42 protein-coding genes and 1 tRNA gene are annotated in these 41,376 nt (G+C 51.7%); 6 read left to right on the top strand and 37 right to left on the bottom strand.

Annotation, left to right across the window (positions count from 1 at the left end; all coding sequences use genetic code 11):
* Positions 1 to 624 precede the first annotated feature (624 nt).
* From ABSE13_RS10195 to htpX, 4 genes are all read right to left on the bottom strand, one after another.
* Positions 625 to 695, bottom strand: a tRNA-Gly gene (locus ABSE13_RS10195).
* A gap of 135 nt (positions 696 to 830) precedes the next feature.
* Positions 831 to 1,904, bottom strand: coding sequence for a hypothetical protein (locus tag ABSE13_RS10190; protein WP_424028416.1), 1,074 nt, complete (start codon positions 1,902 to 1,904; stop codon positions 831 to 833).
* 5 nt (positions 1,905 to 1,909) lie between these two features.
* The gene (locus ABSE13_RS10185) at positions 1,910 to 3,304 is read right to left on the bottom strand and encodes a tetratricopeptide repeat protein (protein WP_424028415.1); all 1,395 of its coding nucleotides are present in this window, start codon (positions 3,302 to 3,304) and stop codon (positions 1,910 to 1,912) included.
* A gap of 147 nt (positions 3,305 to 3,451) precedes the next feature.
* Complete coding sequence (htpX, locus tag ABSE13_RS10180; RefSeq protein WP_424028414.1) at positions 3,452 to 4,336, bottom strand: zinc metalloprotease HtpX; 885 nt, start codon at positions 4,334 to 4,336, stop codon at positions 3,452 to 3,454.
* Between the two features lie 179 nt (positions 4,337 to 4,515).
* Between htpX and ABSE13_RS10175 the strand changes: the two genes are divergently transcribed.
* Positions 4,516 to 5,166 carry a putative phosphothreonine lyase domain-containing protein gene (locus ABSE13_RS10175; RefSeq protein WP_424028413.1) on the top strand — a complete coding sequence of 217 codons (651 nt, stop codon included), beginning with the start codon at positions 4,516 to 4,518 and terminating at the stop codon, positions 5,164 to 5,166.
* A gap of 64 nt (positions 5,167 to 5,230) precedes the next feature.
* The gene (locus ABSE13_RS10170) at positions 5,231 to 5,440 is read left to right on the top strand and encodes a hypothetical protein (protein ID WP_424028412.1); all 210 of its coding nucleotides are present in this window, start codon (positions 5,231 to 5,233) and stop codon (positions 5,438 to 5,440) included.
* 291 nt (positions 5,441 to 5,731) lie between these two features.
* On the opposite strand, the gene ABSE13_RS10165 is transcribed toward ABSE13_RS10170, so the two are convergent.
* The 21 genes from ABSE13_RS10165 to ABSE13_RS10065 all read right to left on the bottom strand — a co-directional run bounded on the left by ABSE13_RS10165 (position 5,732) and on the right by ABSE13_RS10065 (position 24,342).
* Positions 5,732 to 5,878, bottom strand: a complete 147-nt coding sequence (locus ABSE13_RS10165) for a 50S ribosomal protein L40e (protein ID WP_292544608.1) — start codon at positions 5,876 to 5,878, stop codon at positions 5,732 to 5,734.
* A gap of 45 nt (positions 5,879 to 5,923) precedes the next feature.
* Positions 5,924 to 6,493: an RdgB/HAM1 family non-canonical purine NTP pyrophosphatase gene (gene rdgB / locus ABSE13_RS10160; protein WP_424028411.1), complete on the bottom strand. Its 570-nt coding sequence runs from the start codon at positions 6,491 to 6,493 to the stop codon at positions 5,924 to 5,926.
* The gene (locus tag ABSE13_RS10155; protein WP_424028410.1) at positions 6,490 to 8,070 is read right to left on the bottom strand and encodes a bifunctional N(6)-L-threonylcarbamoyladenine synthase/serine/threonine protein kinase; all 1,581 of its coding nucleotides are present in this window, start codon (positions 8,068 to 8,070) and stop codon (positions 6,490 to 6,492) included. Before ABSE13_RS10155 ends, rdgB begins: the two co-directional genes overlap by 4 nt.
* Before the next feature lie 6 nt (positions 8,071 to 8,076).
* Entirely contained in the window at positions 8,077 to 8,259 is a 183-nt protein-coding gene (locus tag ABSE13_RS10150) for a 30S ribosomal protein S27ae (protein WP_424028409.1), read from the bottom strand.
* Positions 8,260 to 8,261: 2 nt separating this feature from the next.
* On the bottom strand, positions 8,262 to 8,561 hold the full coding sequence (locus ABSE13_RS10145; RefSeq protein ID WP_424028408.1) for a 30S ribosomal protein S24e: 300 nt from the start codon (positions 8,559 to 8,561) through the stop codon (positions 8,262 to 8,264).
* Positions 8,562 to 8,656: 95 nt separating this feature from the next.
* Positions 8,657 to 9,148 carry a GTP-dependent dephospho-CoA kinase family protein gene (locus ABSE13_RS10140; RefSeq protein ID WP_424028407.1) on the bottom strand — a complete coding sequence of 164 codons (492 nt, stop codon included), beginning with the start codon at positions 9,146 to 9,148 and terminating at the stop codon, positions 8,657 to 8,659.
* Positions 9,148 to 9,354 (bottom strand): transcription elongation factor subunit Spt4, encoded by a 207-nt coding sequence (gene spt4 / locus ABSE13_RS10135; protein WP_424028406.1) that lies wholly within the window; start codon positions 9,352 to 9,354, stop codon positions 9,148 to 9,150. Before spt4 ends, ABSE13_RS10140 begins: the two co-directional genes overlap by 1 nt.
* Positions 9,338 to 9,979 carry a DNA-directed RNA polymerase gene (locus ABSE13_RS10130; RefSeq protein ID WP_424028405.1) on the bottom strand — a complete coding sequence of 214 codons (642 nt, stop codon included), beginning with the start codon at positions 9,977 to 9,979 and terminating at the stop codon, positions 9,338 to 9,340. The genes spt4 and ABSE13_RS10130 overlap by 17 nt, the downstream gene beginning before the upstream one ends.
* A gap of 8 nt (positions 9,980 to 9,987) precedes the next feature.
* The gene (locus ABSE13_RS10125; RefSeq protein ID WP_424028404.1) at positions 9,988 to 10,371 is read right to left on the bottom strand and encodes a type II toxin-antitoxin system VapC family toxin; all 384 of its coding nucleotides are present in this window, start codon (positions 10,369 to 10,371) and stop codon (positions 9,988 to 9,990) included.
* Positions 10,368 to 11,603: a translation initiation factor IF-2 subunit gamma gene (locus ABSE13_RS10120; RefSeq protein WP_424028403.1), complete on the bottom strand. Its 1,236-nt coding sequence runs from the start codon at positions 11,601 to 11,603 to the stop codon at positions 10,368 to 10,370. Before ABSE13_RS10120 ends, ABSE13_RS10125 begins: the two co-directional genes overlap by 4 nt.
* Positions 11,604 to 11,849: 246 nt before the next feature.
* A complete protein-coding gene (locus tag ABSE13_RS10115) occupies positions 11,850 to 12,143 on the bottom strand; it encodes a DUF2098 domain-containing protein (RefSeq protein ID WP_424028402.1) in 294 nt (97 codons plus the stop codon).
* 112 nt (positions 12,144 to 12,255) lie between these two features.
* Entirely contained in the window at positions 12,256 to 14,853 is a 2,598-nt protein-coding gene (locus ABSE13_RS10110) for an oligosaccharyl transferase, archaeosortase A system-associated (protein ID WP_424028401.1), read from the bottom strand.
* A gap of 306 nt (positions 14,854 to 15,159) precedes the next feature.
* The gene (gene glmS, locus ABSE13_RS10105) at positions 15,160 to 16,905 is read right to left on the bottom strand and encodes a glutamine--fructose-6-phosphate transaminase (isomerizing) (protein WP_424028400.1); all 1,746 of its coding nucleotides are present in this window, start codon (positions 16,903 to 16,905) and stop codon (positions 15,160 to 15,162) included.
* Between the two features lies 1 nt (position 16,906).
* Positions 16,907 to 18,061 carry a bifunctional sugar-1-phosphate nucleotidylyltransferase/acetyltransferase gene (glmU, locus tag ABSE13_RS10100; protein ID WP_424028399.1) on the bottom strand — a complete coding sequence of 385 codons (1,155 nt, stop codon included), beginning with the start codon at positions 18,059 to 18,061 and terminating at the stop codon, positions 16,907 to 16,909.
* 7 nt (positions 18,062 to 18,068) lie between these two features.
* Entirely contained in the window at positions 18,069 to 19,268 is a 1,200-nt protein-coding gene (gene glmU / locus ABSE13_RS10095; RefSeq protein WP_424028398.1) for a bifunctional sugar-1-phosphate nucleotidylyltransferase/acetyltransferase, read from the bottom strand.
* A gap of 23 nt (positions 19,269 to 19,291) precedes the next feature.
* Positions 19,292 to 20,542, bottom strand: a complete 1,251-nt coding sequence (locus ABSE13_RS10090; protein WP_424028397.1) for a phosphopentomutase/phosphoglucosamine mutase — start codon at positions 20,540 to 20,542, stop codon at positions 19,292 to 19,294.
* Positions 20,543 to 20,599: 57 nt separating this feature from the next.
* A complete protein-coding gene (locus ABSE13_RS10085; RefSeq protein WP_424028396.1) occupies positions 20,600 to 21,235 on the bottom strand; it encodes a hypothetical protein in 636 nt (211 codons plus the stop codon).
* Entirely contained in the window at positions 21,232 to 21,846 is a 615-nt protein-coding gene (locus ABSE13_RS10080; protein ID WP_424028395.1) for a cyclase family protein, read from the bottom strand. Before ABSE13_RS10080 ends, ABSE13_RS10085 begins: the two co-directional genes overlap by 4 nt.
* Positions 21,843 to 22,499, bottom strand: a complete 657-nt coding sequence (locus ABSE13_RS10075) for a protein-L-isoaspartate(D-aspartate) O-methyltransferase (protein WP_424028394.1) — start codon at positions 22,497 to 22,499, stop codon at positions 21,843 to 21,845. Before ABSE13_RS10075 ends, ABSE13_RS10080 begins: the two co-directional genes overlap by 4 nt.
* An 11-nt stretch (positions 22,500 to 22,510) precedes the next feature.
* Positions 22,511 to 23,626 (bottom strand): SufB/SufD family protein, encoded by a 1,116-nt coding sequence (locus ABSE13_RS10070; RefSeq protein WP_424028393.1) that lies wholly within the window; start codon positions 23,624 to 23,626, stop codon positions 22,511 to 22,513.
* Entirely contained in the window at positions 23,611 to 24,342 is a 732-nt protein-coding gene (locus ABSE13_RS10065; protein ID WP_424028392.1) for an ABC transporter ATP-binding protein, read from the bottom strand. The genes ABSE13_RS10070 and ABSE13_RS10065 overlap by 16 nt, the downstream gene beginning before the upstream one ends.
* A 129-nt stretch (positions 24,343 to 24,471) precedes the next feature.
* On the opposite strand from ABSE13_RS10065, the gene ABSE13_RS10060 reads away from it, so the two are divergent.
* Complete coding sequence (locus tag ABSE13_RS10060) at positions 24,472 to 25,389, top strand: DNA-methyltransferase (RefSeq protein ID WP_424028391.1); 918 nt, start codon at positions 24,472 to 24,474, stop codon at positions 25,387 to 25,389.
* A 15-nt stretch (positions 25,390 to 25,404) separates the two neighbouring features.
* Here the strand turns inward: ABSE13_RS10060 and ABSE13_RS10055 are convergent, their stop codons facing one another.
* The 3 genes from ABSE13_RS10055 to ABSE13_RS10045 are packed head-to-tail and all read right to left on the bottom strand — an operon-like array spanning position 25,405 to position 27,866.
* On the bottom strand, positions 25,405 to 26,436 hold the full coding sequence (locus ABSE13_RS10055) for a transglutaminase-like domain-containing protein (RefSeq protein WP_424028390.1): 1,032 nt from the start codon (positions 26,434 to 26,436) through the stop codon (positions 25,405 to 25,407).
* Between the two features lie 6 nt (positions 26,437 to 26,442).
* A complete protein-coding gene (locus ABSE13_RS10050; RefSeq protein WP_424028389.1) occupies positions 26,443 to 27,210 on the bottom strand; it encodes a TIGR01458 family HAD-type hydrolase in 768 nt (255 codons plus the stop codon).
* Positions 27,210 to 27,866: a type 1 glutamine amidotransferase gene (locus ABSE13_RS10045; RefSeq protein WP_424028388.1), complete on the bottom strand. Its 657-nt coding sequence runs from the start codon at positions 27,864 to 27,866 to the stop codon at positions 27,210 to 27,212. The genes ABSE13_RS10050 and ABSE13_RS10045 overlap by 1 nt, the downstream gene beginning before the upstream one ends.
* Before the next feature lie 101 nt (positions 27,867 to 27,967).
* Between ABSE13_RS10045 and ABSE13_RS10040 the strand changes: the two genes are divergently transcribed.
* From ABSE13_RS10040 to ABSE13_RS10030, 3 genes are all read left to right on the top strand, one after another.
* Positions 27,968 to 29,053 (top strand): ribonuclease H-like domain-containing protein, encoded by a 1,086-nt coding sequence (locus tag ABSE13_RS10040; RefSeq protein WP_424028387.1) that lies wholly within the window; start codon positions 27,968 to 27,970, stop codon positions 29,051 to 29,053.
* The gene (locus ABSE13_RS10035; protein WP_424028386.1) at positions 29,040 to 31,346 is read left to right on the top strand and encodes a DEAD/DEAH box helicase; all 2,307 of its coding nucleotides are present in this window, start codon (positions 29,040 to 29,042) and stop codon (positions 31,344 to 31,346) included. Before ABSE13_RS10040 ends, ABSE13_RS10035 begins: the two co-directional genes overlap by 14 nt.
* Before the next feature lie 130 nt (positions 31,347 to 31,476).
* Positions 31,477 to 32,442, top strand: a complete 966-nt coding sequence (locus ABSE13_RS10030; RefSeq protein WP_424028385.1) for a phosphoribulokinase — start codon at positions 31,477 to 31,479, stop codon at positions 32,440 to 32,442.
* A gap of 151 nt (positions 32,443 to 32,593) precedes the next feature.
* Here ABSE13_RS10030 and sepS read toward each other — a convergent pair whose 3' ends face one another.
* The 9 genes from sepS to ABSE13_RS09985 are packed head-to-tail and all read right to left on the bottom strand — an operon-like array spanning position 32,594 to position 41,179.
* A complete protein-coding gene (gene sepS / locus ABSE13_RS10025) occupies positions 32,594 to 34,240 on the bottom strand; it encodes an O-phosphoserine--tRNA ligase (RefSeq protein ID WP_424028384.1) in 1,647 nt (548 codons plus the stop codon).
* On the bottom strand, positions 34,237 to 35,136 hold the full coding sequence (twy1, locus tag ABSE13_RS10020; protein WP_424028383.1) for a 4-demethylwyosine synthase TYW1: 900 nt from the start codon (positions 35,134 to 35,136) through the stop codon (positions 34,237 to 34,239). The genes sepS and twy1 overlap by 4 nt, the downstream gene beginning before the upstream one ends.
* Entirely contained in the window at positions 35,117 to 36,781 is a 1,665-nt protein-coding gene (gene argS / locus ABSE13_RS10015; protein WP_424028382.1) for an arginine--tRNA ligase, read from the bottom strand. The genes twy1 and argS overlap by 20 nt, the downstream gene beginning before the upstream one ends.
* Positions 36,781 to 38,052 (bottom strand): peptide chain release factor aRF-1, encoded by a 1,272-nt coding sequence (gene prf1 / locus ABSE13_RS10010; protein ID WP_424028381.1) that lies wholly within the window; start codon positions 38,050 to 38,052, stop codon positions 36,781 to 36,783. Before prf1 ends, argS begins: the two co-directional genes overlap by 1 nt.
* A gap of 41 nt (positions 38,053 to 38,093) precedes the next feature.
* Entirely contained in the window at positions 38,094 to 38,978 is an 885-nt protein-coding gene (locus ABSE13_RS10005; RefSeq protein WP_424028380.1) for an alpha/beta hydrolase, read from the bottom strand.
* Between the two features lie 2 nt (positions 38,979 to 38,980).
* Positions 38,981 to 39,478 carry an NUDIX hydrolase gene (locus tag ABSE13_RS10000; RefSeq protein ID WP_424028379.1) on the bottom strand — a complete coding sequence of 166 codons (498 nt, stop codon included), beginning with the start codon at positions 39,476 to 39,478 and terminating at the stop codon, positions 38,981 to 38,983.
* Positions 39,479 to 40,144: a 7-cyano-7-deazaguanine synthase QueC gene (gene queC, locus ABSE13_RS09995; protein ID WP_424028417.1), complete on the bottom strand. Its 666-nt coding sequence runs from the start codon at positions 40,142 to 40,144 to the stop codon at positions 39,479 to 39,481.
* Positions 40,144 to 40,752: a 7-carboxy-7-deazaguanine synthase QueE gene (locus tag ABSE13_RS09990; protein ID WP_424028378.1), complete on the bottom strand. Its 609-nt coding sequence runs from the start codon at positions 40,750 to 40,752 to the stop codon at positions 40,144 to 40,146. Before ABSE13_RS09990 ends, queC begins: the two co-directional genes overlap by 1 nt.
* Positions 40,739 to 41,179, bottom strand: coding sequence for a 6-carboxytetrahydropterin synthase (locus ABSE13_RS09985; RefSeq protein WP_424028377.1), 441 nt, complete (start codon positions 41,177 to 41,179; stop codon positions 40,739 to 40,741). The genes ABSE13_RS09990 and ABSE13_RS09985 overlap by 14 nt, the downstream gene beginning before the upstream one ends.
* Positions 41,180 to 41,376: the final 197 nt, after the last annotated feature.

Genomic DNA, 41,376 nt, shown 5'->3' with positions numbered 1-41,376 from the left:
AGATGGAGTGCTTACGTCAGTCGCATTCATTCATGTTATCCTAAAGAGCCCTTGCTATCGGTATATCAAATTCTATAGAATGATGGTTTATCCAACCCCGCGTGCTGAAATAACATCACAACTGGCCTAAAAGTTCATAAAATAGCAATCTTCCCCACAACTATACTTGGGGCACCAATAGATTGACTCTTATATTTACTTGTATGTTATTATCAGTATATAAGGTACTTGTTACTTTGTTCACGTCGGTGAACTCTTGAAAAGATAGTCTTGAAAACGGTAAAGAAAGTTATATAACTTAAGTTGCACAATATTATACAATGGTTGGTGACCGACATGAAAACTGTAGGGAAATCCAAAGTAAGTAGACAAACGTCGAAGAAAAATGCGATCTATCCGTTTGTTAGATTTCCTCAAGGGTATGAGGATCTTATTGGCAACACCATGACGATATACGAGACAGAGCATGAAGGAAGGCGCGCATTCTTATTTGTCCCTTATGATGAGACAACTAGTGCTGTAAAAGTTATACAACCCAATACAAAACTCTCCATTGAAAAAAGGATTGATGGTCTTGAAACTAAAATCAATCGACGTCATAGCCAACTAGACCACGAGCCCCGATGCATCGACCGGGAATTGAACCCGGGCTATAGGCTTGGAAGGCCTAAGTCATACCACTAGACCATCGATGCACTGTGCTCTACAATTTTGGTGGGGAGCTGTATTAATAATTGTTACTGACCGGACCGTATGCTACGGTAATTATGAGAATACTGCCCGGTCCAGTGGGGATGGATAATGGAATCGCAGAATCCGGGATAGTGAATTCACGGAGCACCCCGTATCCGGTCCGGGACCAGCGCTGCGATCATTGCGCATACCGGGCCAATAATCAGTCCTGCCCAGAAGACCAATCCGAGTCCGCCGATGAAGAGCAGGGATATCCTGTCCCGACGGGAGTAGGGAACGGGCCTCCGGACGAGCCGGAGGGCGATTATACCCAGCACTGCGGGAACCGCAGCGAAGATAAGGGTTATTGCCACTGCCGGCTGGATCCCGGTGACTTGGATTACCCGGAACATCTGGACGAAGGTCAGTGCCGCCCCTCCCAGGTACAGCATTCCGGCGAGCGTGGCAAGCCAGAATACCAGCCCTGCCCGCGCCTCCTTCCGCTGCTCACGACGGGCAGTCACGATGATACCGAGGATGACGACCGCAAGGAACGGGGCAAGGATGGATAGGAGCGGCTGGTCTTCCCAGAGGTGGGTGCTGATCGTGCTGACCGGGACGAGCACCCATTCTGATGGCGAGAACTCTTCTTTGTACCCGGAAGCAAGGCTGTAGTACGTTTCGTTTTCTTTGCTGACAATGACCACGTAATATATTCCTGGCGTACGGGCTTGAGCTGAATAGGATGCAACCTCATAGATGGGTGCCGGGGTAAATGGCTCGTAATCCGCCGTGGTCGGGGCATGTCCGGTTACGAGGAGCGCGTCATATCCAGCGGGTACTTCAATGCCTGGAGAGACATTTGTATGCGTTCCCGTGGTTCCCGGGCTCAGGATCACCATAGCGGGGACCGGGCTTTGAGATCCTGCATTCATCAAAGACAGGTCGAGCCGGTCTCCCGCCTTCAGGGAACAGCGGAAATACGCGGCATCGCCGGCATTCTCAAGGATACCATAGATGACATAGGTTTTTGCCGGGTCATCAATGGAAAACGCTGTCGTCAGGTTGGTGTTTTCCCCGGCCCCAAGGGGAACACGGGCCCCCACCGGCATGACGCACAGCATGAGACAGAAAAGAAGTGCTAAAAAGAGCACTCTTGGGAACATAGTCAGAAGATCGTCTTCCGGCGATATAAACACCAAGCCCGGAGCAGGATCAAGCCTGTCCCCCATCCGGTTTAAAGGTATTCGTCGCGAGTCCGTTTGATCGGCGTATCGCGGTTCCCCATCATGATATCCCTGCTGCGATCCATGTAGAATTTTGCCTCGTCCGGTTTCCCGGTCTCCTTGAGGCATCTGCCAATATGCATCCATGCATCTGCATTATTGGGAATTTGGCCGATTACCATCCTGAATGTCTGGATTGCCGATTCAAGGTATTTGGAGCTCATGTACATCACGCCGATCTGTTCGAGGATCTCGCCCAGTGAGAAGAGGAACTCAGGATTCTCCGGTGACAGTTCCACGGCTCTGAGGCAGGATTTAAGGGCTGTCGTATAATCCCCGGTCTCCCGGCAACAGATCCCCCGCTCGTTCCAGACGTAAGCGAGGGTATCGTCGATCTCCAGTGCTCTGTCAAATGCAGCAATTGCCTCCTTGTATTTCTTTTCCCTGACAGAGAGGAAGATACCCTCCCGGTAGTGGGCACTGGCATTCCTGAGGATCTTTTTAATCAGCCGGTTCACTGGTTTTTTCATCGTTGGCATTGCCGGCGCGTCCGGCAGACCCGGTGCCAGATCTTCAGTGACGGCTTCCGGAATGATTACATCGCTGAACGTGGCTGTAACATCACGGACGGTTTCTATTGCTGCAACAAAGGTTCCGGAGCTATCGTAGACCGGCATCGCTTTTGTCCAGATCGTCCATTCACTGCCATTTTTCTTCCGTCCCCGGGTAACCGCGATCAGGGAGCCGTTTTTCAGCCTTCCGATGATCATATACTTCGCTTTTCTGATCTCCTCCTCGGATTCGAACATGAGATCCACGAGCATCTGTCTTCGTTTCCCGAAGAACGGTTCGGCATAGGCAAAGTCCCCCCTGCCGATAATCGTATCAGCGGTGACATCTGTCAGCTGTTCCATGGAATCGTTCCATGCGATTACAACGCCGCTTCTGTCGATAGCAAAGCCCGGGTCCGATGAGAAGTTTATGAGATCCCCCACAACTCGCCGGTTCGTTGCTGCTGATCTCGATGCAAAGCTCTCCCCTTGGGCCTTTTTCACCAAGGCAGTGATCTCCTGGAACTGCCTCCTTGGGTCCCGCTCTTTTTTCAGGTAAAAATCTGCCCCGTTTTTCAATGCCAGCAGTTCAGCATGCTCGGACCCGTCCTCGGAAAAAATGATGGATGGAGTGGTATTCCCCTCTCTGCGGAGCATCTGTATAAATCCATTCCCGGTGATCCCGGCCATGACGTCGTCAACGATGATTACGTCCACGAGACCCTTTTTAAGAACGTTCAGGCCTTCCTGGCCTGACTGTGCCGTCAACATCGTGATCTCGCTGGACCGGTCAGCGATCAGTTTGAGCATCTCGAGCAGGGCCGGGTCGTCATCGATGAGAAGTACTGAGAGCATATGCGGCACAACCCCTTATAGTGTGAATATCGCGTCCAAGATAAAAGAGTAAGCGGTCAACATCCCTGTTTTCCTGTCTGCCTGCCGATACAGGAAGGGGATACCGGGGGAGGTTTCATTGAAAAATGATTGAAAAGAGCGTGTGGGTTAATAACCCCTGAGCTCGGATTCAATTTTCTCAAGGTTGGCGATCCGCTTATCAAGGGGTGGATGGGTTGAAAGCAGTTCCATAATGGAGTTGCCGGACAATGCCGGGATGATAAAGAAGGCATTTGCCCCTTCGATTTTCGCCTTTGCTTCGGAAGGCACTGCTTCGATCCTCCCGCTGATCTTGTTTAATGCGGAGATCAGCGCCCTCGGGTTCCGGGTGATGAGCGCACTGCCACGGTCTGCAGCGAACTCCCGGTACCGCGAGAGTGCGAGGATCAGAAGCGTGCTCATCGCGTAGACAATGATTGAGACGATCCAGATGATGATCCCTGCCCCGCCATTCTCCCGGTTGTTGCCCCCGAAGAGCATAGAGAATAAGAAACTCTGCATAATCATGGATGCGATCATCGCAATGAAGCTCGCGAGGGTCATAGTCAGGATGTCACGGTTCTTAACGTGTGACAGCTCGTGGGCGAGCACAGCTTCAAGTTCATCCCGGTTCAGAAGACGCATTATTGAATCCGTGCAGGCAACGACCGCATGCTTCGGGCTCCTGCCGGTGGCAAAGGCATTCGGTACCGGGCTATGCATGATTGCGATCTTCGGCATGGGAAGCCCGGCTTCCTGGCAGAGTTTTTCTACCATCCTGTGCAGGTCGGGTTCTTCATCCTTCCCGATGATCCGCGCCCCGGTGGTCCAGAGTACCATCTTGTCGGAAAAGAAGTACTGGATCAAGCCCATGCCCACTGCCAGCACGACAATGACCCACATCCCTACGCCATACGCCAAGAGCACGGTCATGAACACGAGGTAGAGCAATAATAACAGCAGCCCTGTCAGCCAGACCCTGGCCGTCAGACCCCAGTCGCGTTTCCATTCCATAATTAGTACATGTTCTCGCCGTACTCTCTTAAAGTAATCGACAATTGCAAAAATCTGCGCGATTTCCGTGTCGTTCCGGTTGTCCGATCCTGGCACCCGGTAAGATCATGACCGGAAATATGCCGGCATTACAGGATCAATACAGAAACTTTTTTTTAGCCAACATCGGACGGATACTTATGGCTGAAGTCGATCCCGAAGCGCTGGCAGATGTGGCATACGGCATCTTCGAGCATCTCTTGAACCGCGGACTGCTGGAGCAGGACAAGTACCTGTATGCGCTGGTCGAGGGAGGTATCGACTTCACAGATGATCTTTCCGGCATCTTCGGCAAGTTCCAGAAGGAATATCCGCAACTTGCCGAGGTAATGCTGACTCGTTTCTCCAGCATCGATACGATTTACCGGATGTTGTGCGAAGGAGAGGGTGTGCTCCCCTCAAAAACAACCCAGATGTACTGGATTGTGCTAGACGCTCCCGGTAGCGCGCCTGAGGCGATTGAGGATGAAAATGCGGGCAAGTGGTTGATCTTCCAGGAGCCGGATGTGGTGGATGCGGCATGGAAGAAGGTACGGGATGCGACGATTGCCCACACACTTGGTATCTCGACGAAAGTGAGCACAGCCAAGCCCAACCCCGATTCCCGTGACAACCGCAAGGTGATCTATGTCTATACGAAAGACTGGGCTGATGAGGCAGATGTCATGCGGGTGCGGGAGAAACTCCGCGAGCTGGGGTTCATTGACCGGATCGGGTACAAGCGCAACATCGAGACATTTGCCGGGGAATATGCTCAGAAGGGAAAACGGGTCACATATTATTCCGCATAACCCCTCGGTGAGTAAACCGTTTTTTCCTGAATAATGGAAAGACCAATTCTTTTTCAGGAACCCTGTGTATCTCTCATCCGGCTGGCATGGTCCCGTTCGTCTGCAGACCCGCGAGATTAGCGGGTTCGCCAGCCGTTCCCGGACATCTATCCTTGCCGTAGAGAAAGCGTTCTCACTGGTGGTTTCCACAAAGTCCATGACGATGATCTCCCGGGGATCGGCGGCATTTATCATTGTGTACAATCTGCTGGATGTCATGAACCCTACCGTGTGAAACCAGACCATCCGGAAATCCTCGTACGTTTCACCCTCTTTTAATCGTCGCGAAATAATTGCAACTGTCATCCTGGTGGATACTTGCCTTTGGAAGAATGTACGTTTAAAAAATTATGAGGTTTATTCATAGGTCTGGGAATTCCTGACCGTAGTCAAAGGCGGGATCTCAATCTCGATGACGTAATAAAAATGTGGACTCAACAGTGCAGTTGCTACATCATACTATGTGAAGTGAATGATTGCGATAAGGAAATGAAAAACCGGAAAAAAGAACGCGCTATTTTAATGATTACGCTTTTCTTTCCTTGTTCTTAGGACGCAGGTTCTGGTAACCGCATTTGCGGCAGCTTGTTGCGCGGATTGCATTGCGTGCGTTGCAGTGCATGCATATTTTCACATTGAGTAGCCGGGCCTCGGCTTCGGGAAACTTTGCCATTATTGAACACTCCTGTCTGCCCTTATAACAAAGCTGTAAGACTTCTTAACCGTTTGCGTCAATCCGATCCCGGAATACCTGCAGGAACCAGTCGTGGAAGGCGGTCAGTGCCCTCGCCCGGTGGGAGATCCGGCTCTTCTCTTCCATGCTGATCTCCGCGAGAGTTTTCCCCCCGATCTCGAAGATCGGATCGTAGCCAAAACCGGCATCACCCTGCGGACTACTGCTGATCCGGCCGTCCAAGAACCCTTTGAAGATACGGATACCGTTCTCATCGGCATATGCGATCGCGGTCATGAACTGGGCTGCGCGCTCCTCTTTTCCTTCCATAAGCCTCAGGATGCCTGCGTTTCCGATTGCGTGCTGGACATACGCAGCATACGGGCCAGGGAAGCCATTTAATGCCTCAATGGAGAGACCAGTGTCGTCCACGATGAGGGGGGTTTTCAGCTGCCCGTATGCATACTCTGCCTTGCCCCGTGCAATCTCCCCTACATCCTCCGAACGGTTCTCAGGGATGTCGAGTGGGATATGGCCCACTTCGACTGTGCCCTGGAAGAAGGCTGCAACTTCCGCTGCTTTGTTCGCATTGCTCGTTACGATCGTGATCTTCACAGGTACCGTCCCCGCAGTCGGATCTCATGCTCACGAGCGATGACATCACCGGCACCGGCAAACGTCTCCACATACCCTTCGGTGAATGCGGTTTTGAGTGAGTCTGCCAGGTCAGGTGCCGTACTCTCGAGAGTCTGGAACAGGACATGTATATCCACACCCCGCTGCTCAATCTCGCTTGTGACCTGGGCGAGGCCGAAGTCAATCAGTACGCACCTGCTATCGCTCTCCCGCAAAATCAGGTTGCTTGTGGTCAGGTCCCCGTGCATGATGCCTGCGGAATGGAGCCTTCCGATCACCCGTCCGGCCTCACATACATTCTTCTCAGTCAGTGCCTGCGTAAGCAGCGTGCCCCGTATCTGATCCATAACGATCGTATCGGCAGTGATATCCCGGAGAATGGGGGTCGCTGCACCTCCTTTCCTGGCGGTATGGATTAGCCGTGCTTCAGCCCGGGTCCGCTCGGTGATTAGGCGCCGGTCGAGCAATGGAACGCGATATCTCTTCGGGACCCGGCGTTTCTCGGCAATACCGTCGTGGAATGTGACTATGGCCTCGGCACCGCGGCACGAAGACCCGGAAACCGTTTGCTGTTCCTCCGGGCATTGCTGTTCGTGGTGCCAGGTCACTTCGACCTCGTCGGAACGGAACGAGGGATTTATCCGGGATTCCTCGATGGGAACAGAAATGCCGCACTCCAACATCAGTTTCCCTGTGTAGGCGATCATCGCACCGTTGTCCCCGAGGTATTTCTGTTCGGGAACAAAGAACCGGGCACCTCGGTCCTCGCACATGATCCGGAGCATTTCCTGCAGGCGCCGGTTAGCCCCCACTCCCCCTACGAGAAGTACCTCGTCCTTTCCGGTCAAGGAGAGCGCCCGCTCTGTCACTTCTACGCACATGGCAAATGCTGTCTCCTGTAGGCTGTAGCAGACATCGGACAGCGACTCTTTGCTATCTTTTGCTGCTGATACGAGTCCTGAGAAAGCGAGATCCATTCCCTTGACGGTATAAGGCAGCTCGATATAAGTGCCGGTTTTTGCCTGTGCTTCAATGTGCGGACCGCCGGGATGGGGAAAATTCTTTGCCCGGGCAAACTTATCGAGCGCGTTTCCGATCCCTACATCTAGGGTCTCACCAAAGATGCGGTACCGCCCGTTCAGGTATCCGATCACCTGGGTGTTGGCCCCGCTTGCGTATAGTACGACAGGATCCCGGCAACCGGTAGCAAAACATCCGATCTCGATGTGAGCCACGCAGTGGTTCACGCCAACCAGTGGGACATCAAGGGCAAGAGCGAGCGAACGTGCGGCTGTAGCAACAGTCCGAAGACAGGGGCCAAGGCCCGGCCCCTGTGAGAAGGCAATGCCAGTGATCTTCTCTGGTTCCGTAAGTACAGTTCCGATGATCTCGCGCATCACCGAAGCGTGGTGTTGGGCTGCTTCCCGTGGGTGAATACCTCCCTGTGCAGGGCTGTACGGGCGTGAAGCAAGAGCAATGAGGTCGCGATCAAAAAGAGCGGCACTGAGGTTCCAAGCAGTGCCCTCTATCCCCAATATCTGCCCAAAAACAGGCATTGGATCTTATTTTCTGAATTCGGTATATCCGCACTTTCCGCAAGTGGTCCGGTCCTTGTGGTCTGCCATCATGACACCGGGTCCGCAGCGCGGGCAGTATTTCTTTGCAGTGGTGACTTTTGCACCCTCGACCTTGAAGTATGCACCCCTCTGGGGTCCCTTCTTCGCTGCCGCCTTCTTCGCTGCCATCGTTATGCCGCTCCCTCTTCCTTGGGCTTGGGCATGCCGCGCGCTGAAAGGTGCGGGCGTTCGGTCTTCTTCTTACCTTCTTCGCTGTCGTAGATGCGTGCTGATCCGGTAAGTTCGGTCTTGCCAAAGCTGCTGTGCAGGGTGTCAAGGGTAACCTGGTGCTCTTTCACATTGAGCAGGGCGCAGAGTTTGCCGATGATCTGCATACGGGATGGGGTCGCTCCATCGTATTTGAGGGTAAACTGAACCTCTCTTCTGGATAAAAGTTCATTTCTTTTATCGCTGGTGATCTCAAAGTCCATCGATATCCTGTAATTATTGGAAACCGGGTTATTTAAAACATGACCCTCGGCAGGTATCCTGAAGAACAGATAAAAATGTGCAGGAAAAATTGGGATCAGATCGCGGCATGCGTGAACCGCTCGAGGAATTGCCGGGCCACGAGTTTTGCTTCCGGAGTGACCCGACGAAAAACGACCCCTTTATGGGGCTGTCCATAAAGCACGATGGCACCTTGCGGGGCCGCCATCACAACAGGAATTACTGCGAGATCCTCTTCGCCATCGACAATGATGGTGGCCGGTGGGCTTGCGATTGCTTTGTTAACTGCGTCGATTAGATCTTCGGTCAGGCTTCCTGCGGGATTTTTTACCCGGATACAGTTGCCCCTCAGGGAAGGTTGTTTGCTGCAGGGAGCCCGCATAGTGAAACCGTCGATGATGGCTACATCCGGTGTGATCCCTTTTCTCTGAAGATTATGGGTTACAACATCCCCTACAGAGTAAACGATCTGATCTTCCAGAAGCGGGAGGATCTCGTTGATATTCCGGTGCAGATCGCCAAACGGTTCCTGGAAGAGCTTACGGTGCTCTTCAGGCAGGGTGAGCATCAGCGGACCTTCAGCGCGTAGCGGCCCGGAAGTTTGATGTTCATCCGTTTGGCCACTTCGGATTTTTCCGGATCGATGATGACGAGGTATCCGGACCAGTCCTCGCTCAGGTTCGTAGTGCCACAGACAACGCAGTTTTCCCCATCGACAACGCGATGGCAGTCGCGGCATACTTTGCCTTGTTTCTTCTTATTCGTTGGGGGCATGCTCCTTCCTCTTGCCCTTTGTTTTCTCGGGTGCCCGCTCTTTTGTAGCACCTGCCGGCTGGCCAGCCTTCTCTTTCTCCTTGGTCATCTCTTCTTCGAGCCAGAGTGTAGTTCCAAGTCCTGCCTGCCGCATCGTGAGCCCGATCTTACTGTCACGGGGTTCGCGCTCGTTCAAGGATAAGGTTACAACCCGGACCCGAACCACGTCCCCGACGCCGATGAACCGCTTTGACTCCTGACAGATCAGGCGTGCGTTTTTCTCATCATAGTTGATATATTCATCCGAGATTTGGCTGACGTGGAGCATTGCATCGATGGGTCCGAGGCTGACGAACGCACCAAAACTGGTCGTCTCGACTACAGTTCCCTCGATCACTTCCTGTAGCGCGAGACGTAGGACCATGGCCTCAAACTTCACGTCGTAATAGACGCCACCGTCGCCGGGCACGAGTTCGCCTTCACCGACATCCTGTACCTTGGTGACGCAGATGAATATCCCGATCTCCTTGTCGATACTTCCTTCGAGCTGCTCCTGCAGGACATCGAGGATGACTTTCTCAAGTTTTTCTCCCAGCCGCTGGGGGGGAACCCGCACTTTGTCCTCAAGCATCAGTTTATGATACATATTTCACATTACCTCCGCATTATCTCCAGTTTCTTTTGATTTCTCATGGATATTACGCTTATACCCCGCGCATACAGTGCATCCCGAATGCGCCGGTCATTCGTGACAACGACACAGTTTGTCAGTGCCGCATACTCGATTACCTGTGCATCAACCGATTCCGATTGCAAACCCCTGCTCTCTGTGACGGTGCAGTGTGCAGCAAGCGCAAGGCCCATCCGGGCCGCTGCACCGTGCCGGCCTTTGGCTTGGGTGAGCCCCTCGAGCTCGTGCAGGACAGCCGAGAGCACGACCGGTTCGAAACTCCCTATGAGATTTCGAAGTTCATCGAAGAGGTCGATCTGGAATTGTGCCGGCATCATGAGTGCATTGGCGTCCAGCAGCACCTTCACTCGCCCAGTACACCCATCCCTATCAGGCGCCAGCGTGCTCCCACCTGCCGGCTGATAGCGATCCGTGAGCCTTCTTCTGCGCACACGGGCCGTTTCAGCTGGATTTCTACACTGTCCTTCTTAGTATTTGTGACTACACCTACGGTGACCGCAGTTCCCACTGATAACATAAGGGGTTCGGAATGTTTCAGAGGTTCGATAATGAGTTCGCTGGTTGCACCTACTACCCGCTCCATCAGGGTGACCCGGCACCGGATCTTCTCCCAAACCGGGGGAAGTTTTCCCTCATGGCCCAGTACCTGGCCGGCAAGTGCATCACTTTTTGTCAGGGCTGGATCGAGTCTGGTCCCGACGCCAAGGAGTCCCCCCGGAGTTGCGGTCTCAACATCTTTGGAACCCGCATTAATGGATGTGATGGTTGTTGTGATGGGGATCCACTTGATCCTGTTTTCAACCTGCATCTGCCTTCCCGGACGGATCTCAATCTTGTCATCGTTGCGGAGGATGCCCCGGATAAGAGATCCCCCGACGACGCCTCCTTTCACGTCCTTCCAGTTGCAGCCGGGTTTGTTCACATCGAAAGATCGCGCGATCAGCATTAAGGGTTCGGCGTTGGGATCCCGGTCCGGTTCAGGAATAACCTGGTCCAAAGCCTGTACCAGTGCGCCCATATTGATCCCTTTCTGGGAGGAGACCGGGATAATAGGGGCATTCTCTGCTATTGTTCCCTTGATGAATGCCTTAATCTCCAGATAATTATCCATTGCCTCTTTCTGGCTGATCACATCGATCTTGCTCTGGACGATCACGATCTTCTTGATGCCGACGAGTTCCAGAGCCATCAGGTGCTCTTTTGTCTGTGGCTGGGGACATTTCTCGCTGGCAGCGATGACCAGCATCGCCCCGTCCATCAGTGCCGATCCCGAGAGCATGGTCGCCATCAGCGTTTCATGTCCCGGCGCGTCGACAAAAGAAATTGAACGGAATGGCGTCCCCTGTCCACCGCAGACCGGACAATCAGGTTTTGTCGAAAAGGCGTCAGTACCTTCGCACTTTTCGCACCGGTAAAAGGTAGCGTCAGCATATCCAAGCCTTATGGAAATACCACGCTTCACTTCCTCACTGTGCCGGTCTGTCCATGTCCCGGTGAGTGCGTTAACGAGTGTGGTCTTGCCATGGTCGACATGGCCCACAACTCCGATATTGACACTGGGAACTGTCACATCATGCAAATGAAATCGAACCTCCTTACTCTATATATAATGGTCATACTTATACATAACCAGTAAGGACGAACTTCCGTGACAGGTTCACCGTTTGATTTTTTTTTTGAGTATTTACCGCGCTGGTCATATCATCAAAGCCGGCAAACTTCTTTTATGTGATTTCCTTATCAACCCGGGTGTTGGTCTCAACTGCAATATAAAAAATTAGGAACCTCCGTCAGGAAAAAGAACTGATTGAAATCACGGATGGAATTACCCACCTCCCTCACAGCTCTGGTCGATATTCTTCAAAGCTTCCTGTAGTTCATTTCCTGCAGCGAATTCCCGTTCGCGGGTAATGACTTTTTTCGCATCCTCAATGAGCGTTGTCGTAGTTTTCTCGTTTGTTGTCGCAGGAATCAGTTGATCGATGCGGTACAGGAGACTGGTACTGTCCAGTTCAGCAAAGATGATCCCTTTGACCTGCTCGGTGCGCAGGATCTTTCCGGTGGTCCCGGTTCTGGGGTAGCGTACCCGCATCCCGAGGGCAATCTCTTCTGCCAACATAATGTTGAATGAGATGCTTCGGATGATAAATTTTTTTCGTAATAAAAAAACCGGGTCGCTTTTGGCTTTCCCATATATCTCAAAGAAGAAAATGAAAAAGTGTAGTGAAGCCTTACTCAATAGTCAAACCCTGCATCACTGCCGATTCCGGCACATCATACTGGTGGTTCGTTCCTACTATCTGATATTTGCCGGTAGTTTTCACATCATAGGGATTTCCCGAGGTAGAATAGGGAACAATGAACTCCCCGTTGACACTTGCCTGTTGGTACGTGAAATTTCTCCCGGTATTGGTGACCACCGGAACTTCGATAATACCGTCACCTTTGATATGGGCTCCTTTGACATACTCGAAAATTTTTACGTATTTCAGATCTGCGATTTTAGGATCGAGTACGTTCCTTTGTGATTCGTGGACAAGCCGGTAATGCTGGAGTGCAGGTACGGTGTCAACCGGTGAGATGACCGATAGACTGAGTACTGCCGCATGGTATCCGGCTTTTGCATCAAGATTATACTGCTCAACAGCTTGTGTAGCGGCAGAAACATTCATAGGCTGTGCGGCAGTGATGATGGGTAATGCTGCATGTGTAACTGAAGGATCAACATATTCAACATAATAAACTCCCGTTGGTTGTGTCATTGAGCCGTCGAAGTTGTGGAGACGGGATATCATGGTCAGATAATACGGTTGTTTATTGAGTGTTGCAACCTGGTAACTCTGATCGGTATTCCCGTTTTGCAGGAACATATTTTCCTGGTAAGGTTCCGTGGCAGCAGTGGCATTGAACCAGGTTGACATGGCCCAGAATTTACCGGTATCCATCTCGATATCAGTTATCACATACCGCGTCCCATCAATGTTCAGAATGTTATTTGCGGTATCCTCGGAAGTTGCCATGAAGTATGCCGCGGCACCAGTATCCCCGGCCACTCCCTGCTGGAACGGATTTGCATTGGGGATTCTCTTGCCAATGGTTGTTATGAGATGTCCATAATCCCACCATGACATAACACCATACGATCCATTCGGGTACTGGAACGTATCTTTCGGATAGATCGTATAATAATTCACACCCGGATCCGGCGTATTGGTACTCATCCATTCAACCGATTCCTTCCAGTCGGGATTCATCAGTGTCGGATTTTCCAATGCATTGGGATAACTATAGGAAACCGATGTGTAAGCAAACAGGATTCCCAGTCCGAGTACGATTATTGTTAGCGTTACCGGAATAATCACCCTGTCAACCTCATGTACTGGTCCCTTCTGCATTTTCTTCTGTTTCTTATTTTTTACCGGGTTCTCCTGTACATTCTGTTTTGAATTGGTTTCCGGCTCCATGGCTGTAGGATTGCTCAGTATGAGCGATCGGATAGCCGGCCAAGTGCGGTCCAGAGTAAAACTCACACAGACTGCTGAGAGCAATACGACATTGATTGCAAGATAATATTCGTACCTGACGTGTTGCCATGTCGAGTACAAGATGATTGCCGACCAGATTATTACGAATACCTGTTCAGGATGCTCTTTTCGTATATTGTTATAAATCATGATCAGGATGCCACCGATCATGAGCAGGAGACCATAGTTAAACGTAGTCCACGCAAGATCCGGCGACCATCCCCTAGCTTCCTGAACGGTATTAGTAATGGGAGCCTGTCCGAAGAAGGCAAATGAATCCACAATAAGGAGGTTAAACAGGTTCGGACTGATTATGTAGAGGGCCATTAGGAAGAGAAGTACTGACCCACCTATTGCCGCCGGATAATAATATCTCTCTTTTCCCTTGAGGTAGTACTGGAGCAGGTAGAGAAATACCGTTCCCCCGATCATCCCCAGATCGGCATAGATATGGGCTATGGAATAAGTGGAGAGTTCAGGTGTTGGACTCTTGAATCCGAATGCCAGGAGTCCGATTATAGCGATAATGAATATCGCACTGTTGATGATAAGGAGATATTCACTCGTCCGGTTACGATAGGTATCGATAATAAACTGGATAACTGTGAATATCCCGACAATAAATGCGAAAAGAATCATTGTCGGCATTACGAAAAAACCCAGAAGGTACGCGATTCCTGCGAGAACAGAAAAAAGAATCGTTGATTTGTATGAACTGATATTTTTCAGATTGATATTGGCATTTTTCTCTGACAGGATTGCATATAGGTAAAACAGGCAGAATAACGTGGAAAAAAGAACTTCTGCAATATGGTGATCCATGTATCCATAGAGGGACCGGTAAAAATACTGTCCCGTTACTACAGCAGCGAAACCTGATGAAAGAAGTCCGGTCTTCCAATCTCCGCAGGATTTCCCTACGAAATACATGATAACGGTAACCGCAGCCGCCATGAGTGGTGGGACGAGAAGACCAACGCTGATGATCTCAGGACGGGTTGTTGCTCCCGTAATGAGACAACAGATTGCAATAATCGTCGGAAAGAGCGGACCCCAGTAGACATTTGATCCATTGGGATAGAATGTCAAAGGATCGAACCACGAATAATTCAGATGGTTGGTAACTAAAAGTTCTACCTGGCGAAGGTTATAGAGCGGATCATCACTCGCAACCATTGATAAGGGATCCGTATTTCCCATAGTAAACATGGGTAAAAGACGGAGCCAGAGTGCGAATAGTGTAAAGAATGCGACCAGACCGAAGATCAAATAAGTACGGCGATTTTTCAAATCAAGAGATATCATAAAATCAACCTATGTTGGGTATTTTGTTTCGATTGTGACCATTAATAAATTTGGATAGATGCATCAGACGACGGTCATGAGTGTTTCCTCAAACTGCCTGGCTTTTCAACCGCGCTGCAGTTATATGGATTTTTTGAAGTATTTTATGTGGGGTCAATCACGTCTTTTTAATATTACTTTCACTTGGTCAGAAAAAAATCGTGGGCTTTTACCATTGCACTTGGAAAGGTTTTCCCCGATGGAAACTAAAAGGTCGGGGGTCCAATATCTGTTCATTATGATCGATACTTTACAACCTATATTCAATCATTCGACTGTCACGCTCTTTGCCAGATTACGGGGTTTATCCACATCACGACCCAACGCAACTGCTGTATAATAGGCAAGAAGCTGAAGTACTTCGAGCGTCGTAAGGACCTGGACGAACAGATTCGTCTTGGGAATGGGAATCAGGCAATCGGCAATATCCGATAATTCCGTATCTTCCTCACACCCTATTGCGATTACCGGTGCACCTCTGGCTTTCATCTCTTTGATATTCGAGATCATTACGCCATAGGTATTTCCAGGCAGGCAAATTGCAATAACAGGTGTTTTTTGAGAAAGAAGAGCAAATGGCCCGTGTTTGAGTTCCCCGGCAGCGTAACCCTCGGCATGTATGTAGGAAATCTCCTTCATTTTCAGTGCGCCTTCAAGAGACACCGGGTAGAACGGACCTCGTCCAACGTAAAAAATACTATCCGCATTTTTACAGAGATCCACGGCTTCAGTAAAATCCATAAGAAGCACTTCCTCAATGGACTTGTGGGCATTCTGAAGAACGTCATCGTATTTTCTTCTGGATAATCCATTGATTATCTGCATTAGCACTGCCAGCTGACCGATGAACGATTTTGTTGCAGCGACGCTGATTTCTGGGCCGGCACGCATGAACAGAGTTGCATCAACGATCCTGGTCACGGTGCTTCCCAAGACATTTGTGATGGCAAGTGTGCGGCAGTTATGTGCTTTTGCCTGCTTAAGAGCACTGAGTGTATCTGCGGTTTCCCCGGATTGTGTAATTCCAATGACCAGCCCCTCAATTGGTGGAGGATAATATTTGAACTCCGAAGCAATTTCCAGACGTACGGGAACCCCGCAGGATTCTTCAAGAAGATATTTGAAAATAAATCCTGCATGAAATGATGATCCACAGGCAACAATCGTGATAGAATCCGGGTGCCTTATACACGAAGGCATAGTCTGTGGGTCAACAGCACGTATCGTATTATAGAACGCCTGTGGTTGTTCATAGATCTCTTTGAGCATATAATGTGGAAATCCACCCTTCTTGACATCCTCTACAGACCAGTCAATAAGCTCAACAGGACGATGTACAAGGTTTCCCTGATTAAAAATCTCAACACTATCCCGAGTCAATAAGGCAACATCCCCATCTTCGAGAAAAACTGCACGCTCTGTATGTTCGAGAATCGGGGTCATATCTGATGCAGCAAAGTTTTCACCGTCACCAATACCGATTACGAGGGGGCTTGCATTTCTGGCAGCAATTATCCGATCTTCCTTGGTTGATATTACAAGTAAGGCATATGATCCTTTAAGAGATGGAATAACTGCCAGAACTGCGTTGTAAATGTCCTTTGTTTTTTCGTATTCCTCCTCAACAAGGTGCGCAATAACCTCAGTGTCTGTCTCTGAAAGAAACGTATGCCCCCGGGATAAGAGCTGGCGTTTTAGCTCGATATAATTCTCAATAATACCGTTATGGACAACCGCGAGTGTTCCTGAACAATCGGTGTGTGGATGGGCATTGGCATCATTGGGAATGCCGTGGGTTGCCCATCGGGTATGACCGATACCGATCTTTCCTTTGAGGCGACTTGCAGAGCTGCTGTTTTCCGATATTCGGCCCTGATGTTTGGCAATGGAGAGCTCTTTCCCGATCGTCGCGACACCAAAAGAGTCGTAGCCACGGTATTCGAGTTTTTTCAAGCATTCGACTATCAGTGGTGCAGCTTCTCTCCTTCCGATATATCCCACAACGCCGCACACGTTATATCACCGTAGAATTGTCAAAAATATATCTGGACTTGAGTGAACCCTGCCCCTCAATAGTAACATTGTTTCCAATAATGGAATTCTTAAATACCGTGAACGGACCACTTTTTACGGTGTCGCCAATAATCGCTCCGAACTCGGATCTTGCCGCTATTCCCTCGATTTCGATTAATCCGGATTCTGTGCAGGTTGATGTATGGTCTGCAAGAGCGCACCTCTCCCCTATCACGGTATCCACGATCCGGGAGTGAGATCCAATCGACGTGTCATCCATTATTATTGCCTCCCCAATACAGGTAAATGGCTCGAGAGTTACCCGTGCACCAATACTTGTATTCGGCAGGATGCAACAGTTTGGCCCTATGGTGCAGTCGTTTCCGATAATTACCGGACCGGTAATAACGGTGTTTGGACCGATTGTCGTGCCCCGCCCTATTCTTACTGATCCCTGGATGATTGTCTGCCTGCTTACGGTACCTTCACGGGCAGGATCGAGGTTGTGCAGAAGACGCTTGTTCATTTTCAGGAGATCCCAGGTAAAGATCGCATCCTGCCAGTCATCTGCGGGGATTCCCCGGATCTGAACTCCATCCCCGATCATGGAAGAAATGGCATCGGTCAGGTCATTTTCCTGTATATAGGAGAAAACATCTTTTTTGAAAGAATAGATCCCCGTACTGACCATGAAGCTGGGTGAAAACTCCGGTTTCTCAATAATTCTTGAAACAAAGCCCTCACTGAGCATGACTACGCCGAAATTTGAAGGATTGGGGTGTTCCTTGACGAGCATCGAGTTGGGGATATCCATGATCCGGGCGATGGAGTTGGGATCAATATAGTTGTCACCCGGGAGAAGGAGAAAATTATCCCTTATTTTTGATTCTGCGCATTGCAGTGCATGACCTGTCCCCAGCTGCTTGTTCTGTACAACTACTTCAACCGGAACATCCAGCTGGTTTAGAAACCGGGTCACCTGCTCTTTCCGGTATCCGACAACAACAATAATATCACGAATTCCGTTTTTCACCAGAGCTTCAATGACGTATTCGATGATCGGGCGGTTGGCGACCGGAATCATCGCTTTTGGCCTGCTCCTTGTCAGGGGACGTACCCGTTTCCCCTCTCCCGCTGCGAGTATTACTGCCTGCATATGTTACCTACCGGATTGTTGCCTTGTCTCCAATACATCCTTCGATGACCGAATTCGGTGCAAATTGTGCCTCACTTCCAATCATGACACCAACGTTTATGGAACAATTGATACCGAACCGAACCCCATCCCCAATAACAGCACCGAATTTTTTCCTGCGGGTATCCTTACCCCCCACTTTGATATTTGCATAGTCGTGACGCAAGTTTGCAATTTTTGTTCCTGCACCGAAGTTGCATTCGGCTCCAACAACAGAATCTCCAACGTAGTTGAAATGAGGGATTTTTGTCCCGTTCATTATGATTGAATTTTTGACCTCGGAGCAATGACCGATATGACAATCGTCGCCGATACTTGTAGCTCCACGAATATACGCGTGCGGACCGATACGACAGTTTTTCCCGATTATGCAGGGCCCTTCGATATAAGTACCGGATTTTATAATACTTCCCTCCCCTACAACGACACTGTTGTTGAGTGATACATTGCTTTCCACAGTACCTTGGTTATCTGAGAGCACATGCTCCATAAGCGTGACATTTGCCTCAAGCATGTCCCAAGGATATCCAACATCGATCCAGTACGAGAGGTGATGTGCATGCAATGTTCCGGTTTTTATCAGAATGTCCAGAGCATCCGTGAGCTCAAGCTCGCCCCTTGGTGATGGGCGCACCTGATCAATAAGTGTGAAGATATCCGGTGAGAAAAGATATGCCCCGGCATTGACGAGGTTGGATTTTGGATGCTTTGACTTCTCTTCAATGGATGTAATACAATTGTTTTCCACGAGAACCACACCAAAATCCCCCGGGTGATCGGTTGTGCTGATACTCATGCAGGGAGCTGTTTGTTTGCAGAGGTCTGCTATATCTTCACGTTTGAGGATCATATCTCCGTTCATCACAAGAAATGGTCCGGTAACAAGTTCACGGGCAGCCCGTACTGCATCGGCGGTTCCCTGCTGGTGTCGCTGGGAGGCATATGCAATGTGCACTCCCCACTGAGATCCATCGCCAAAATGCCTGCGAATCTCGCGTTCACCATACCCTACAATAAAAATGAAATCATGGATTCCTGCATCGCGGGCTGCAAGAACGAGGTGCTCCATCATCGGCCGGTTGGCAAGAGGGAGCATTACTTTGGGGCGCTTCGCCGTGAGGGGGCGCATCCGCTTTCCCTCCCCTGCAGCGAGAACGACACATTCCATACGTACACCTCTTCTTACAACATTTAAGCAGTTTTCGCCTGCCGGACGAGATCCCTGCCTTTTTCAAGCATCTCTTTTGCCCGGGTAAGGGTTTTACCCTCTGCTGTGATCCTGATCTTAGGTTCGGTTCCACTTGCACGGATGAGGCACCACCCATCTTCCCCGGCAATCCGAAGTCCATCGGTCGGGCTCGATGCCCCAATAACAGTCATCAGAGCCGTGGCGGAATCGGTATGAAATGATTCGCGGAGAATCGGGTACGATGGCATGGCATCGATCTCTTGTGCGATATCCCAATCGGCTGCAATCTCGCAGAAAAGTGCTGCTGCATAAGGACCGTCAGGACAGAGGGAAATTCTGGGGAAAATCCATGCTCCCGAAGGTTCCCCCCCGAAATCACCCCATGTTACGAGTTCTTCTGATACGTATGCGTCTCCGACAGGAGTACGATGGACATCCGCAATCTCGTCAATAATCATGGAAGCGTCGCTGGTTGTCACAACACGCTTGGCACCGGTATATTTTGCAAAGAGCATGAGCAGATGGTCACCATCGATAAATTTTCCTTTGCTGTCAAATGCCATCATCCGATCAGCATCCCCATCATGAACTACTGCACACCCCGCCCCGGTTTTTCTTACCATCTCTCCAACATATCCCAGATATTCCGGTAAGGGTTCAGAAGGCCTGGCAAACACCCCAGACGGATTACAGTTGATACAGATCGTCTTGACACCTGCGTCTGAGAGGAGCACCGGCGTGAGCGTACTTCCGGCGCCGTTACCGCAATCGATAATTACCGGCCTGGCTGATCTCGGGTTGACTTTCTCAAGAATTGCATTTTTATGGGGAGTAATGGCATCAATCTGGGACTCGTTTCCCTGATTCTGCCAGTTGGCCCATTGTCGGAGACCTGTCATGGTCTCAATCTCCTGCTGCTGGGACTGGGTGAATGATGATCCATCCGGGTTGAACAGTTTGAGCCCGTTATATTTTTCCGGGTTGTGGGATGCAGTGATCATACATCCGGCCTTGCATCTCCGGGTACTGAAGGCAACAGTAGGGGTGGGAACCACTCCTGCCATATGCACGCGCCCACCATTGCCAAGGATACCGGAAATCACCAGATGAGCGAGAAGCGGACTCGTTGTGCGGGTATCCATACCTACAAGAATATCCGAGGACTTTTCGGCCAGTGACGATCCGACTTGCAATGCAGTGTCGATTAGTTCCTGATCGAATTTCCTTCGTATTCCTGACGACCCGAAAAGCATGATACAGTATTGGATGTATGCCCAAAAGATTTTGTGTCCCTGAATGGTATTATGCGTTTACTCCTGCCCGCTCTTTTCAGAGCAGGCTCTCCCATAGGGGCACCAGTGCTCGAATTCGTGCAGACGGGCGACTCCGACAGTTGAGGGCCCAATACATATGATGCGTTTGACTGCCTTATTATTTTCAATAATATTTCCGGTGCCGGAGTCGATGATTCCTTCACCATTTATTATAATCACTTCTGCATCCGACTTATCGGGAACCAGATTATTCCTGCATTGCTCTTCGAGGCGCGCAATGCTTCCGATGCAATGAATTTTTTTACCGGCTACTTCTTCGGCAAACAGTCCAAGACATTTTGTATGGGAGGATGGTGGACAGGCCCGAAGAACCCGGGATATACAAAAAAACCCTGTGGCAACATTGATTGTCGCACACGCCGCTCCTCTTACGGCACTGGTATCCAGGGGAGCGCCGAACATGAACGAAATTTTTGTCCGTGCGCGAATGGGATCATACGTAACGAATTCTGCGCACCGCCCCCCGAATGCAGCGGTCATACACGCACCATGCTCAAACTGGCAGTTTTTGGCATCGGGATCCACATCGAGGAGAACTCCTGCATCTGCACATCCACCATGTTCAAGGAGCGCTTCGAGTTTTTTCACTGATTCCGTGATGATGTCTGTCATATATGCACCTCATCTTGTAAGAGAATCACCCTTGCCGGCGATCCATCGAGACCGGAAAGCCGGAGTGGTAAAGCAACCAATGTGTAATCTCCCTCTGTGACTGGAGAAAGATCAAGTAGTTCAATTATTACGCAATTATTGCCAAGAAGTTCGCGATGAACTGCCCCATCGCAGATAAAAGCCTCGATGGAAAAGGAATCAATACCGACACATTGCACTCCGTTTTTTATAAGGTAGCGCGCAGCATCGAGTGTCATTGAAGGGTAATCTTTCCTGAACGTGGTGCATTTTGAGAACGCCGTTTTCAGGATTATGCGGGTTGTCCCTCCTAGCTTACCCTTGATAACCGACTCACTGATTTCCCTGCCTGCATGTGATACATCCAGAACACGACAGGGACCCACCAGCCGGGACAGGGATATCGTATCGATAGTATCTCCCGTTTTCAAGTAGTGAACTGGCGCATCAATATGTGTTCCGGAATGGCTGTTCATGCAAAGATCAGAGATCAGGTACTGTCCCTGATCGTGTTGTGCGAAAACCGGTGGAGTGTCCCCTGGATAAACAACGGTAGAATTTGAGAGTGGCCGGGTAATATCAATTATTTTCATGCATTATCCGCCCAGCCGTGCTCTCCAATGAGCGGAACAAACCTGACGCCCCCGTGTGACGCTCTTACCAGTCCCCGTGTATTCCGGGTAAGTGTGACCAGTTCCTGGATCTCCCTTCCACCTACTGGGGCAACCAGTCTGCCTCCCATGGCAAGCTGGTCGATCAACGGCTGGGGAATCGCAGGTGTCGCGGCTGTGATAAGGATTCCATCGTATGGTGCATCTGCCGGATATCCAAGAGTTCCGTCTCCCACCACAATACGTACATTTTTTTCACCAAGTGCTGCAAGGTTTTTTCGGGCCAGATCAGCTACTGAGGAAATTCGCTCGATTGAGGTGACCTGTTGTGAAAGAGCCGCGAGAATTGCCGTCTGGTACCCACTCCCCGATCCAATCTCGAGGAGTTTGTCATCATGTTTTGGATCAAGGAGTTCTGTCATAAGTGCAACAATGTACGGCTGGGAGATCGTCTGGCCATTTCCAATCGGGAGTGGATTGTCCTCGTACGCAGATGTATCGTAGGGGTGGGGAATAAAAATGTGTCTTGGAATCTCCCGCATCGCCTCGAGCACACGGGGATTGGAGATGCCCCGGGCCCTGATCTGGCGCTCCACCATGCCGGAACGTTCATCAGCCCTCGGGTACGTCTTCATACGTGATCACGTTAGAATCCTGATTTCTCCGCCACATCAATGGATGCATCGATTTGTTTCTGCAAAGCTTCAGGAAGGCCGGAGATCTTCACATCGAGGAACCCACGAATGATTGTTGCGGTTGCTTCATCCTCGTCAAGCCCCCGGGACATAAGATATTCAATCTCTTCCTGGGCAAGTTTACCTACCGCTGCCTCATGCGAGAGCTCAGTGCCGACTACGGAACCTTCGATTTCCGGTATCGCGTAAATTACCCCGTCTTTAAGAATAAGGCCCTTGCATTCCAGATGACCCCTGGTTCCTGCGGTCTTCCCGTTGATGTGGCCCCGGGAAATGATTGTGCCACCCTTGGTGATGGCTCGGGTAATCAGCTCTGCACTGGAACCCTTTCCTTCCAAAATTGCACGAGATCCGAGATCCATATGGGAGCCCGGCGTTGCGATAACTACGCTGCTGAACCGGGCAACTGAATTCTCTCCTTTCAGTGTTGCTGTCGGGTACATCTGCACCTTTTTGACCGGTTGCATGCAGACATAGTTGGAGAGGAACACCCCATTCTCCTCTACAATAGATGCGCTTCGTGGATACACTTCGATATTCTCGCTCCAGTTGTGGATCATCGTGAAACTGATCTTCGCATTCTTTTTTACATAAAATTCGGAGATCCCATAGTGTGCTCCTCCTTTCCCAACCTGCTCGCCGCTGGTACAGCCGGATATGATATGAAGTTCAGCGCCCTCTTCCGCGATAATAATGTTATGGACGTGCTGAATCTGTTCATGACCAAGAAACAGGCAGGCCTGGATGGGGAAGATGTTATTGGATCCCTTATGAGCGATGATGACGTACCCTTTGGGATCTTTTTGGGCTGCAACATACTTTGTTATATCATCTTTTTCCGGAGAGACTACCTTCCAGGCATAATCTTTCAGCCAGTCGTATTTTTCCATCGCTTTCTTATACGAGAGGACTTCGATGCTCTCATCAGCACATTCGGCATGGACAATGTCTTGGTCCATCTGGAGATAACTACCGCACCGGTTCTTCATCTCAAGGTCGATGCCCGACTGGGCCAGTCTCTCTTTGTCGACCTTTGAGATCTCCGGGAATTTTATGGGCTGCGACATTCCAGACACTCCTTATAGCCACGCTGTTTTATATCTTTCATGATCTCGCGGGGATTCCCATGGCACCTGATTTGCCCGTCGCACATAACATGACCCCGGTCAGTTTCAATATAATCAAGAATATAACCCGTGTGGGTGATGACCAGTCCGCTTTTCTGGCGCTTTATGACATGTTTATCCTTTTCCAGAAGGGATCCGATTGCGGTCCCTATGAGAGAGATGTTCTCTATATCAACACCACTCTCTGGTTCATCGAGCATGATGAAATCCGGGTTCTGGATCATCAGCTGGAGCACTTCGCTGCGTTTGATCTCACCTCCGGAAAAACCCTTGTTGATATCTCTTTCAAGGAATTTGTCCATATGGACTGATGTGGCCAGTGCGGGGATATCTTCTTTTTTTGTCCGGGAAATTGCCGTGAGCAGCTTGCCCAGTTTCAGGCCCGATATGGTAGGCGGGCGCTGGAAAAGCATGCCAATCCCGCGCTTTGCCCGCTCATGGGCCTTCATCTTTGTCACATCCTCACCTTTAAAAATAATTTTCCCTTCGGTGATGGTATAGTTGGAATATCCCATGAGAGTCATGAGAAGCGTTGTCTTCCCGGACCCGTTGGGACCAAGCAGCACATGGGTCTCACCCTCCCCTATGTGGAGATTGATGTCGTGCAACACCTGTTTGTCGCCGACCTTCACATGCAGATTCTCAATATGGAGCATAAGATAATCGTAGACAATATGTTCATTTCACCATTAAACGCTTTTCTCGTTAGCCCTCATAGCCCTCAAGTAGTACTGTTTCGGCACATTTTACTCTCCGCGGTACTACAGTATCATTGGATTAAGAAAATGAAACCGGAGAAAGTGAAGAACAAGGAAGAAAAAGCCAGGATCCGTCAGGGTTCACGGGATGCCCGGAGGAGCATTGCCACAGATGAGCCTTCCGATGTTCACCGGTTTGTAAATCGCATTATCTGTGGAGATGCACAAACCGTTCTGCCTCACATTCCCGACAACAGCATCGATCTCGTCATTACGTCCCCGCCATATAACTTCGGCCATTCCTATGCACAGGATCCTCACGATGATACGCATGAATGGAACGAATATTTTAGAAAGCTGCTTGTTGTCTGGAGAGAATGTGAGCGGGTGGTAAAACCCGGCGGACGGATCGCGGTAAATATCCAGCCCCTTTTTTCCGATTACATTCCCACGCATCACATTATCTCACGGCAGCTGGCGAGTCTGGGCCTCCTTTGGAGAGCGGAAATTCTCTGGGAGAAAAATAACTATAATGCTAAGTACACTGCATGGGGCAGCTGGAAATCTCCTTCGATGCCCTATATCAAATACACTTGGGAGTACATCGAGGTTTTTGACAAGCAGTCCCATAAAAAACCCGGACGAAAGGAAGATATCGATATTACCGCTGATGAATTCAAGGAGTGGGTGATGGGCAGGTGGTCGTTTCCCCCCGAAACCCGGATGAAGGATCATAATCACCCGGCCATGTTTCCGGAAGAGCTGCCCCGGCGGCTGATGAAACTCTTCTCGTATAAACACGATATAGTACTCGATCCGTTCAATGGCGCCGGCACAACCTCCCTTGTAGCCTGGAAACTCAGCAGACGGTTCATCGGTATCGATGTATCGGAACAATACTCAGCACAGGCTATGAAGAGACTACGGACATCATCAGGCCCCGATCAAGAATCCTCATCATACCCGACACCAGAATTCCTTTCTCTGGAAAACCTGGATGGCTAGAAAAATGATCGAAGTTTATGAAGGCAGGTTCTGTTTTACATAATGGTATGTGCCTTTCCGGTCGAACTGATGATCAAGAATGTAATTATGGATCTCTGCATATTGTAAGCGCTTGTGCTGCAGATCGTTGTAGATCGGCACACGCAGGTTATACCCGTTCACATCCTGTGTCTGGTAGAGACTATCCATCTGTCCTTTCATCGCATCAATCTGGGGTGTCAGGAAATTTACTTCTGTTTCAGATGAATGGAACACCGAATCCAGGTACAGGCTCTCCCCGCAGCTCCCGTAGGTTTTTGTTCCGTTCCCAACGGGGATTACGATAGGTGTGGATACGAGTTGTGTGCCCCCCTCCAGAGTCTCTGTTGGAACTCCAACGAAAGAGAGCTCAGTCGTCTCAACGAATGCATACCCGGTATTCTTATAATCCGTTCCTGAACAGACCACTCCTATTGCCATGTGGGATTCATTGGGGAATGAGAGGAGGGCGACTTTGTACCCTTCCCGGGAGAGTATCCCCGCAAGCAGGAGACTCTTGTCATCGCAGTCCCCTGATTTCTCTACGTATGTCTCGATGGGGAATTTTGGTGGATTCTCGCTGATAGTTTCATATCGTATCGACTGGACGAACACGGTGATAAGTTCCAGATATTCGTCATCGTTGAGCCCCTGTTTTTCCCGGACCGACCTCAGAGTAGAGATGAGATTTGTGTAAAACTCTTCCTGGTTGGGATCATCCATCATGGAGAGGTACGTATCCGTCAGGAAGAGATTATCAGAGATATTCCCCCGGGTATATGTGTACTTATCAGCAGATTTGGCACCGGCGTATACTGATGAATCAACCGGACTCGATATCGTGATTTGTGACTGTTCAAACGCGAACGTGTAGACCGGCGCCGGTATTGCCGTGTCTGTTTTTACCGGTATGATATGCGGTGGAATAATTGTATCGCGATTTGCCAGAAATCCTGCGCAGAGAACAGCAATAATCATGAAAACCAGAACAGCGATGATAGCAGTCAGTTTACGGTTAAGGGAACTCATGGCATCTCACAGGATCTCCTGTAGATTCGCAATTGAATCGATAATCTTCCATGGCGTGATCGCACCCTGGATGAGATCCCGCTCACGGAATTTTCCCGTCCGGACGAGAATCCCGGGGATCCCTGCCGCTTGTGCCCCACCTACATCAGTAACAATATCATCTCCGACCATTGCCACCTGATCCGTTTGCAGGTCCATATCCCGCAGTGCAAGTTCAAAGAATGCTCTGGAGGGCTTCCCCACTACGGTGGCTTTTTTCCCGGTAGCGAACTCAAGTGCTGTCACAAAGGGGCCGGCAGAGAGGGCGAGACCATCGTGAGCCATCCAGTACCGGTCCCGCTCAAGAGCGATCAATTCCGCGCCTCCCATAATTTGTCTGAATGCACGGTTGAGGTTGTCGTAGGTGATTGCATCTCCGGCATCTCCAAGGATAACACAATCGACCTGCCCCGAGCAGTCGTTGAGTCCGATGCCATTAAAGTCCTGATCAACATCCCCTGTCGTCAGGCGGTAATACCGGTTCAGTTTGGTTTTTTTCATATGTGCTATCGCTGCAAGGGGTGGGGTAAAAATATACTCCTCCGGGATATCGAAGCCCATCGCAGCCAGCTTCTCTGCAATCGTTCGCCGGCATTTACGCGTTGTGTTGGAAAGAACCCGAAATGCGATGTCGTTTTTTATTAAATATGGGATCACATCGCGTGCTCCATCAACGGGTTTGTCTCCAACGTAAAGAACACCGTCGAGATCGATCAACAGGCCTTTGACACCCATCAGCTGCCCCACCCGTGAAGGAATTTTTCCGTGAGGATTCTGCAGCGTTCCTTATTACCAACAATTTCGTGTTCCGAATCTTTTAACAACTGCCTTCTCTCTCCAAGACCGAGTTCCGCAGACCATCGGGAGATGATCTGCATGGTAACTTCCGGGTGGAACTGAACCCCTACTGCGCTTCCCAGCTGGAATGCCTGATTATGCACAAGTTCTCCTCTTAAAAGGAGGATTGCCTGCTTAGGGAGATTAAATGTTTCATTATGCCAGTGAAACACATTACATGGATTCCGGAACAGGGATATATTTCCCGGCGGGTTCCCCCAGACCCTGCGCCAGCCCCGTTCTGATGTGGATGGGAAGACCCTCTCCCCAAATGCTGAAGCAATCATCTGGGCCCCAAGACATATTCCGAACACGGGTCTCTGCCCCGCAACCATTTTCCTGATGATCTCTTTCTCCAAGGTAAAATACGGGTATTCCTTGATATCATTGACACTCATCTGACCCCCAAGAACGATAAGGTTCGCAGGGATTTTCGCAGGAATTTCGTTGGTCTCATATAACCTGACGATGGTATAGGATATGACGGATTCCCCAAGGTAGCACTCGATCTCCCCGGCAGACTCATCCTTACCGTGCTGGAAGATGGTGATCATCGATCAAGAGGTTTGCTTCCTTGTCACATCAGTATTACCTTCACTTTCACACTGCACGGCCGGATCTTTAAACCCGCCAGTCATGATTTCGTATTCAGGTAATGTCGTCCGTCCACGCCCCTCCAAGGATTGGTTCCCTGTGGCAACAGCGCATGCAGTCCGTCCACGAATATGAAGTTGTCCGTGACGGGAATATTTTCGGCAGCAGCCTCTCGAACAATATTGTTTTCGCTTCAGAATACCACGAGGCACGAAGACAGATGGCATCTCTCCTTGCCCGGTACGAGGGCGTATCTTTTGATTCTGCCTTCACGGGCCGCGAGATCTCAAACGAGGGTGGCATCTGCTATGCCTGCGAGAGCCAGTTGGATCTGTCACGTCCTCTCATCGATATCGATCGATTCAGGAAAAAAATTCTGACCGATCTTACTCTTGTAAAAGGTATCGGGGCCGCAACGGAAAAGAAGCTGAATGCCCGGGGATTCGCAACGCTTGCGGACCTCCTTGCCCACCCAAAATTCCGGGAAGGGACCCGCGATGTCCTTGACTGCATATCCGGCGCCAGCACTCTTGAGATTATGGAATGCATAGGACGCAGACATGCCAAGTCTGACACGTCCATACTCGGAGCCGCGTGCATGCACGAACCTGAAGACTTTGTCTTCCTAGACATTGAAACTCTCGGGCTGTTTTCCCGGCCGATCATCCTGTTTGGTGTGGGTACTGTCGAGGGTCACGGCCTGTGTGTCCGCCAGTATCTTCTCCGGGACATATCCGAAGAACTTCCCGCCCTGATGGCAACGGTTGAACATCTTTCCCGGGATAACCCGGCACTTGTCACCTTCAACGGCAAATCATTCGACCTCCCTTATATAACAGACCGTCTTGCCTATTACGGCATGGCATCTCCCGGAAGGATTCCCCATTTCGATGCATTGCATTTCAGCCGGCGGCGATGGAAGGCCACCCTGCCCACCCTGCGTCTCACTGCTCTCGAACGGGAGATTCTGGGCATCAGAAGGGAAGACGATATACCGGGCCAGATGGTGCCGGAATTCTATGCGGAATATATCAGGACCGGCAACATCGGCCCGCTCGTTCCTATTGTCGAGCATAACCGGCAGGACGTTCACTCGCTTGCCCTGCTCTTCTTCCACCTCCTGGAGGAGTCCTATGGTTGTTCCTGAGATCGCCCGGTTCCTGTATTCCAACCCCACCTATGCCCGGCGGATTGTACATATCGAGACTACGGAACCGGAATCTCCCCGGTATGGGGATCTCGATCGCCCCCTTTCACCGATCCTTGAGAACTACCTTAGGTGTAACGGAATCCATCTGTATTCTCACCAGAGCGAGGCGATAAATCATTCCCGGGCAGGACGGAATGTTATCATCACCACGCCGACCGCGAGTGGCAAGACCCTTGCCTTCAACATCCCTGTCTTTGAAAATCTGCAGCTCCATCCGGATGCCCGGGCATTGTACCTGTATCCGACAAAAGCATTGACAAATGATCAGTATCACGTCCTCGGGAATATGGAACAGTTCACGGGTATACCCGCACATCCTGCGATCTACGACGGGGACACGCCCCAGTCAAAACGGGCAGCGATCCGCGAGCACTCCCGGATTATCCTGTCAAACCCGCACGAGCTCCACCAGGTGCTCTCCTGGCATGCCAAATGGCGCGATGTCCTCTCCCATCTCGAATTCATAGTCATTGACGAAGCGCATCGCTACCGCGGCGTGTTTGGATCTCACGTGGCGCTCCTGATCCGCCGGCTCCTTCGCCTCTGCAGTCACTATGGCTCTTCGCCCCGGTTCATCCTCTCAACGGCAACCCTTGCAAATCCCCAGGAATTTGCCCGGCATCTCACCGGGCAGGATTTCTCCCTCGTGGACGAAGACGGATCTCCCCATGGCAGGAAGAGCTTCGTCATGTACAACCCGTTCTACAATGGTGTCGGTGAACGCTCGACACACCAGGAAACCAAGGATCTCGTTGTTTCCTGCATCCGGGAAGATCTCCAGACCCTCTGTTTCACCGGTTCCCGGAAGATGGCGGAACTGGTAACTGTCTGGGCCCGTGATGATGCCCGCCGCTCGTCTGAGCGTCTTGCGGCATCGATCTCCGCGTACCGCGCAGGGTTCCTTCCGGAAGAGAGACGGCAGCTCGAACGGCAGTTGAAAGAAGGGGAGATGAAGGCTGTTATATCAACGAATGCGCTGGAGCTCGGAATTGATATCGGCAGTCTCGATGCGGTGATCATCTCCGGGTTCCCCGGGACGATGATGGCAACCAGGCAACAGGCCGGTCGCGCCGGGAGACGTTGTGGCGAAGCCCTGGCCATCCTGGTGGCCCAGGCCAATCCGCTTGACCAGTATTTCATGAACCATCCGGACCAGTTCTTCAGCCGGTCTCACGAGCATGCGATCATTGATACGGAGAACCCGTATATCGTATCCGGCCACCTGCTCTGTGCTGCCGCGGAGCTCCCTCTCAAAGATGACACCGGGCTGGATCTATTCGGGGAATCTGCTCCCGGGTTATTAACGGAACTTGCCTCAAGTGATCTTGTCCGGAAAACCTCACGCGGATGGGTTTATTCAGGCCGGGGCCGGGCAACGGAAGCGGTGAGACTTGACGGGATTCCCGGTGAAACCTTCCGGATCATGTGCAATGGCAGGCTGCTTGAGACCATGGATCGCGGCCAGGCGTATCGTGAGGCGCATAAAGGGGCGATCATGCTTCACCAGGGCGAGACCTATGTTGTCAACGAGATGGATCTCGAAACGCATGCCATCCGGGTGACCGGGATCGATGTTGATTACTATACACAGCCCCTCAAGGAGGTCGCTCTCTCGATCATCGAAATCATTGAGTCCAGGGTTGTGAATGGCGTCCGCTGCGCTTTTGGCGAGGTGGACGTAACCGAGCATTTCACCGGCTACAAGATCAAACGTGGCGATACCATAATCGGAGTTGAGCCCCTGACCCTGCCTTCCCTGACCTTCAGGACAAAAGCGTTCTGGTTTATTGCACCGCCGGCAGTCGAGCAGGCGGTTATAGGTCAGGGATTCGATTTTGCCGGCGGGCTTCACGGTGCCGAACATGCGATCATCGCCCTGATGCCCCTCCATGTCATGTGCGACCGGTGGGATATCGGTGGTCTGTCGTCTCCCACATTTGGTGAGGAAGGCGAACCTGTTGTTTTTGTTTATGATGCATGTGAAGGGGGGATTGGGCTTGCTGAAAAAGCGTTCACGCTGCTCCCCGCGATCTTTTCCTCCGCCTTCCGGCTCGTATCCGATTGTCGGTGTGATTCCGGGTGTCCTTCGTGCATCTATTCCCCCAAGTGCGGTAATGACAACCAGCCTCTCGACAAAGCTGCAACAACACTTATCCTCAGGGAACTCTCCGCTGGTCCGGATTCGCAGACCCCCCTCAGGGAAACGAACCAGGAAGTCACGGTTTCCTGAAATATCATACCTCCTCGTGCACGCCATGAAATGCCTCAATCTGATCTCTTGCCGGGTATTCATTTTTCTCCTAGGCACACTTCCTCACAGGTTCTTAATACCGATGTATCATACCTGAATACTACACGACATGGATCCCAAGCCGAATTTCAAAGAGATCATTGCCCATTCCCCCCTTATATTTACGATTGGAGTTGCCGGTGATAGCGGATCGGGAAAAACGACGTTTACCAATGCAATCCGGCAGATATTCGGTCCCGGATTAGTCTCAACCATAACCCTCGATGATTATCATAAATTCGATCGCGAAGAACGGAGGCGGCTGGACATTACCCCTCTCAATCCCGAGGCAAATAACCTTGGAACGCTTGAAACTGATATTGCCCAGCTGAAAAAAGGTCATTCGATCCAAAAACCGGTGTACAATCATACCACCGGGAAATTTGATTCGCCGGTTCCATTTTCGGCCGGGAAGATCCTGATCCTGGAAGGCCTGCATACGCTTTTCAAACCCGGCTTACGTGAGCTGATGGATTTCTCCATTTTTGTTGATCCGGAAAACGAGGTGAAGTATGCCTGGAAGCGCATGCGGGACATGGAACGCCGAGGGTACTCCTCAGATGTTGTATCCGGGGAAATTTATCGACGCGAAAAGGATTATCAGGAATTCATTGCCCCACAGCGGTGTCATGCGGATGCGATTATCCGGATCCGCCCATCCGGATATGGGGAGGACAAGGGTGCGACAAAAAATATCTATAATATCTCCCTCCTGCAGAACCGGATGAAACGCACTATCCGTGATATCGATCTCAATATCGACCTGTACTCCATGCTCTCATTCCATGACCATGATTTCCTGCTCGAGTTCTCCACGCAGATGGTCGATTGTGCAAGGATGCGTGCGCTCACGTTTGACGGAGAGATGAACTATGATACGATCCGGAAACTGGAAAAGAGTATCGAATACCAGACCGGTATCCACCCGATTGCAATCTTTGAAGGACGGGAGACGGTAACCCCCACGGATATTATCCAGCTCATCCTCTCCTGGCGAATAATCCACAGACGGATTTTTATCCGCGAGCGGGTGTAGCGTTACCATCAGAATTCATGAAAACTCTTAATTGAACCGGTAAGCGGGTTCCCTTGCCCCGGACAAGGTTTCAGATGATCGTCCCGTGGAAAAAAAGATCCTGATGTTAAAAACAGTATTCGGGACGGTGTCAAGGCCGGTCACCGGCCCGTCAGTTCTCAATGACTGATCGGACGGCGAGAAAAATCGGGCCGCGGACATCGATCTTCTTCTTGTTGTCTGTGATAAACCGCATTGCATACTCTTCGATCTTCAGATTGATATCGCTGGGGAGTTTTGCCATCTTCACCTGCACGGTTACCGCTTTTCCGCATCTGGCGGCCTCCTCGATCCGTGCAGCTGCGAGGGCCGAGACCGCGCTCAGGTAGGTGATCCCAGTTGTAACGCCTTCGGTACGGATCTGTTTCCATTTCTCCACATCCGGTACGCCGAGAACAGAACCCTCATGGACAAAGATCTCATTTGCACAGGCAGGGCCCAGGAGCTTTGCGTTGGATTCTGTCTCCTCTACGATCACCTTCAGTTTCAGGTCCTCGAGGGTCCCCGCCCATGCATCGAAGGCACACGGGCCCTGTTCCGTGGCATGAGCAAAAGCCGTCCGGGCGATGGCTGCGGCCAGGTGTTTTCCTTCGGGGGTTTGGGGTTCTTCCCGAAGATGGACCGCACGCAGGATCTCCCGGTCAGTCAGCGGTCTGGGGAAGAACTGCGGAAAGCAGAGCTGCCGGACATCGTTTGCATTATATGCGATCATTGCCAGCCGTTCGACACCAAGGCCAAGGTTCATGACGGGAACTCCGATGCCATATTCCGCGAGTGCCGAGGGGGAATACATGCCAAAAGTAGCAACTTCTACCCATCCGTGAACCGGGTGCCGGGCATAAACCTCGGTCTGGGAGTCCGGCATGTAATACTTGGAACGTTTCTCATCCGGCTGGAACCGGAAATCGGTATACCCGAACGCGGAGAGAAGCGCCTCGCTGACAGCCTTCCCTTCATCATTGGTGACGTCCTCCCCGGCGACAATGCAGGATGCCGAGTGGTAGGTCATGAGCCGGGTAGGTCCTTCGGCCTGCTCGCGCCGGAAACACCGGTCTACCGAGAACATCCGAATCGGGAGCGGGGTCTTGTCCCAGATGGAGCCGAGCGTCATGAACCAGCCGCTCGTCATGTGGCTGCGGAGGGTTGACCGCGATGATTCCGGGACAAGGGCGCGGAATTCCGGGAAGACCGCATCGAGGATATGCACCACGAGCGCATCGTCAACGCCGAGGACTTTTGCGAGTTCGTAGGTCAGTTCGTCGCCATCGATCTCTGCCTTCTTGTATGCATGCAGTGTCTCCCGAAGATGTTCTTCGATCTCCTTTGTCATCTGCTGGTAATGGGCATGGGGCTGCCCGGCGGGTCCGCTTTCCTGATGGATGTGCGGATTCTTGTGACTCATCAGGATTTCGTTGATCTCATCGAGCTGTTTTCGTGCGATCCCGACATTCGGGCGCGGGAGCCCCCCGAGGTAGAAGACCCGGTCGAGCACGGCCATGGCTTCAGGGCCGAACTGGCGGTAGATATCCTGCTCCTCGATGATGACCGGGTTTTCTGCTTCATCAAAACCAAGGGAGAGGTAGGTCTCCCGCAGCCGGTTGATCGTGGCAAAGATCGGGTGGGGCTGAGCCCGCTTGTAGGCCCGTGAGGGGTAGGTGCCCGCGTGTCCCGCGGGTGTCAGTACTGAAGGCCCTTCGTGCCATGCCTCTTCGAAGTTCTCGTGTGCCTTCCGTTTCCATTCATCAGGATTGAACTTCATCTCACTCGCTCCAGGCAGATCACTCTGCTCAACTCATTCTCGTCCCTGAACCGGTAATCGCATGCTGCCCCGATCTTCTCGGAAAAGGATCGCACGTACGCATGTTCCGGCATATTCTCCCTTGCCAAACGATTTCTACTGTATCCCAGATACATATATCCCTTTACTTCCACGAACTGTGCTCCCGAATCCTGGAGGATAGCCGCATATCTCTCTGGTGTGATATCATTGAGGCCCTTAACGAGTGTGATTCGTATTGCAGACCGGCGTGAACTCAGTATCGACAGGCTCTCCTGGATCTGTTCCCAGTAATCTCCTGACGGTCGACAAACAGCGAGGTATGTCTGTTCGTCAGGTGCATCCAGTGAGACGTACATCTGGAACGGGTTGCAGCGCCTGAGCATATCAGGGCTGGTCCCGTTGCTCACGAGGAACGTGGTGTATCCATTGCTGTTGAAGAGGTCGATGAGCTGCGGGAGCTGGCTGTACAGCGTGGGCTCGCCCGAAAGAGAGATCGCCACATGACGGGGATCCAGCGCCTCCCTCCACCGCTTTTCTGTTACCGTATTATCGAGGACTGCATTGTAACCAGCAAGCGCCTTCTTCTGGAACTTGTGGATCCCGGCAAAGATTACTTCCGGAGGGCACTCTTCCATCTCTTCCGGTCCATGCTCAAACGATCGCCAGCAGAAGAGGCAGCGCTGGTTGCAGAGCAGGGTCGGAGTCATCTGGACGCAGCGGTGGCTGTCGATCCCGTAGAACTGGTGCTTGTAACACATCTCTCCGCCGGCAAGTGCCCGCTTGCACCACATGCAGGGTTTGAGAGCTGCTGTAGTGGTTCTGGAAAAAAACTGGTATCCCTGTCGCTGCAGGGGTTTACATGGATCTGATGGCATCGATCCCAAGCGTTTCCAGGGACTCTTTGAGCGTGTTCTGCGCTGCCCTGACCAGCGTCAGCCGGCGATCCCGGACCTTCCCCTCGCTCTTCAGCACCGGCTCAAAGTGGTAGAATGTATTGAAGGTATCCGCGAGCTCCCGGGCATAGGTGGCAAGGATATGCGGCCTGAGCTCGGCAATTACCTTGTCGATGATAACCGGGAATTTTGCGATCTGTTTTGCCAGCCTGATCTCCTGCTCTGTCTCAAGCTCGTAACATTCGGTGAATGTGCCGGCTTTCTCGAGAAGTGTGCAGGCCCTGGCATGGGCATACTGGATGTAGGGGCCGCTCTGCCGCTCGAAGTCGAGTGCCTCCTTCCAGTCGAACACCGTGCTCTTCTCCGGTGACACCTTCACGATATCGTAACGGATGGCAGCAAGCCCGACAGATTTTGCAATTGAGAGCCGTGTCTCTTCATCCAGTTCCGGCCTGCGGGTCGTTACCTCGTTGAGAGCCCTCTTCGTAATCTCCGTGATGAGGTCGTCAGCCGAGACGAATTTACCGGCCCGGGTACTCATCGATCCTTCCGGCAGGGAAACGAATTCGAAGGTAACGATCTCCGGTGCTTTCTCTCCAAGGAGCCGCAGAGTACACTGGAGCTGTGAACCGATCAGCTTATGGTCCGCTCCGAGGACATCTATCATCCGGTCGAAGTTGGCCGCCTTCCATGTATGGAAGGCAAGATCCCGGGCCGCGTAGACTGAGGTCCCGTCGCTGCGGCGGATCACGTACTTGTTCTCAAAGCCATATTCTGAAAGGTCAAGCGCGAGTGTCTCATCGTCCACCGCCTGCGGGAGCTTGCGAATCCGGTTGATGATCCTCTCGGTGTACCCGTTCCGGATGAAGTCGCTCTCCCAGACAAACCGGTCGTGCGCAACGTTCAGGTTCTTCATCGTGACCTTGAACCCGTCGAGGCACCGTGAGACTTCCCTACGGAATTTTTTAACCGTTGCGGGGTCCCCGTTCTCCACCAGTTGCATCAGGATGTTCACCTGCTGGGTGATCCCCGGGTCATTCTCGATCTCCCGGTTCGCTGCAATATAGACCCGGGCGATGTGGGCATCTTCCTTCTCGCCCGGCTGTTGGGTACTGTCAAGGTTGTCGAAGCCCCAGACCACGATCGCGATCTGGCGGCCCATATCATTGACATAGTACTGCACCTCGAGTGGGTAGCCCGCCTTCCGGAACGCCCGGGCAAGGGTATCGCCGATGATGGAGTTCCGGATGTGGCCTACGTGCAACGGACCGTTCGGGTTGGCGCTTGTATGTTCGAGCACAACCCGTGTCGCCTTTCGCGGGAGCGCTCCGTAACCGGGTTTCACCGCGGCTTTCACGGCTTCCGTGACAAATTCTTTGCCGAGGATGAAGTTGATATAGGGCCCCTTCGCTTCCACCGTAATCCCGGCAAGCTGCGGGTTCTTCGCCAGTTCAATGGCAAGTTCCTGGGCAATCTTCACCGGAGCCTGTCTCTTCTCTTTTGCAATGGAGAATGCAACTGTTGATGCAAGATCCGCATGCTCTCCGCCATCGATGAGTTGTGCCTCCGGAAGACCGGTCTGTTGCTTAAGTGCGTTCCCGATTGTTTCGTATGCCTTGTGCAGCATCAGAGTCCCGTCCTGTAGCGGAGGATCGCTGCGATCCCGCCGAATGCCGTGAAGAGGATCGAACCCTCTTCGAAATCATCAGATATCAGCTCGACTTTTGCGCTGCTCTGTTCGGCGAGTTTGGTCAATTCATCGATGATATCGATCTCCTCTTCGAGAATGAGAGGTGCGGTGCATTTCGGGCAGGACCCGAACGGGATGTCCTGGACCGATTTTCCTGCCTCAAGCTGAACTGTCTTCTCCTCGGTGAAATCACAGCTCTGGCATTTTATCCGGAGCCGGGATTTGCGGAGGTTTGCGGAGAGGAGCAGGGTGTCGACCGCCCCGATCTCAAGATTTTTCCTGATGCTCTCTTCCCCATAAGCAGCATTGTTGTCATCCTTGACAAGCTCCCTCAGGAACTTGTCCATGTACGCCTTCTCCTTGATGACGGTCATGCCTTTGAGCGCGTCCTTTGCCGCATCCACCAGCTCGGAAAGCCCGTCTTCATTGGTGTATGCTACATCGAATATACCGATGATCCGTTTCTGGATCTCGTGGTGGAGGAAGTTACCGGCTTCGAACTCCTCTTTTGTCGGGCTGGGGCCCCCAATCAGCACACCCTTGAACCGCTCGAAGAAATCCTTCTCTGCAAGGAAAATGGCACTGGCCCGCTCCCCGATTCTTGTATAGAATTCGGCAATCGCGATCTCCCTGAGACGCCCGAACCGGGCAGCGGACTGGCCGCCTTTGCGCGTCTTTCCCGGGACTGTTGAGGTTGTACCGCCCACGGGTTCGATCCGGTTGCCGCGTAAAAAGCCCCAGTACGCTTCCCGCCGGTCAAGGACGAGAAGTCCATAGATGGTCTTTTCTTCGAGCATCTGTTTGAGCGGCTCGAGCTCGAAGTTCGAGCTGCACCGGTACATGTAGAGGTTGAGCGGTTCGGGAGGTTCAACAATTGTACATTGGAGATCAGTGCGATCACCGTAGAGTTTCACCGTTCCACAGAAGATTGCGAGTCCATGCTGTGGAGGTCGCTTATAGTACTTAAGCCGGGAGAGAATGGAGGAGATGGCGCTCTGGACGTTGGTCTTGGTCTGTTTGCTCTTGATGTTGGCGCACTGGCCATATTCGTCCTTCAGCTGGTTGGTTACATCGAAGATCTGCTTGTCAGGAGGGATATAGATCGTGATAAGTTCCGTTCCGTCTCCCTGCTGCGACTCGAGTTTCTCGAGTGCCTTTTTGAACTCGTAACGCTTTCGCGCGTCGTCCATCTCCCGTTCTTCCGCCATTGCCGGTCTCAAACCTCTCTGAAGCTATTACTTATTCACACTCACGTGCCATAAATTTGCGCCCATTGTGCTATAAGCCGCTGATCGACATCTGAGTTGATCCCGTGATCGCCATTAAACTCGATGAATGTTTTTGGCTCGTTTGCTGTTGCAAAGAGGGCTTTCCCCTCGGAAAAGGGGATGAACGGGTCGGTTGCGTTATGGAACATCCAGACCGGGCGGGGAGAGATCCTTGGCAGGTAGGTGCTTGGTTCAAGGGATGTCGCAAACCTCAGAATATCTCCCGACCCACCCTGATCAAGAACCGCGTCCCGCAGTCCCCAGTCTGCTGTTGAAATCCCCACGTACCCGGCAAATTTCGGATCTACGCCTGCCGCTACTGCCGCGTACCGTCCACCGTTGCTTCCACCGACTGCATAGACCGGGACACCGAACCGGTTGGCAAGTACGGCCCGTGCAGATGAGATATCACATATGGTCAGGTAGTATTGGGGCCAATCACCACTCTCGAATTTGGTATAATCCGTCTGGGGATTGAATGTATATCCATCTGTCTCCCCGCCACGGCCCCGGATGTCGACAAACATGAATGCGTACCCGGCCGCTGCATAGTTTACCATCCGCTCTGCGTGTCCCGAGATTTTCTCCCCGGCTCCGGGAATGTACACGATCACGGCCTTTGGCTGTTTTGGGTAGCTCAGGTACGTTACTACGTCACCGGTTTGAGTGTGCAGGACGACCCGGGATTCCGTGTATGTATCATTTGTGAAGAGCACAGTGTCGGTTGTCGTAACCGGTGCGCAGGTCACCGAGAGGATGCCGTTATTATCCACGGAAAAGGAGGGCACGGCAGTAGTACTGCCGGTACAGCCGGCAAAGGTTACCGCCACAACGAGGATTGCACCCAGAATAAAAGTGGCCTGCATCGTCAGCACCCCAAGCAGCGCTGGATCAGGCAGATCGTCTTCCCGTCTACGATCTGCCCGTTCCGGATCATGCCCGAAAGATCGCTAACCGCAACATCGATCACTTCAATTACTTCATCCTCATCCTTCCCGTATTCCTGTGATGGCGACAGGTCCCGGGCCTCGAAGAGGAAGATCATCTCGTCCGTAAATCCCGGGGTCGTGTAGATGAACCCTTTAGGAGTGATCGATCCAGCGGCAAAACCGGTCTCTTCGATCAACTCCCGGCGGGCTGTTGTCAACGGGTCTTCACCCTGTTCCATTGTGCCCGCTGGTGCTTCGATGATATGCCGGTCGATCGCGTACCGGTACTGCCGCAGGAGCTTGCACCGGTCCCCGTGCAGGGGTAGTATGGCTACGGCCCCCGACGGGTGCACTATCACCTTCTCTCGCTCTTTACCGCTGGGAAGACGGATTGTCTTTGTTTCTATCCAGAGGCGTCTGCCGCGGAAGATCTCCATCTATTCCTCGTACTCGATTGGGTCCCGGATCCCTACAGCGTCAAAGGCCTCCCTGCGGAAATGGCAGGAGCCGCAGGTTCCGCAGGCCTTCCCCTCGTTCCGGTAGCAGGACCAGGTGTGCTCGTAGGGTACGCCCAGACGGATGCCCTCGCGCAGGATATCGGTCTTGGTCATATGGATGAACGGTGCAAATAGCGTGATCTTCGTGGTATCTTTAGTACCGAGATCGATCACTTTCTGGAATGCCTCGATGAACTGCGGGCGACAATCTGGGTACCCGCTGTAATCGAGCGACTGGACGCCGATGAAGATCGCATCAGCCTCTTTTGCCTCAGCGAAACTGGTTGCAATAGAGAGCAGGTTCGCGTTGCGGAACGGGACGTAGGTGTTGGGCATATGCACTCGTTCCGGGTCGAACTCTTCGACTGCGATCTCCTTATCGGTAAGGCTGCTCGCCCCGAATTTTGCAAAATAATCCAAGTTGATCTCAACGAACGCCTTTGCATCCAGAATCTTTGCTATCTTCTTTGCACTCTCCAGCTCTTTTCGCTCCGTCCGCTGCCCGTAGTTCAGGTGCAGGGCGAGAATATCGTATCCTTTGCTCTTTGCCGCGTAGGCAAGAGTAGATGAGTCCATCCCGCCCGATAGTAAACAAACCGCTTTCATCATTTCACTCCGATGATCTTGTGCAGCTGGATCTGCATCCGGACCGGTAGGTTTTGGGTCAGGATGAATTTTGAGATCACTGCGTAATCCGTCCCGAAGACCGGCGAGATGAAGACCTCTCCCGCGATCCGGTGAGAGGCGATCACGTCCTGCGCGTACCGGCAGTCGTTCTCGTCCTTGACCACGAACTTCACCGTATCCCGGGAGCGGATCTTCCCGAGCAGCCCGAGCTCGCTCTGCTCTCCCGAAGAGGGGCATTTCACGTCCATGCAGATCGATGCGTACTGCTGGAGTGGAGAGAAGTCGATAGTGCCATTAGTCTCGATATCGATCTCTGTCCCCCGCTTGTGGAGGGAGGCAAGGAGCGGCTCGAGGCCCTCCGCCTGGAGGAGTGGTTCGCCTCCGGTGATGCAGATGTATGGCGGATTGACACGCCAGATATGTTCGAGGATCGTATCCATGCTCATGGAGATCCCGCCGGTCCGGGACTCTTTCGTATCGCACCAGGTACAGTCAAGATTGCAGCCGGCGAGACGGATGAAGAGGCATATCCGCCCCTGATTCTTCCCCTCCCCCTGGAGGCTCACAAAGATATCAGCGATCTGCATCGGGAAGCTCTGATAAGGTCTCGGGCGTTTTCAGTTCCGCATACGCGTTCGGGGATTCCCAGACCCGGATCCGGGTTACGGTTGCATCGATTCCCTGTGTCTTACAGATCTCGTACAGATCGTTCCGGATAATGAGCGCGAGCAGCTCGCTGGTCGGATCCCCCGGTGTCGTGACCACCTGTTGCAACTGCCGGATCGCAGCCACCATCGGGTCGTCCTGGTTCAGGATGATCTGGTGATCGTATTTTGCCACAACCTGCTTGATCAGGTTATAATCGATCAGGATATTGGTCTTCGCGTCGGGCTCGCCTTCAATCCAGACCTCCACCTTCCAGCGGTGCCCGTGGAGGCTGGCGCATTTCCCCTTATAGTGAAGCAGGCGATGGCTCGCATCAATCTGCACTTCCTTATAGATCCCGACTTTCATTGTACAGTATATTGGCCGGTGCGGGATATAAGATTATTATGAGTGAGGAATAATAGTATAAGACAGGCAGGTGGGGTGCCACAATTTATAAATCGATCACCCGCGTTAGTATATATCTCAGTGTGGGTTATCGATAACCACGAAAACAACTAAAACGAGGCTATTTAATGGGACAGGGTAAATTTGCAGCCAGAAAA

This window comes from Methanoregula sp., from assembly GCF_049518935.1.
GTDB lineage: Archaea > Halobacteriota > Methanomicrobia > Methanomicrobiales > Methanospirillaceae > Methanoregula.
The sequence above is the reverse complement of the archived record's forward strand: the minus strand, read 5'-3'. Positions and strand labels throughout refer to the sequence as shown.

Bases quoted from the DNA above. Each gene is read 5' to 3' on its own strand.
- ABSE13_RS10045 (WP_424028388.1), bottom strand. From the start codon at position 27,866: ATGATCACCATCTTCCAGCACGGTAAGGATGAGTCTGCCGGGGAGATC.
- ABSE13_RS10040 (WP_424028387.1), top strand. From the start codon at position 27,968: ATGTCGTCCGTCCACGCCCCTCCAAGGATTGGTTCCCTGTGGCAACAG.
- ABSE13_RS10075 (WP_424028394.1), bottom strand. From the start codon at position 22,499: ATGAAGACGTACCCGAGGGCTGATGAACGTTCCGGCATGGTGGAGCGC.
- ABSE13_RS10110 (WP_424028401.1), bottom strand. From the start codon at position 14,853: ATGATATCTCTTGATTTGAAAAATCGCCGTACTTATTTGATCTTCGGT.
- ABSE13_RS10155 (WP_424028410.1), bottom strand. From the start codon at position 8,070: ATGCCTGTTTTTGGGCAGATATTGGGGATAGAGGGCACTGCTTGGAAC.
- queC (WP_424028417.1), bottom strand. From the start codon at position 40,144: ATGAAAGCGGTTTGTTTACTATCGGGCGGGATGGACTCATCTACTCTT.
- twy1 (WP_424028383.1), bottom strand. From the start codon at position 35,136: ATGCCATCAGATCCATGTAAACCCCTGCAGCGACAGGGATACCAGTTT.
- ABSE13_RS10165 (WP_292544608.1), bottom strand. From the start codon at position 5,878: ATGGCAAAGTTTCCCGAAGCCGAGGCCCGGCTACTCAATGTGAAAATA.
- prf1 (WP_424028381.1), bottom strand. From the start codon at position 38,052: ATGGCGGAAGAACGGGAGATGGACGACGCGCGAAAGCGTTACGAGTTC.
- ABSE13_RS10005 (WP_424028380.1), bottom strand. From the start codon at position 38,978: ATGCAGGCCACTTTTATTCTGGGTGCAATCCTCGTTGTGGCGGTAACC.
- ABSE13_RS10065 (WP_424028392.1), bottom strand. From the start codon at position 24,342: ATGCTCCATATTGAGAATCTGCATGTGAAGGTCGGCGACAAACAGGTG.
- spt4 (WP_424028406.1), bottom strand. From the start codon at position 9,354: ATGCCCCCAACGAATAAGAAGAAACAAGGCAAAGTATGCCGCGACTGC.
- ABSE13_RS10070 (WP_424028393.1), bottom strand. From the start codon at position 23,626: ATGTCGCAGCCCATAAAATTCCCGGAGATCTCAAAGGTCGACAAAGAG.
- sepS (WP_424028384.1), bottom strand. From the start codon at position 34,240: ATGAAGTTCAATCCTGATGAATGGAAACGGAAGGCACACGAGAACTTC.
- ABSE13_RS09985 (WP_424028377.1), bottom strand. From the start codon at position 41,179: ATGAAAGTCGGGATCTATAAGGAAGTGCAGATTGATGCGAGCCATCGC.
- ABSE13_RS10055 (WP_424028390.1), bottom strand. From the start codon at position 26,436: ATGAGTTCCCTTAACCGTAAACTGACTGCTATCATCGCTGTTCTGGTT.
- ABSE13_RS10115 (WP_424028402.1), bottom strand. From the start codon at position 12,143: ATGTTGGCAGAAGAGATTGCCCTCGGGATGCGGGTACGCTACCCCAGA.
- ABSE13_RS09990 (WP_424028378.1), bottom strand. From the start codon at position 40,752: ATGCAGATCGCTGATATCTTTGTGAGCCTCCAGGGGGAGGGGAAGAAT.
- ABSE13_RS10060 (WP_424028391.1), top strand. From the start codon at position 24,472: ATGAAACCGGAGAAAGTGAAGAACAAGGAAGAAAAAGCCAGGATCCGT.
- ABSE13_RS10130 (WP_424028405.1), bottom strand. From the start codon at position 9,979: ATGTATCATAAACTGATGCTTGAGGACAAAGTGCGGGTTCCCCCCCAG.
- glmU (WP_424028399.1), bottom strand. From the start codon at position 18,061: ATGCAGGCAGTAATACTCGCAGCGGGAGAGGGGAAACGGGTACGTCCC.
- ABSE13_RS10090 (WP_424028397.1), bottom strand. From the start codon at position 20,542: ATGCTTTTCGGGTCGTCAGGAATACGAAGGAAATTCGATCAGGAACTA.
- ABSE13_RS10085 (WP_424028396.1), bottom strand. From the start codon at position 21,235: ATGACAGACATCATCACGGAATCAGTGAAAAAACTCGAAGCGCTCCTT.
- ABSE13_RS10150 (WP_424028409.1), bottom strand. From the start codon at position 8,259: ATGGCAGCGAAGAAGGCGGCAGCGAAGAAGGGACCCCAGAGGGGTGCA.
- ABSE13_RS10035 (WP_424028386.1), top strand. From the start codon at position 29,040: ATGGTTGTTCCTGAGATCGCCCGGTTCCTGTATTCCAACCCCACCTAT.
- ABSE13_RS10000 (WP_424028379.1), bottom strand. From the start codon at position 39,478: ATGGAGATCTTCCGCGGCAGACGCCTCTGGATAGAAACAAAGACAATC.
- ABSE13_RS10030 (WP_424028385.1), top strand. From the start codon at position 31,477: ATGGATCCCAAGCCGAATTTCAAAGAGATCATTGCCCATTCCCCCCTT.
- glmU (WP_424028398.1), bottom strand. From the start codon at position 19,268: ATGGAATGTGTCGTTCTCGCTGCAGGGGAGGGAAAGCGGATGCGCCCC.
- ABSE13_RS10190 (WP_424028416.1), bottom strand. From the start codon at position 1,904: ATGGGGGACAGGCTTGATCCTGCTCCGGGCTTGGTGTTTATATCGCCG.
- ABSE13_RS10140 (WP_424028407.1), bottom strand. From the start codon at position 9,148: ATGCTCACCCTGCCTGAAGAGCACCGTAAGCTCTTCCAGGAACCGTTT.
- ABSE13_RS10145 (WP_424028408.1), bottom strand. From the start codon at position 8,561: ATGGACTTTGAGATCACCAGCGATAAAAGAAATGAACTTTTATCCAGA.
- ABSE13_RS10175 (WP_424028413.1), top strand. From the start codon at position 4,516: ATGGCTGAAGTCGATCCCGAAGCGCTGGCAGATGTGGCATACGGCATC.
- argS (WP_424028382.1), bottom strand. From the start codon at position 36,781: ATGCTGCACAAGGCATACGAAACAATCGGGAACGCACTTAAGCAACAG.
- ABSE13_RS10080 (WP_424028395.1), bottom strand. From the start codon at position 21,846: ATGAAAATAATTGATATTACCCGGCCACTCTCAAATTCTACCGTTGTT.
- ABSE13_RS10185 (WP_424028415.1), bottom strand. From the start codon at position 3,304: ATGCTCTCAGTACTTCTCATCGATGACGACCCGGCCCTGCTCGAGATG.
- ABSE13_RS10050 (WP_424028389.1), bottom strand. From the start codon at position 27,210: ATGGGTGTCAAAGGCCTGTTGATCGATCTCGACGGTGTTCTTTACGTT.
- htpX (WP_424028414.1), bottom strand. From the start codon at position 4,336: ATGGAATGGAAACGCGACTGGGGTCTGACGGCCAGGGTCTGGCTGACA.